This is a genomic window from Mesorhizobium sp. Pch-S (assembly GCF_004136315.1).
Taxonomy (GTDB): domain Bacteria; phylum Pseudomonadota; class Alphaproteobacteria; order Rhizobiales; family Rhizobiaceae; genus Mesorhizobium.
Genome location: NZ_CP029562.1, coordinates 5,235,867 through 5,292,260 on the forward strand (window position 1 = coordinate 5,235,867; position 56,394 = coordinate 5,292,260).

General features: G+C 62.0%; 53 protein-coding genes and 1 pseudogene (2 of these 54 running past the window's edge). 26 read left to right on the top strand and 28 right to left on the bottom strand.

Annotated elements, in window-relative coordinates:
* Together C1M53_RS31775 and C1M53_RS24460 are read right to left on the bottom strand one after the other, a co-directional pair.
* Positions 1–118, bottom strand: the 5' portion of a protein-coding gene (locus C1M53_RS31775) for a hypothetical protein (RefSeq protein ID WP_162839650.1). 53 nt of this gene lie to the left of the window's left edge; 118 of the gene's 171 nt are visible here — the first part of the coding sequence; its start codon is at positions 116–118; its stop codon lies beyond the left edge, outside the window.
* Positions 119–170: 52 nt separating this feature from the next.
* Positions 171–956 carry a TSUP family transporter gene (locus C1M53_RS24460; RefSeq protein WP_129414595.1) on the bottom strand — a complete coding sequence of 262 codons (786 nt, stop codon included), beginning with the start codon at positions 954–956 and terminating at the stop codon, positions 171–173.
* A 261-nt stretch (positions 957–1,217) separates the two neighbouring features.
* Here C1M53_RS24460 and C1M53_RS24465 point away from each other — a divergent pair, with 261 nt between their 5' ends.
* Together C1M53_RS24465 and C1M53_RS24470 are read left to right on the top strand one after the other, a co-directional pair.
* A complete protein-coding gene (locus C1M53_RS24465) occupies positions 1,218–1,643 on the top strand; it encodes a TerB family tellurite resistance protein (protein WP_129414596.1) in 426 nt (141 codons plus the stop codon).
* 30 nt (positions 1,644–1,673) lie between these two features.
* Positions 1,674–2,159 (top strand): NUDIX domain-containing protein, encoded by a 486-nt coding sequence (locus tag C1M53_RS24470; RefSeq protein ID WP_129414597.1) that lies wholly within the window; start codon positions 1,674–1,676, stop codon positions 2,157–2,159.
* A 23-nt stretch (positions 2,160–2,182) separates the two neighbouring features.
* Here the strand turns inward: C1M53_RS24470 and C1M53_RS24475 are convergent, their stop codons facing one another.
* The 4 genes and pseudogenes from C1M53_RS24475 to C1M53_RS24490 all read right to left on the bottom strand — a co-directional run bounded on the left by C1M53_RS24475 (position 2,183) and on the right by C1M53_RS24490 (position 7,127).
* Positions 2,183–3,808, bottom strand: coding sequence for a dipeptide ABC transporter ATP-binding protein (locus C1M53_RS24475; protein WP_129414598.1), 1,626 nt, complete (start codon positions 3,806–3,808; stop codon positions 2,183–2,185).
* The gene (locus C1M53_RS24480; RefSeq protein ID WP_129414599.1) at positions 3,805–4,674 is read right to left on the bottom strand and encodes an ABC transporter permease; all 870 of its coding nucleotides are present in this window, start codon (positions 4,672–4,674) and stop codon (positions 3,805–3,807) included. The genes C1M53_RS24475 and C1M53_RS24480 overlap by 4 nt, the downstream gene beginning before the upstream one ends.
* Positions 4,671–5,617, bottom strand: a pseudogene (locus C1M53_RS24485) (ABC transporter permease). Before C1M53_RS24485 ends, C1M53_RS24480 begins: the two are co-directional and overlap by 4 nt.
* Before the next feature lie 28 nt (positions 5,618–5,645).
* Entirely contained in the window at positions 5,646–7,127 is a 1,482-nt protein-coding gene (locus C1M53_RS24490) for an ABC transporter substrate-binding protein (protein WP_129414600.1), read from the bottom strand.
* A 181-nt stretch (positions 7,128–7,308) separates the two neighbouring features.
* On the opposite strand from C1M53_RS24490, the gene C1M53_RS24495 reads away from it, so the two are divergent.
* The gene (locus C1M53_RS24495; protein ID WP_129414601.1) at positions 7,309–7,818 is read left to right on the top strand and encodes an OsmC family protein; all 510 of its coding nucleotides are present in this window, start codon (positions 7,309–7,311) and stop codon (positions 7,816–7,818) included.
* Here C1M53_RS24495 and C1M53_RS24500 read toward each other — a convergent pair.
* Complete coding sequence (locus tag C1M53_RS24500; protein WP_129414602.1) at positions 7,815–9,092, bottom strand: acetylornithine deacetylase/succinyl-diaminopimelate desuccinylase family protein; 1,278 nt, start codon at positions 9,090–9,092, stop codon at positions 7,815–7,817. The genes C1M53_RS24495 and C1M53_RS24500 overlap by 4 nt on opposite strands.
* A gap of 233 nt (positions 9,093–9,325) precedes the next feature.
* On the opposite strand from C1M53_RS24500, the gene C1M53_RS24505 reads away from it, so the two are divergent.
* On the top strand, positions 9,326–9,757 hold the full coding sequence (locus tag C1M53_RS24505) for a L,D-transpeptidase (protein ID WP_129414603.1): 432 nt from the start codon (positions 9,326–9,328) through the stop codon (positions 9,755–9,757).
* Positions 9,758–9,835: 78 nt separating this feature from the next.
* Here the strand turns inward: C1M53_RS24505 and C1M53_RS24510 are convergent, their stop codons facing one another.
* From C1M53_RS24510 to C1M53_RS24520, 3 genes are all read right to left on the bottom strand, one after another.
* On the bottom strand, positions 9,836–10,333 hold the full coding sequence (locus C1M53_RS24510; protein ID WP_129414604.1) for a RidA family protein: 498 nt from the start codon (positions 10,331–10,333) through the stop codon (positions 9,836–9,838).
* A gap of 70 nt (positions 10,334–10,403) precedes the next feature.
* Positions 10,404–10,814, bottom strand: a complete 411-nt coding sequence (locus C1M53_RS24515) for a cytochrome c (RefSeq protein ID WP_129414605.1) — start codon at positions 10,812–10,814, stop codon at positions 10,404–10,406.
* 50 nt (positions 10,815–10,864) lie between these two features.
* Positions 10,865–12,406: a flavin monoamine oxidase family protein gene (locus C1M53_RS24520; RefSeq protein ID WP_129414606.1), complete on the bottom strand. Its 1,542-nt coding sequence runs from the start codon at positions 12,404–12,406 to the stop codon at positions 10,865–10,867.
* 385 nt (positions 12,407–12,791) lie between these two features.
* On the opposite strand from C1M53_RS24520, the gene C1M53_RS24525 reads away from it, so the two are divergent.
* From C1M53_RS24525 to C1M53_RS24535, 3 genes are read left to right on the top strand one after another with little or no spacing between them, the layout of a single operon-like run.
* Positions 12,792–15,641, top strand: a complete 2,850-nt coding sequence (locus tag C1M53_RS24525) for a molybdopterin oxidoreductase family protein (protein WP_129414607.1) — start codon at positions 12,792–12,794, stop codon at positions 15,639–15,641.
* Positions 15,638–16,402 (top strand): 4Fe-4S dicluster domain-containing protein, encoded by a 765-nt coding sequence (locus tag C1M53_RS24530; RefSeq protein ID WP_129414608.1) that lies wholly within the window; start codon positions 15,638–15,640, stop codon positions 16,400–16,402. The genes C1M53_RS24525 and C1M53_RS24530 overlap by 4 nt, the downstream gene beginning before the upstream one ends.
* A gap of 3 nt (positions 16,403–16,405) precedes the next feature.
* Positions 16,406–17,341, top strand: coding sequence for a DmsC/YnfH family molybdoenzyme membrane anchor subunit (locus C1M53_RS24535; RefSeq protein ID WP_129414609.1), 936 nt, complete (start codon positions 16,406–16,408; stop codon positions 17,339–17,341).
* Between the two features lie 58 nt (positions 17,342–17,399).
* Here the strand turns inward: C1M53_RS24535 and C1M53_RS31780 are convergent, their stop codons facing one another.
* The 7 genes from C1M53_RS31780 to C1M53_RS24565 all read right to left on the bottom strand — a co-directional run bounded on the left by C1M53_RS31780 (position 17,400) and on the right by C1M53_RS24565 (position 23,619).
* Positions 17,400–17,567, bottom strand: coding sequence for a hypothetical protein (locus tag C1M53_RS31780; RefSeq protein WP_165358233.1), 168 nt, complete (start codon positions 17,565–17,567; stop codon positions 17,400–17,402).
* A 227-nt stretch (positions 17,568–17,794) separates the two neighbouring features.
* A complete protein-coding gene (locus tag C1M53_RS24540; protein ID WP_129414610.1) occupies positions 17,795–18,730 on the bottom strand; it encodes a lipid A biosynthesis lauroyl acyltransferase in 936 nt (311 codons plus the stop codon).
* Between the two features lie 20 nt (positions 18,731–18,750).
* Entirely contained in the window at positions 18,751–19,779 is a 1,029-nt protein-coding gene (locus tag C1M53_RS24545; RefSeq protein ID WP_129414611.1) for a zinc-binding dehydrogenase, read from the bottom strand.
* Positions 19,780–19,885: 106 nt separating this feature from the next.
* The gene (locus C1M53_RS24550; RefSeq protein ID WP_129414612.1) at positions 19,886–21,157 is read right to left on the bottom strand and encodes a beta-ketoacyl-ACP synthase; all 1,272 of its coding nucleotides are present in this window, start codon (positions 21,155–21,157) and stop codon (positions 19,886–19,888) included.
* Between the two features lie 103 nt (positions 21,158–21,260).
* Positions 21,261–22,448 (bottom strand): beta-ketoacyl-ACP synthase, encoded by a 1,188-nt coding sequence (locus C1M53_RS24555; protein ID WP_129414613.1) that lies wholly within the window; start codon positions 22,446–22,448, stop codon positions 21,261–21,263.
* Between the two features lie 64 nt (positions 22,449–22,512).
* Positions 22,513–22,803, bottom strand: coding sequence for an acyl carrier protein (locus C1M53_RS24560; protein WP_186306960.1), 291 nt, complete (start codon positions 22,801–22,803; stop codon positions 22,513–22,515).
* 264 nt (positions 22,804–23,067) lie between these two features.
* Positions 23,068–23,619: a histidine phosphatase family protein gene (locus C1M53_RS24565; protein ID WP_129414614.1), complete on the bottom strand. Its 552-nt coding sequence runs from the start codon at positions 23,617–23,619 to the stop codon at positions 23,068–23,070.
* Between the two features lie 182 nt (positions 23,620–23,801).
* Between C1M53_RS24565 and C1M53_RS24570 the strand changes: the two genes are divergently transcribed.
* From C1M53_RS24570 to C1M53_RS24580, 3 genes are all read left to right on the top strand, one after another.
* Positions 23,802–24,752 carry an AEC family transporter gene (locus C1M53_RS24570; RefSeq protein WP_129416352.1) on the top strand — a complete coding sequence of 317 codons (951 nt, stop codon included), beginning with the start codon at positions 23,802–23,804 and terminating at the stop codon, positions 24,750–24,752.
* A gap of 160 nt (positions 24,753–24,912) precedes the next feature.
* Positions 24,913–26,370 carry an NAD-dependent succinate-semialdehyde dehydrogenase gene (locus C1M53_RS24575; RefSeq protein WP_129414615.1) on the top strand — a complete coding sequence of 486 codons (1,458 nt, stop codon included), beginning with the start codon at positions 24,913–24,915 and terminating at the stop codon, positions 26,368–26,370.
* 43 nt (positions 26,371–26,413) lie between these two features.
* On the top strand, positions 26,414–27,427 hold the full coding sequence (locus tag C1M53_RS24580) for an aldose epimerase family protein (RefSeq protein WP_129414616.1): 1,014 nt from the start codon (positions 26,414–26,416) through the stop codon (positions 27,425–27,427).
* A 15-nt stretch (positions 27,428–27,442) separates the two neighbouring features.
* Here C1M53_RS24580 and C1M53_RS24585 read toward each other — a convergent pair whose 3' ends face one another.
* Positions 27,443–28,360 carry a sugar kinase gene (locus tag C1M53_RS24585; protein WP_129414617.1) on the bottom strand — a complete coding sequence of 306 codons (918 nt, stop codon included), beginning with the start codon at positions 28,358–28,360 and terminating at the stop codon, positions 27,443–27,445.
* 149 nt (positions 28,361–28,509) lie between these two features.
* Here C1M53_RS24585 and C1M53_RS24590 point away from each other — a divergent pair, with 149 nt between their 5' ends.
* Positions 28,510–28,959 (top strand): FixH family protein, encoded by a 450-nt coding sequence (locus tag C1M53_RS24590; protein WP_129414618.1) that lies wholly within the window; start codon positions 28,510–28,512, stop codon positions 28,957–28,959.
* Between the two features lie 98 nt (positions 28,960–29,057).
* Positions 29,058–30,260 carry a cytochrome c peroxidase gene (locus tag C1M53_RS24595; protein WP_245488273.1) on the top strand — a complete coding sequence of 401 codons (1,203 nt, stop codon included), beginning with the start codon at positions 29,058–29,060 and terminating at the stop codon, positions 30,258–30,260.
* 13 nt (positions 30,261–30,273) lie between these two features.
* Here C1M53_RS24595 and C1M53_RS24600 read toward each other — a convergent pair whose 3' ends face one another.
* A complete protein-coding gene (locus C1M53_RS24600) occupies positions 30,274–30,723 on the bottom strand; it encodes an Lrp/AsnC ligand binding domain-containing protein (RefSeq protein WP_129414620.1) in 450 nt (149 codons plus the stop codon).
* Positions 30,724–30,892: 169 nt separating this feature from the next.
* Here C1M53_RS24600 and putA point away from each other — a divergent pair, with 169 nt between their 5' ends.
* Positions 30,893–34,504 (top strand): bifunctional proline dehydrogenase/L-glutamate gamma-semialdehyde dehydrogenase PutA, encoded by a 3,612-nt coding sequence (putA, locus tag C1M53_RS24605; protein ID WP_129414621.1) that lies wholly within the window; start codon positions 30,893–30,895, stop codon positions 34,502–34,504.
* A gap of 75 nt (positions 34,505–34,579) precedes the next feature.
* Here putA and C1M53_RS24610 read toward each other — a convergent pair whose 3' ends face one another.
* The 5 genes from C1M53_RS24610 to C1M53_RS32560 are packed head-to-tail and all read right to left on the bottom strand — an operon-like array spanning position 34,580 to position 38,734.
* Positions 34,580–34,894: an antibiotic biosynthesis monooxygenase gene (locus tag C1M53_RS24610; protein WP_129414622.1), complete on the bottom strand. Its 315-nt coding sequence runs from the start codon at positions 34,892–34,894 to the stop codon at positions 34,580–34,582.
* Between the two features lie 31 nt (positions 34,895–34,925).
* Positions 34,926–36,059, bottom strand: a complete 1,134-nt coding sequence (locus C1M53_RS24615; RefSeq protein ID WP_129414623.1) for an energy transducer TonB — start codon at positions 36,057–36,059, stop codon at positions 34,926–34,928.
* Between the two features lie 28 nt (positions 36,060–36,087).
* Entirely contained in the window at positions 36,088–36,516 is a 429-nt protein-coding gene (locus tag C1M53_RS24620; protein ID WP_245488274.1) for a hypothetical protein, read from the bottom strand.
* Positions 36,517–36,518: 2 nt separating this feature from the next.
* On the bottom strand, positions 36,519–38,324 hold the full coding sequence (locus tag C1M53_RS24625) for a TonB-dependent hemoglobin/transferrin/lactoferrin family receptor (protein WP_348630007.1): 1,806 nt from the start codon (positions 38,322–38,324) through the stop codon (positions 36,519–36,521).
* The gene (locus tag C1M53_RS32560) at positions 38,219–38,734 is read right to left on the bottom strand and encodes a TonB-dependent receptor plug domain-containing protein (protein WP_348630008.1); all 516 of its coding nucleotides are present in this window, start codon (positions 38,732–38,734) and stop codon (positions 38,219–38,221) included. Before C1M53_RS32560 ends, C1M53_RS24625 begins: the two co-directional genes overlap by 106 nt.
* A 205-nt stretch (positions 38,735–38,939) precedes the next feature.
* Between C1M53_RS32560 and hemP the strand changes: the two genes are divergently transcribed.
* Genes hemP through C1M53_RS24650 form a run of 5 tightly spaced genes read left to right on the top strand, consistent with a single transcriptional unit; the run spans position 38,940 to position 43,039 of the window.
* Entirely contained in the window at positions 38,940–39,149 is a 210-nt protein-coding gene (gene hemP / locus C1M53_RS24630; protein ID WP_129414624.1) for a hemin uptake protein HemP, read from the top strand.
* 22 nt (positions 39,150–39,171) lie between these two features.
* Entirely contained in the window at positions 39,172–40,230 is a 1,059-nt protein-coding gene (locus tag C1M53_RS24635; RefSeq protein WP_129414625.1) for a hemin-degrading factor, read from the top strand.
* Positions 40,230–41,123, top strand: a complete 894-nt coding sequence (locus tag C1M53_RS24640) for a hemin ABC transporter substrate-binding protein (RefSeq protein WP_245488650.1) — start codon at positions 40,230–40,232, stop codon at positions 41,121–41,123. Before C1M53_RS24635 ends, C1M53_RS24640 begins: the two co-directional genes overlap by 1 nt.
* A gap of 12 nt (positions 41,124–41,135) precedes the next feature.
* Positions 41,136–42,239 (top strand): iron ABC transporter permease, encoded by a 1,104-nt coding sequence (locus C1M53_RS24645; protein ID WP_129414626.1) that lies wholly within the window; start codon positions 41,136–41,138, stop codon positions 42,237–42,239.
* An 8-nt stretch (positions 42,240–42,247) separates the two neighbouring features.
* Complete coding sequence (locus tag C1M53_RS24650) at positions 42,248–43,039, top strand: heme ABC transporter ATP-binding protein (RefSeq protein WP_129414627.1); 792 nt, start codon at positions 42,248–42,250, stop codon at positions 43,037–43,039.
* A 42-nt stretch (positions 43,040–43,081) separates the two neighbouring features.
* On the opposite strand, the gene rirA is transcribed toward C1M53_RS24650, so the two are convergent.
* Positions 43,082–43,546 (bottom strand): iron-responsive transcriptional regulator RirA, encoded by a 465-nt coding sequence (gene rirA / locus C1M53_RS24655; protein ID WP_129414628.1) that lies wholly within the window; start codon positions 43,544–43,546, stop codon positions 43,082–43,084.
* 248 nt (positions 43,547–43,794) lie between these two features.
* On the opposite strand from rirA, the gene C1M53_RS24660 reads away from it, so the two are divergent.
* Entirely contained in the window at positions 43,795–47,010 is a 3,216-nt protein-coding gene (locus tag C1M53_RS24660) for a cytochrome P450 (protein ID WP_129414629.1), read from the top strand.
* A gap of 124 nt (positions 47,011–47,134) precedes the next feature.
* The gene (locus tag C1M53_RS24665; RefSeq protein ID WP_129414630.1) at positions 47,135–47,695 is read left to right on the top strand and encodes a GNAT family N-acetyltransferase; all 561 of its coding nucleotides are present in this window, start codon (positions 47,135–47,137) and stop codon (positions 47,693–47,695) included.
* Positions 47,696–47,836: 141 nt separating this feature from the next.
* On the opposite strand, the gene C1M53_RS24670 is transcribed toward C1M53_RS24665, so the two are convergent.
* A complete protein-coding gene (locus tag C1M53_RS24670; protein ID WP_129414631.1) occupies positions 47,837–49,030 on the bottom strand; it encodes a hypothetical protein in 1,194 nt (397 codons plus the stop codon).
* Positions 49,031–49,392: 362 nt separating this feature from the next.
* Here C1M53_RS24670 and parC point away from each other — a divergent pair, with 362 nt between their 5' ends.
* From parC to C1M53_RS24690, 4 genes are all read left to right on the top strand, one after another.
* On the top strand, positions 49,393–51,651 hold the full coding sequence (gene parC, locus C1M53_RS24675) for a DNA topoisomerase IV subunit A (RefSeq protein ID WP_129414632.1): 2,259 nt from the start codon (positions 49,393–49,395) through the stop codon (positions 51,649–51,651).
* An 83-nt stretch (positions 51,652–51,734) separates the two neighbouring features.
* Positions 51,735–51,938 (top strand): YgaP-like transmembrane domain, encoded by a 204-nt coding sequence (locus tag C1M53_RS24680; RefSeq protein WP_129414633.1) that lies wholly within the window; start codon positions 51,735–51,737, stop codon positions 51,936–51,938.
* A gap of 7 nt (positions 51,939–51,945) precedes the next feature.
* Positions 51,946–52,467, top strand: coding sequence for a sigma-70 family RNA polymerase sigma factor (locus tag C1M53_RS24685; RefSeq protein ID WP_129414634.1), 522 nt, complete (start codon positions 51,946–51,948; stop codon positions 52,465–52,467).
* A gap of 129 nt (positions 52,468–52,596) precedes the next feature.
* On the top strand, positions 52,597–53,358 hold the full coding sequence (locus C1M53_RS24690) for a polysaccharide deacetylase family protein (RefSeq protein WP_129414635.1): 762 nt from the start codon (positions 52,597–52,599) through the stop codon (positions 53,356–53,358).
* 22 nt (positions 53,359–53,380) lie between these two features.
* Here C1M53_RS24690 and C1M53_RS24695 read toward each other — a convergent pair whose 3' ends face one another.
* Positions 53,381–53,710, bottom strand: coding sequence for a helix-turn-helix domain-containing protein (locus C1M53_RS24695; protein ID WP_165358358.1), 330 nt, complete (start codon positions 53,708–53,710; stop codon positions 53,381–53,383).
* A 241-nt stretch (positions 53,711–53,951) separates the two neighbouring features.
* Here C1M53_RS24695 and C1M53_RS24700 point away from each other — a divergent pair, with 241 nt between their 5' ends.
* Together C1M53_RS24700 and C1M53_RS24705 are read left to right on the top strand one after the other, a co-directional pair.
* Positions 53,952–54,617 carry a TetR/AcrR family transcriptional regulator gene (locus tag C1M53_RS24700; RefSeq protein ID WP_165358234.1) on the top strand — a complete coding sequence of 222 codons (666 nt, stop codon included), beginning with the start codon at positions 53,952–53,954 and terminating at the stop codon, positions 54,615–54,617.
* Positions 54,618–54,815: 198 nt separating this feature from the next.
* Entirely contained in the window at positions 54,816–55,973 is a 1,158-nt protein-coding gene (locus C1M53_RS24705) for an AI-2E family transporter (protein ID WP_165358235.1), read from the top strand.
* Here C1M53_RS24705 and C1M53_RS24710 read toward each other — a convergent pair.
* Positions 55,961–56,394 carry the end of a DMT family transporter gene (locus tag C1M53_RS24710; RefSeq protein ID WP_165358236.1) on the bottom strand. It continues 463 nt past the right edge of the window, so only the last 434 of its 897 coding nucleotides appear in the window; the start codon falls outside the window, past its right edge; its stop codon occupies positions 55,961–55,963. The two genes, C1M53_RS24705 and C1M53_RS24710, sit on opposite strands and share 13 nt — an antisense overlap.

The following is a 56,394-nucleotide window of genomic DNA, read 5'->3' on the forward strand; positions in this document are numbered from 1 at the left end:
TGACCCAGAAGGCCGAGATCGCGCCAAGGCTGAACACGCCAAGCCCCATCAAAAGAGCGATGACGGCGATGACGACGGTGATGATGAAGACGATTTGGGTAGGTGCGCTGAGATTCATGTCTGGACCCTCTCCACATGATTCGTGCAGCGCAATTCTATCAGCGGTTGCGTCAGATCCCAATCAGGACGCGCAACGGGTTGGCCGGGTCGACCAGGAGCTTCGCGGCAAGTGCAACACAGGTCAGCACCAGCAACGGCTTGATCAACCTGGAGCCGACGCGGACCGCAAGGCTTGCTCCGAGCCTTGCTCCCAGGAACTGGGCGATGCCCATCACGATGCCAACCTTCCAGACGATCACGCCAACCGTGGCGAAAACTGCAAAGGCGCCGATGTTGGAGGCGAAGTTGAGCAGCTTGGTGTGGGCAGTGGCTTTCAGCACGCCGTAGCCGGCGAGTGCCACAAAGGCCATCATGAAGAAGGAACCAGCACCCGGACCAAACAGTCCGTCATAGAAGCCGATCGCCGGGATGACGGTGAATCCGAGCAGGAAAGGCGACAACCGTTCGGTCCGGTCGACATCGTTCATGTTCGGCTTGAGCGCGAAATAGAGCGCTATGGCTATCAGGATGAGGGGTAGGGCGGCGCGCAGGATATCGCCCGGCACGACGGTTGCAGCGAGCGCGCCGAGTACACTGCCTGCCAGGGACATCAGCGCCGAGGGCCATTGCTTCAGCGGGTCGACCTGGCCCTTTGCTGCATAAGCCAGTGTTGCAGAGCCCGAACCGAATAGTCCCTGCAGCTTGTTGGTGCCGAGCGCCTCGATCGGCGAGAAGCCGGCCAGAAGCAGCGCCGGAATCGTGATCAACCCGCCACCACCAGCGATGGAATCGATGATGCCGGCCACGAAAGCGGCGAGGCCGAGCATGGCTATGGTTTGAATGGAGAGGTCGATCATCGGCGGGAAGGCGCCATGCAAAGGGAACAATCAGGCGGACTGCGGCGTTCGATCATAGCAGGCCCGTTTGCGCAAGGGCCAAACCACGCTGGAGCGCCGCGCGTCCTTTTGGACGCGCAAAGGTCGCTCTAGCCCTTTGATTTGGCGCATGACGGGTGGCCTACGCCACCCCGGGTGGCGCAGGCCGCGCCCCTTTCCGAAAATCGATTCCGATTTTCGGGGTCATGCGCTAGGAATGAACATCGATTCGGGAGGACCGCGATGGCGACTGCGCTGCTGGACAGGATTCGTTCGATCTTCGAAGGTGACCCTGGCGTGCGCAAGGTCGCGGACGATCCCGTGCTCTCGGCCGAACTCCTGATGCTGTTTCGCATGATCCTCGCCGATGGCTCGGTCTCGGAAAGCGAAATGGAAGCATTCCGGCGCATCTGTTCCGGTTCCTTCGGCATCCCGGAAGACAGTGTCGATGCGGTGATCGAATACCTCAACGAATATGGCTACGAGACCAATGGTTCGCAGGCAATCGCGATGTTCCGCGATCTTGATGTCGAACGTCGGCGCCTGCTCGCCCAACATATGGCCGAAATCGCCAAGGCCGATCATCACCTTGCCGATAACGAGGTGAAGCTGCTGCGCCGCACGCTCGAACTGCTCGACATCAGTCCGGTCGACGTGGTGAAGTCGTAAGGTCGGTCAAGGGGCGATGAGGGCTGCTGCTTGAGTTTTGCCGACAGCTATCTCGGACGGTTGCGGCAACTGGTCGGCAATCGCCTGGTTCTGGTGCCCGGCGCACGTATCGTCATCGAGCGCGACGACGGTCGTATCCTTCTGCACAAACGAACCGACTTCGACATCTGGGGATTGCCGGGCGGCAGTGCGGAAGAAGGCGAGAACATCGAAACGATCATCGTTCGCGAGGTCGCCGAGGAAACCGGGCTGACGGTCCAGGATGTGAAACCTTTCGCCTTCGCCAGCCATCCTCGCTACGAAACCTTCGAGTTTCCGAACGGCGACCGGACCCAGTTCTTCGCGCTGATCTTCTACACACGCTCGTTCAGGGGTGAGGCAACTGTCATGGATGACGAGAGCAGCGCCGTCGGCTGGTTCGCGCCTGAAGCCTTGCCTGACCTGCTGCCCAACATGGCACGCAGCATCGAGGCCTATGCCCGGTTCAAGAAAACCGGCGAGTTCCAGATGATCTAGCCGGCATCTGTCGATGCAGCCGTTCAGCCTTGTTCCTGCATTTTTCTGGCGATTGCGCGATGCAGGTCGGGTGCCGCGGCGACCAGAGCCTGCGCCGCCTCCGATTGCGGGCGATCGAGGATATCCCTCGTCGCGCCGCGTTCGACGATCCGCCCCTCGTGCATGACCAGCACCTCGTCGGTGATCGCCCGAGCCACGGCAAGATCATGTGTGATGAAGAGGTAGGCGATACCCAGGCGACCATTCAGGTCGGCGAACAGGTCCAGAATCTGGGCTCTGATCGATACATCGAGGGCAGATACCGGCTCGTCGGCAACGATCAGTTTTGGCCGCGTGATGATGGCGCGGGCAATCGACAGGCGCTGCCGCTGGCCGCCCGAGAATTCGTGCGGATACTTGTCGAGATCGGTGGGCCCAAGACCCACTTCGTTCAACGCATGCGCCACCATCTCTCGACGTTCTGCGGGGGCCGGCTTCTTTTCCAGCAGGTGCAGCGGTTCGGCGACCAGTTTCTCGACCTTCTGGCGCGGATCGAAGGAGCCGTAGGGATCCTGGAACACGGCCTGCATGTCGCGCCGAGCCGGTTTCAATTCCGCTTCGTTGCGGTGGGAGATCGTCTCGCCGCGGAACCGGATTGCGCCGGCACTTGGATTGTCGAGCGCCAGGATCATGCGCGCCAGTGTGGATTTCCCGCAACCCGAGCGACCGACCAGCGCGACCGACTGCGCCGGTGCAATGTTGAGCGAGACATCGTCGACGGCGTGGACAGGAGCGCCACGGCCAAAGAAGGATGTGCGGCGACCTGGATAGAGACGCGAGACGTTCTCGACCGAGACGAGAGGCGCCGCCTTGTCGATACCGGGTCGGGCGGGGGAGCGTTTGGGCACATGCATCGAAGCCAGGGCCAACTGCCGCGTATAAGGGTGTACCTGTCCGGACAAGGTCCGAGCGGTCTCGCCGGCTTCCATGACCTCGCCATGGCGCATGATGGTGATGCGATCCGACATCTCGGTGACGACGGCGAGGTCGTGCGAGATGAGCAGCAGGCCCATGTTGTTCTCGCGCACGAGATCGCGCAGCAGGTCGAGGATCTGTGCCTGCAGCACGACATCGAGCGCCGTGGTCGGCTCGTCGGCGATGAGCAGCTTCGGCTTCAGCGCACAGGCTATGGCGATGACGACACGCTGGCGCTGGCCGCCAGAGAGTTCATGCGGATAGCGTGTCAACGGGAAGCTGCTTTCCGGCAGCCCGACCCTGTCGAGGATTTTACGGGCGCGGTCTTCGGCCTCGGCGCGACCTGCCCTGGTGTGCCAGCGGATGCCCTCCGCGACCTGCTCGCCGATGGTCTTGACCGGGTTGAGCGCGGTCATCGGCTCCTGGAACACCATGCCGATGTCATCGCCGCGCAAGGCGCACATCTGGTCCTCGGTCGCGGCGAGGATGTCGATCCCATCGAAGCGCACGTTGCCGGTCGCCTTGGCCGTGAAAGGCAAAAGCTGCATCACGGTCATTGCCGTCATTGATTTGCCGGAGCCGGATTCTCCGACCAGGCCGACGACCTCCCCGGGCGCAACGGCGAGGTCGACATCGTTCAGGATCGGCCTGTTGCCGATGGCGAGCGAAAGCTTCTCGATCTCGAGCAGGCTCATCGGCGCCGCCGCGATTTCGGATCGAGGATATCGGCGGCGCCGTCACCCAACAGGTTCAGTGCCAGGACGGTGATGACGATGGCCATGCCCGGAAAGATCGCCATCCAGGGTGCCTGTGCCATGCGGGTCTGCGCCTCGAACAACATGCGGCCCCAGCTCGGCATCGGTGGCTGAGCACCGAGGCCGACATAGGACAGGCTGGCTTCGGCCAGGATGCCCAGCGCGAACTGGATGGTGCCCTGCACCAGAAGCAGGGTCGCGATGTTGGGCAGGATGTGCTCCAGCGTGATCAGGACCTTGCTTTTGCCAGCGGCGCGGGCGGCGAGGATGTATTCACGAGGCCAGATGGCGAGCGCACCGGCGCGGGCGACGCGGGCAAAAACCGGGATGTTGAAGATGCCGATCGCAATGATGGCATTGATCGCGCCGGGACCGAAGATCGCGGTGATCATGATGGCGGACAACAACGCCGGGAAGGCAAAGACGAGATCGTTCAGCCGCATCAAGGCTTCGTCGACGAGCCCTCCGCGCGCCGCGGCCCAGCAGCCCAGCGGTACGCCGAGACCCAGACCGATGCCGACGGCAACCAGGGCAACGGCAATGGAGTTGCGCGCACCGATCATGATCATCGACAGGACGTCACGGCCGAAATGGTCGGTGCCGAACCAGTGTAGCGCGGATGGGGCCTGCAACTTGTCGGAGATCACCAGCCTGGTGACATCATAGGGCGTCCACAGGAAGGAGAGGGCGGCCATTCCCGCCACCAGCAAGGTGACGAGGAAGCCCGCGATGAAGGACTTGTGGCGCAAGGCTCTGCTGGCCAGCGAGGCCAGATTCGCGCGCGGGATCTCCGTTTGCAGCGTCAAGAACGCCCCCGCAGACGTGGGTCGACCACCGCGTAGGAAAAATCGACGAGTAGATTGACGAGGATCACGGTCGCGACCAGCAGCATGACCACGCTTTCCACCACGATCAGGTCGCGTTGCGTGATAGCCTGGAAAATGAGCCTGCCGAGACCCGGCAGGTAAAAGACGTTTTCTATGATGATGGTACCGGCAAGCATGAAAGCGAACTGCAGGCCGAGAATGGTCAGTACCGGGATCATGGCGTTGCGCAACGCGTGTCGCCAGAGCACAGCGCGATAGGGCATGCCCTTGGCGCGAGCCGTGCGGATATAGTCTTCCGACAGGACCTCTATCAGCGCCTGGCGGGTCACGCGGGCAAGGATTGCTGCCTGCGGCAATGCCAGGGCTATAGCGGGCAGGATAAGCGCCTTCAACGCCGGCCACACACCGGCGTTCCAGCCTGGAAAACCGCCCGCCGGCACCCATTTCAGCCATACTGCGAAGAGGTAGATCAGAAGCAGCGCAAACCAGAAATTGGGTATGGCGACGCCGATCTGCGAGACGCCCATCGAGACGGTGTCGCCAAAGCGGCCCTGGCGCGAAGCGGCATAAAGGCCGACCGGAATGGCAATCAGCGTCGACAGTGCAAGCGCGATCAGCGCCAGCGGCAGCGAAACGGCGACGCGCTCGCGCACGAGGTCGATCACCGGCACCGAATAGGTGTAGGAGCGGCCGAAATCGAGCACGACGAGGTTGCCGATCCAGTGCAGGTAGCGCAGCAGCAGCGGATCGTTCAGGCCCATCTGCGTGCGCACCTGCTCAACCTGCTCGGCACTTGCATTCATGCCGAGCATCAGGCGTGCCGGATCGCCAGGCAGGACCTCCAGCACCGCAAAGACGACGATGGAGGCCAGCACCAGCTGGCGAGGGCGATGGCGATGCGCTTGAGGAGATAGGCGGTCATCGGATGCCGATGTCGTCACGTCACCCGATCAGTCGTTCCACTTCACCTTGGTGAGGTCGTTGGCCGGCACCGGCTGATTCTGCCACAGACCTTCGATCTTGGCGTCCCAGACACCGACCTTCGGAAGTTCGAACAGGAAACCCACGACGGCGTCGTCGGCAAGAATCTTCTGCGCCTTGCCGAGCAGTTCCTTGCGCTTGGCCTCGTCAGCGGTGAGATCGAGTTCCTCGATGACCTTGTTGAACTCGGGGTTCTGGTAGTTGAAATAGTAGTCCTTGCGCGCATAGATGCCGATGTCGTTGGGCTCGACATGCGAAACGATGGTCAGGTCGTAGTCTTTCTTGGTGAAGACCTGGTCCAGCCACTGCGCCCACTCCACCGGGATGATCTCGGCCTCGATGCCGACGTCGCGCAGCTGCGATGCGATGATCTCGCCACCAAGGCGCGCATAAGGCGGGGGCGGCAGCTTCAGCGTCACCTTGGTGCCGCTTGCCAACCCGGCTTCCTTGAGAAGTTCCTTCGCCTTGGCCGGGTCGTGCGGATAGGTTCCGGTCAGATCGACGTAGTCCTTGCTGGACGGTGACATGTGCGAGCCGATCGGCTGGCCAAGTCCTTCCGAAGCGCCGTCGATGATGGCCTTGCGGTCGAGCGCATAGGAGATCGCCTGACGCACCTTGAGCTGGTCGAAGGGCGGCTTGCCGTTGTTCATGGCGAGGATGGTTTCACCCTCGGTGGAGCCGACGACGACCTTGAAGCGCGGATCGGACTGGAACTGGGACAGGCTGTCACTGGTCGGCATGTTGGGGAAGGCCTGCACGTCGCCGGACAGCATGGCCGGAACCGCGGCGGAGGCATCCGGAATGAAGCGGAATTCGGCCTTGTCGAGAGCGACCGGAGCGCCCCAGTAATTGTCCGATTTCACGAGCGTGACCGAGGATCCCTTCGCCCAGTTCTGGAATTTGAAGGGGCCGGTGCCGATCGGCTTTTCCTTGTTGGTGTCGGCGCTTTCTGGCGCAACGATGACCGCATCGCCCCAACCCATATTGTAGAGGAAGGAACCCTGCGGCTGTTTCAGCGTCACCTTGACGGTCGCCGGATCCACGACGTCGACGGTGTCGATGGCTGCGAACAGCTGTTTCTGGGCGTTCTGGGAGTTTTCCGCGCGGGCGCGGTTGAGCGAGAATTTGACGTCAGCGGCGTCGAAATCGGTACCGTCGTGGAATTTGACGCCCGTGTGCAGCTTGAACGTATAGACCTTGCCGTCTTCGGAAATCGTCCAGCTTTCGGCAAGATCGGGCAAGACCTCGCCATTGGGACCGATGCGGGTCAGACCCTCGAAGATGTTGGCATAAGTGACCTCGCGGATGGCGGCGGCTGCACCGGCCGTCGGATCGAGATGCGGCGGCTCCAGCACCATGCCAAGCACCAGGTCGGTGCGGGCGGCGAAGGCTGCCGTGCCTGAAGCAAGCGCCAGGGCGGTGGCTGCCAAGACCGTCTTCCAGAGCTTCATCGTAAGTCCCCCTCATTATTCCGCTTGTTTAGCTCGGGCGGGATAGAAGCGTGAAATTCCAACGGAGTAAATCGCGTTTGTTTTCATCGATGATGCCGGTGGGGAAATCTTGTGCCAATATACCGGCTCTATCCGGTGCGCCACGACCGGCGGTGACGCGCTGCAGGCGGGAGGGGTGACTATGGATGCCGCAACACTCAAGACACTGCAGGCTCCCCTCAAGGAAGCCTATCGCGATACACCGGAAAAAGCGTTCATCACCTTGCGTGCCAAAGGTTCGATCGAAGACCAGTCGATCGCGTGCAAGGTGGAGACGGGCCGTGCCTTGGCAATAGCCGGCCTCCACCCGGCAACGGGTGGCAGCGGGCTGGAGTTGTGCTCCGGCGACATGCTGCTCGAGGCTCTCGTCGCCTGTGCTGGCGTGACGCTGAAGGCTGTCGCGACCGCGCTCGAATTCAGACTGGACGGGGCAACGGTAACCGCGGAGGGCGATCTCGATTTTCGTGGCACCCTGGGCGTCGCCAAGGAAGCGCCGGTCGGATTCAGGGCGATAAGGCTGGGGATCGAGTTGCAGACCGACGAACCGCGGGAGCGCATCGATTCGCTGGTGAAACTCACCGAACGCTATTGCGTGGTGTTCCAGACGATCAACCAGCGGCCGGAACTGTCGGTCACGGCGCTGCGGCTTTAGCTTCGTCCACTCCGCAACAGCACATTCAACCCGATCGCCATGACCTTGGCCGATTGCACCATGTCTTCGATGCCGACCCATTCGTCGGGCCGGTGAGCGAGATCGAGAATGCCCGGGCCGTAGGCGATGCAATCGAACAGGTGACCGATACGGGCAACGTGTTTCTGGTCGTAGGTACCGGGTGAAATCACGTATTCCGGTTCACGTTCGAACACCTGCATGATGCCCTCGGCCACCGCCTTGACCACTGGTGCACCGCGCTCGGTCATGGTCGGCTGCACTTCCATGACATCGCGGATGCGATAGTCGAATTTCCTGCGATCGCGCTTCAGCCCATCGAGAATGTCTATGACCTCGCGTTTCACCTCGTCGAGCTTTTCTTCGAGCAGGAAGCGGCGATCGATGGTGAGCCGGCATGAATCCGGCACGTTGGGGGATGGCAGGCCCGGGCGGAAGTCTTCCGTCTGGCCGCCATGGATCGAATTGATGTTCATGGTGGAACGGCGCGCGCCCTCCGGCACCACCGGCATTGAAGTCTGTTTCCGGTCGAGTGCGGGGAATAGGTCGGCCTCGAAAGCCGCCAGTACAGCACCCATGTGGCGCACCGCATTGTCGCCGAGGAAAGGCATCGAGCCGTGCGCGATCTCGCCCAAGGTCTCGATTTCGGCCCACCAGACGCCGCGATGGCCAAGGCAGATGCGATCCTTGTTGAGTGGCTCGGGAATGATGACGTGATCGACCTTGGGTTTTGAAAAATAGCCCTTGCCGGCCAGGTAGGCGACACCGCCGAAACCGCCGGATTCCTCGTCCACCGTGCCTGATATCTCGATGGCGCCAGGAAAATCCGGATAGGCCTGCATGAAGGCTTCAACCGCGATGATGGAGGCGGCAAGGCCGCCCTTCATATCGCAGGCGCCGCGTCCATACACGCGGCCATCCTTCACCACCCCGGCAAAGGGATCTACCGTCCAGCCTTCTCCGGCTTCGACCACATCGATGTGCGAGTTGAAATGCACGGTGGGTCCGGGCGAGCGGCCATCAAAGCGCGCAACCACATTGACACGTGGATAGCGGTCATTGTCGCCCGGTGTGCCCTCGCCACGGATCAGTTCAACCCCAAAACCACGCTTCTTCAATCGGGCGGCAATGAATTCCGCACAGGGGCGATACGCCTCGCCGGGCGGGTTCACGGTCGGAAAGCGGATCAGGTCGGCGGTCAGCGCGACGAGGTCATCGGTGCGCGCTTCGACGCATTGCAGGAGTCGATCAGTCATTCGGGAAATTGAGCAGGGAAAGGCCATGCCTTGCAAGAGCCCGCGTGTTGATCCAGTCGAGCCGTGTCTCCTGCGTAGGATTTGCGCCGGCAAACGGTTCACGTTCGCGTCAACATCCCGGTCAAATGCACTAGGTCTCTTGTGTAATGCAGATCACTGTTCTTTTAACCTTTGAAAGATAAAGTGAGAGATCGAAATTCTGGGGAAGCAATGTAGGGAGAGGGGCCAGACTCATGAAGAAGTCTGTTCTTTTAGGAGGGGTCTTAGGGGCGATTTTGTTGGCAAGCGCAGCCGAGAGCCGTGCCGACGGCCTCGTCGCAAGGGTCAACATCTCGACGCAGACGATGACTGTCAGCCGCTATGGCGAGGTCCTGTATCGCTGGGATGTTTCAACGGCTCGAAAGGGTTACGTAACTCCGAGCGGCAGCTGGAAACCCAAGCGTCTGCACAAGATGTGGTACTCCAAGAAATACGACAATTCGCCGATGCCCTGGTCCGTCTTTTACAATGGCGGCTATGCCGTGCATGGTACCAATGCTGTACGGCAACTTGGGCGCCCAGCCTCGCATGGCTGCGTGCGCCTCGCCATCGCCAACGCCGCGACGTTCTATTCGCTCGTCCGGGAGGTCGGCATCAACGACACGCGCATAGTCGTCACCTACTAGGCGCTCTGGAGCCGACGTTCGTCATCGGCAAAGAAAATGGGCTGCCTCACGGCAGCCCATCGTCGAGGCCGGATCGGCTTATGGCCGGACCGCGGTCACTTCGATCTCGACGAGGAATCCTGGCGCCGCAAGACCGGCGACCTGGAAGACCGAACGGGTCGGCAGGTTCGGTTGTTCCTTGGTGCCGAAGAACTGCGTGTAGCCTTCCATGAAGCCGCTGAAGTCCATCTTGCTGCCTTTGCCGGGATCGCCGACCAGGAAGACCTGCATCTTGACGACGTCGCCCATCTTGAGGTCGAGGCTGGCCAGCGTTTTTTCGATCGACTTCAACACCGAAACGGTCTGGGTCTTGGTGTCGCCATAGGCGGCAAGTGAGCCTTTTTCCGCTTTCTCGTCGGCGACCGAGGGCACTGCCCCGCTGACATAAACGGTGGTCTTGCCTGCCGGGATTTCGACCGCCTGGGAGATCGGGAAGTCCGAGTTCGGGATCTTGTGACGTACGACGTCCTGCGCCATCGCGCCGCCGGTCATCGCCATCAGTGCCGCAACCAAAGCGGCGCCGGTCCGTGCTTTCATAGCCGGTGTTCTCCTTCTTGCTGAAAATATCGGGGAAGGTGAGTCCCGAGGGCCTACCTTCCGTGGTTCGTTAGCGGGCGTCCTTCACATCCTGCGCGGTTGCGGCGTCCTTGTAGTCGTTGCCGAAATGCGTGCGGACATAGTTCACGACAGCAGCGACCTGTTCGTCGTCGAGCATCTGGCCGACGGGCGGCATGCCCTTCTGGCCATGCAGGATGACAAAGATCGGATAGCCCGACGACTCCAGGTTGGTGTTCTTGGCAAGCGCCGGATACTTGCCTGCGCCTACAGCCCCTTCACCTTTCTCCATATGACAGGCCTGGCAAAGGTTGGCGTAGATGTCTTCCCCGGTCTTCTGGGAGAACTTGTCGCCGGTCGAAAAGGTGGCACCGGCCGAGTCGGCAAAGGCGGCGGGGCTGGAAAGCGTGAGGAATGCCGCGGCAGCGGCGAGGCCGAATGGCCGGTTTGTCTTGGTAGTCATGATGACGTGCCTTGCAAAATTGGGGGAAAGAGGGATGGGCCTTACAGCCGTCACCCCTGCAGAACGCGTTTGTGCAGGCGCCCGATGGCGTTGAGGGCCGACAGGATCGCTCCTTCCTGCCAGGCAGGAATGTAGGAGGCGTGCTCTCCGGCCAGCATGATGCGCCCGTCCAGCTGGCAGAGGTTGCCGTAATGCTCCTGGCGGGCTTCTTCGGTCCAGTCGCCCGCGCAGCCCAGCGTGTAGGGAGAGCGATGCCAGGCCCAGGAGACTCCGTTCTCGAATTCATCCTTGTACTGCGGATGGATCTGGCTGCCATATTCGACCGCGCGCTTGACCCGGTCCTGTGGCGACAGCGCCGTGAATTCGTAGGAGTTCGGGCCATTCCAGGTATAGCAGCCGAGCAGCACGCCCTTGCCGGTCGTGTTGAAGCCGGTGCTCGGGTAGGAGATCTGCGTGATCGGCAGGTCGGTATAGGACACGCCACCGAAGATGAGGTCGTCCTCTTCCCAGAAGCGGCGCTTGAACTGCAAGCCGACCTTGACGGACGAGGCGTAGGGCACGGCCGCGATCGCAGCCTGCATGGCGCCACTGACCTTGACTTCGATCTGGCTCAGGATGGTCAGCGGGATGGTGCAGATACACCAGTCGGCGCTGGCTTCCTGCACGGCGCCAGGCTTTGTTGTGTCCTCATAGGTGACAGTGACGCCTTTCTCGTCTTGATCGATCTTGGTCACCTTCGCATTGAAGGTGATCAGGTCGCCGACTTCCTTGGCGAAGGCTTCGCCGACCTTGCCCATGCCGCCGACCGGCTGGAACATGGTGGTCTGGAACTCATACAGCGCGAAATTGGCGAGGCTGCCCCAGAGTTTGGACTTCAGGATATCGGAAAGTCCGATCGGGTCGCCGGGGACCGGTGCTGCGCCCAAACCGCCGCCAGGATCTTTTTCGTAGCCGCGATACTCCGCGGAAGTCAGGCCCTTGGCATAGGCGTAATCCTTGTCGAGCGCGCCCCAGGATTTGAGCGCTTCCAGCAACATCTCCTGGTCTTCCTTGGTGACGTCGCCTTCCAGCTTGCCTTTCTGGGTGACCTTGGCCAGCAACTCGGATGTATGACCCTGGAAGTCGGTCTTGATGTCGCGTACGCGCTGGGGCTTGCCGCCGAACGCGGTCGAGGAGTGCAGGAAAGCGTTGTGGTTGATCTGCTGGAACGGTTCCAGCTTGACGCCCAGGCGCTTGCAGTAGTCGAGCAGGCCGTTGTGGTGGTAGGGGATGCGCCAGGGGCCGAGATTGACGTAGAGGCCTTCTTCGAATTCGCAGGTCTGCTTGCCGCCGCCAAGCTCGCTGAAAGTGTCGCCACCCCGCACCGTCCAGTTACGGCCGCCGGCACGGTTGTTGTATTCCAGGATCTTCACTTTGTAGCCGGCCTGGCGCAGTTCGAGCGCCGCTGTCATGCCGGCAAGGCCGGCGCCGAGGATCAGCACGGTGGCGCCTTTCGGATCGCCTTCCAGCTTGATGCGCCCCTTGTAGCCGGACTCGGCCGCGAGGCCCATCGTTGTCATGGCCTGGTACATGGCAGCGGACCCCGCCGTCATGCCAATGAGCGTGAGCAGCTTACGCCGGCTCAATCCATTAAGTGTGTGATTCTGTAACACGTTTAGTCCTTTCTGGCCGCCATTAGCGGCGTCCGCCCCAACCGGAAGCACCCCCGTTCCATCCGGCTGCGCGATCGAAGCTAGGACGATGCCGCGGCAAGTCAACGCAGCCGCGGCCGATGGTTCAACGGATGCAAGAGAGTTGGCGCAAACAGTCTCGGGGCTGGATCGAAGGGCTGGTGGGGTATTTCCCGGATTGTCAGGATGATGGCAGATCATGCTCTGTCGTGATCTTCCGGTGAACGAAATTACTGTCGGGAACGTCCTTCGCGCATTTCCTTTCCTCATCCGGCCCGATACGTTTCGAACCGGAGGAACGCGATTGATGAATCACGCCGAAAGGGTGGCCCTGTCCGAGCCGGTGGGCGACGAGGTCCGCAAGACGACCTGCTACATGTGCGCATGCCGGTGCGGTATCAACGTGCACATCAAGGACGGCAAGATCCGCTACATCGAGGGCAATCGCGACCATCCGGTCAACAAAGGCGTGCTTTGCGCCAAGGGCTCGGCCGGCATCATGCAGCACTACGCGCCGGCCAGGCTGCGCGCGCCCTTGAAACGGGTAGGGCCGCGCGGCTCGGGCAAGTTCGAGGAAATCAGCTGGGACGAGGCGCTCGGGATCGCCACCAATTGGCTGGATGGTGTTCGCCAGGACGACCCCAAGAAGCTTGCCTTCTTCACCGGACGGGACCAGTCGCAATCGCTGACCGGTTTCTGGGCCCAGCAGTTCGGCACGCCGAACTATGCCGCGCATGGCGGCTTCTGCTCGGTCAACATGGCGGCTGCCGGCATCATGACGATCGGTGGCGCTTTCTGGGAGTTCGGAGCACCGGACTGGGATCGCACCAAGCTGTTCGTGCTGTTCGGGGTCGCTGAGGACCACGATTCCAACCCGATCAAGATGGGCATAGCCAAGCTGAAGAAGAATGGTGCTCGCTTTGTTTCGGTCAACCCGGTGCGCACCGGCTACTCGGCGGTTGCAGACAACTGGATCGGTATTCGTCCGGGCACGGATGGGCTGCTGATCCTCGCGATCGTGCATGAACTGCTCAAGGCGCGCCGGATCGACGTCGACTATCTGGTGCGCTACTCCAACGCCACCTGGCTGGTGATCGACGCTCCGGGCACTGCGGAGCATGGCCTGTTTGCGCGCGACGGCGAGGGCAGGCCGCTCATCTTCGAGAGCGTGACCGAACAGGTCGTCGCGATCGGTGCCAAGGGAGCAAGGGCCGCACTCTCCGGTCGCGTGCAACTCGCGGATGGGCGCTTCGCGGTGCCGTCTTTTCAGCTGCTTGCGGAAAAATACCTCGACCCGAAATATGCGCCGGAAGCCGTTGCGATGGAAACCGGCATCGCGGCAGACACGATCCGCGGGCTCGCAGCGGAAATCGCGCGCGTGGCCTTCGACGAGGCGATCACGATCGAGCAACCGTGGACGGACGTGCACGGGCAGACGCACGAAGGCTTTGTCGGGCGGCCGGTGTCATTCCATGCCATGCGCGGGCTCTCCGCGCACTCCAACGGCTTCCAGACGGCGCGGGCACTGCACATGCTGCAGGTGCTGATCGGAGCCGTCGATTGTCCCGGCGGCTTCCGTTTCGAGCCGCCATATCCGAAGCCGGTGTCGGCGCATCCGACACCGCACGGCCGGGCCGAGCACTTTGGGTCCAACAAGCCGCTTTCGGGGCCGCATCTCGGCTTTCCGCGCGGCCCCGAGGACCTCCTGGTCGATGCCGAGGGACGACCGGCGCGCATCGACAAGGCATTCTCGTGGGATTCGCCGTTTTCGGTGCACGGGCTGATGCACATGGTGATCGCCAACGCCCATGCCGGTGATCCGTACCCGGTGGATGTGCTGTTTCTCTATATGGCCAACATGGCCTGGAATTCCTCCATGAACACGGCGGGCGTGATCCGCATGCTGGAGGACAAGGACCCGGCGACCGGCGAATACAAGATCCCGAAAATCATCTATTCCGACGCCTATGCTTCCGAGATGGTCGCCTATGCCGACCTCGTCCTGCCCGACACGACCTATCTCGAACGCCACGACTGCATCTCGCTGCTCGATCGGCCGATTTCGGAACCTGATGCCGTGCAGGATGCCATCCGCTGGCCGGTGATCGAGCCGGACCGCAATGTACGCGGCTTCCAGAGCGTGCTGATCGATCTTGGTGCGCGGTTGCGCCTGCCTGGCTTTGCCGACAATCACGGCAAGCCACTTTACAAGGATTACGCCGACTACATCGTCCGCCACGAACGCCGGCCGGGCATTGGCCCCTTGGCGGGTTTCCGCGGCCTGAAAGGCGATCGCATCGGGCGCGGTGCGACAAATCCGGAGCAATTGCAGCGCTATATCGAAAATGGCTCGTTCTTTTCCGCGCATATTCCGCTGGAAGCGCAGTTCTTCAAACACGCCAACCAAGCCTATCAGGACTTTGCCGTACGCATGGGCTTTTTCGATACGCCGCAACCGGTGACATTCCAGCTTTACCAGGAAGCGCTGCAGAAGTTCCGGCTGTCCGCGGAAGGCGTGCGCGAGCCGGTGGCCCCGGAAACGCACCGGCAGCGTATCCTTGATGTGTTCGACCCATTGCCCGATTGGTATCGGCCATTCGGCGAGGCGATGGTCGACAGCAGGGAGTTTCCTTATCACGCCATCACGCAGCGGCCGGCGGCGATGTACCATTCCTGGGGTTCGATGAACGCCTGGCTGAGGCAGATCCATACCGCCAACGCGCTCTACGTTCCGGGGGCGATCTGCGAGCAGTTGGAGCTCGTTGATGGCGACTGGGTCTGGCTGATCTCGCACCACAGCCGCATCAAGGTGCCGGTGGCGAGGATGGAGGCCGTCAACTCCTCGACGGTGTGGACCTGGAACGCCATCGGCAAGCGGGAAGGGGCGTGGGGGTTGGATCGCAATGTTCCGGAAGCGCAAAAATCCTTCCTGATGAATCACTTGATCCACGAACTTCTACCGCCAAGGGAAGGCGGGCTCCGCTGGTCGAATTCCGATCCGATCACCGGGCAGGCTGCCTGGTACGATTTGAGGGTTCGTATCGAGAAAGCGGACAAGGGCGTCGTGAGCGAGCCGCATTTTCCGGGCATCGCCGAGCCGGACGGCGAGCAGCCGAGCCCGAAGGAGCTGCGCTACGGGCAGGAGTGGGCGCAATGACCAGCTTGCCGGCACCAACTGCCAAGAAGCTCGGTCTCGTCATCGACCTCGACGTCTGCGTCGGCTGCCATGCCTGCGTGGTGAACTGCAAGGAATGGAACACCGGGGGCTATGGCGCTGCCCTGTCGGACCAGGAGCCTTATGGTGCCGATGTTTCAGGCGCCTGGCTGAACCGTGTGCATTCCTTCGAGGTAGTGCCGGAAGGCGGCGAGATCGTTGGTGAGGCGGGTGATGCGCGCATCGTGCACTTCCCGAAGTCCTGCCTGCATTGCGAAGACGCACCCTGTGTAACCGTGTGCCCGACCGGCGCCTCCTACAAGCGCGCCGAGGACGGGATTGTGCTGGTCGATGAGGAGAAGTGCATCGGCTGCGGTCTCTGCGCCTGGTCGTGTCCTTATGGCGCGCGCGAGATGGATCTGGCCGCCGGTGTAATGAAGAAATGCACGCTGTGCATCGACCGCATCTACAACGAGACCATGGAGGAAGTGGACCGGCAGCCGGCCTGCGTGCGTACCTGCCCGGCCAACGCCCGCCATTTTGGCGATCTCGGCGATCCGTCCTCCACCGTTTCGATCATGGTTGCCGAGCGTGGTGGTATCGATCTGATGCCGGAGCAGGGGACGCGTCCAGTGAACAAATATCTGCCGCCCCGGCCAAGGAAGCCGCTGGCTGCGAGCGCCGGCCAGATGGCGAGAGGCGAGGACACCAGTGGAGCTACCGGCTTCTTTGCCTGGCTCGACGGCATGTTGGACCGTATCTGATTCATGCATCCGGCTGCCTCCATCATCGCCTTCACCGTGCTGTCCGGCCTCGGCTACGGACTGGCCGCGGTTCTGGGGCTCGGATTGTTGGATCCGGCAGCAATCGCCACCAAGGCCGCCCACATTTTGGCGCTGGGCCTGATCGCGGGCGGGCTGCTGTCCTCGACGCTGCATCTCGGCAACCCGCAACGCGCCTGGCGGGCGTTCTCGCAATGGCGTTCGAGCTGGCTCTCGCGTGAAGGCGTGCTGTCAGTCCTGGCGTTCGTGCCATTGACCGTGTCGGCCTGGCTCTGTGTCATCGAGGGGCGTTACCTGGCGCCAATTGGCCTCGCCGGGTCCGTGTTGTCGCTTGCGACGGTTTTCTGCACCTCGATGATCTATGCGTCGCTGAAATCGGTGCAGGCCTGGCACACGCGGCTGACGACCGCCTGCTATCTGCTGTTCGCTGCGGCTGGAGGGGCACTGTTGGGCAGCGCCTTGGGCATCGCGGGAGGTGGATCAGCGGGCCTGCTGCTGCTCCTGGCGCTGGTTTTGCTGGTTGCGGCCTGGGCGACGAAGATTGCCTGGTTGCGCCATCTCGACAGCCTTCAACCCTTATCGACGCCGGAAAGCGCAACAGGCCTCGGCGCTATCGGTCGCGTTCGGCTGTTCGAGCGGCCGCATGTCACCGAGAATTACCTGACCGCCGAGATGGGCTTTCGTGTCGTGCGCAAACACGCCGCCAAGCTGCGCAGGCTCGCCCTGCTATTGGGCGGATTACTGCCGGGAGCCCTGATTTTCCTGGTGCTGGCTGCGCTCATGGCCGGAGCGGAAGCTGGTGTCGCGGCGCTCCTGGCCTTGGTGGTCGCTATGTTCAGCCATGGTGTCGGGATGCTGACCGAACGGTGGCTGTTCTTTGCTGAAGCGCGTCATACGGTGATGAATTATTACGGCGGTTAGGGTCTTGGCGCGCGATTCGACAATGCCTGCAACAGACGACTTGCGGGTGCCCGTTCGCTTAGCTGCCGGCGACCGCCGGCTTTGCCAGCTTTTTCTTGCGCACGCTGCGCAGACGTTTGGCCAACCGCCGCAAAGCTGCGAATTTCTCACCCGGCTTTGCCGGTTGCTGGCCGCCCCACGGCGTCCATAACGCCGTGTCCTTTTTCCTTGTCTGTTCGTCCGTCATCGCCCTGCCGCCCTGCTATGACCGCACTGTCGATTACAAAAGTTAATGATCAAGTGTGGCAGAAGTTGCGAGTTTAAGCGATCCCTGTCCGCAATGCGTGTCACATTCGCGCGAGGATTTCGCTGCCAGAGCGTTTCCGTTTTTCACGGAACCGCGGAAACGCTCGAAGTTTTTGTTTTCAGCGCATTTTTGTGACGCCAAGTGATTCCACTTGGCTGCAAAATGCTCTAGCGGGTGCGGCCCCGGATCTGCCAACGTTTGTGGAACCACATCCACTGCCCGGGATCCTGACGCACCCAGCCCTCGACAGTGTCGTTCATCAGCTGGACCATCGCGGCCACATCCAACTGACCAGCGTCGCTGCGTGGCAATTCGAGCTTGTCACACAGCGTCAGCCGAAAACGATTGCCGGGCAGGCGCACGGAAAAGACGGGATAGACGTCGCAGTCGAACTGACGCGCCAGTTTCGGCACCAGCGGGCTGGTCTGGCATGGCTGGCCAAAGAAGGTGGACAGAACGCCGTTGGTGAACTTCTGGTCGACGAGGGCGCCGACGTTGCCGCCGCGCTCCAGCACCTGCGCCATGGCGAAAGAGACGCCGTTCTTGGAGGCGAGCAGTTCCCCCATCGTCGCAGCGCGCGTCCGGAAGATGTATTCGGCAAGGTAGGGGTTGTTCGGGGCCCGAAACAGCGCCGAAACCGACAGGTCGAAGGTGGCAGCCGCTACCGGCAGCAGCTCGAAATTGCCCATATGCGCGGTGAAGAAGATGTGCGGTCTCTTCTCGTCGCGGATCTTCAGGAACAGTTCCTTGCCGACCACCTCGACGCGGCCAGGTGTCTCGGCATCCGGGTCATAGTCGAACAGCTGCTCCAGGAAGACATATTCGCCTGCCAGCCGTCCCATATTGCCCCACATATCGGAGGCGATCTTTTCGATCTCTGCGTCGCTCTTGTCGGGATAGGCGTTCTTGAGATTGGCAATGGCGACACGGTGGCGTCCGACCTTCGGGCCGATCGTGCGCGCCGCGCGATCGATGAAATTGAGGGCGAGATCCGGCGGCAGCATGCGCATGACAGCGAGGATCGCCATCGCGACGCGCGCAGTGATCCAGTACTCCGCAACCTTCAGGCCGCGTAGCGTCTTGTAGACAAGAGGGCGCAACATGGGTTCGCGCGCGTCGGCCATCAGCCTACGCGCAGGATGATCTTGCCGAAAACGTCGCGGCCTTCCATGCGTTTCAACGCAGCGTCGATGCCGTCGAAATCGACCTCGGTGTCGATGACAGGTGAAACGAGGCCGGCAGCCATCTTCTGCATGGAGTTCGCCATGTTCTCCATGCGGCAGCCAAAAGAACCAAGCAGCTTCAACTGCTGCTGGAACAGCATCATCAGGTTCACTTCGGTCGAAACGCCAGAGGTCGAGCCGCAGGTGACCAGACGGCCACCGCGCTTCAAGGAAAACATCGAGCCGGCCCAGGTGTCCTTGCCGACATGTTCGAAGACGACGTCAACGCCCTTCTTCCTGGTGATCTTGCGCACCGCGCCTTCGAAACGATCTTCGCGATAGTTGATGACGTGATCGGCGCCCAGCGCCCTGGCCTTTTCGATCTTGTCGTTGGAGCCGACCGTGGTGATGACGGTGCAGCCGATTTTCTTCGCAAGCTGGATGGCAGCAGAGCCGATGCCGGAGCCGCCGGCATGGACCAGGATCGTTTCACCGGGTTCCAGTCTGGCGTTGTCGAACAGCATGTGCTCGACCGTGCCGAAGGTGACCGGTGCAACGGCAGCGCCAACTGCATCAACGCCGGGAGGGGCCGGAACCAGCAGCCGGGCGGGGAGGTTGATCTTTTCCTGCGCGAAGCCGTCGAGATGGAAGCCGTGCACACCGCCGACATGTTCGCACAGATTGTCGCGCTTCTCGCGGCAGGCGCGACACAGCCCGCAGGTGCGGGCGCCATAGATCGAGACAAGCTGGCCCGGAACCAGGTTGGAGACGCCTGGACCGATCGCCTCGACCTCTCCGGATGCCTCCGCGCCGACCGTCAGCGGCAGCTTGCGTTTGGCGAAGGCCATGCCCCGCCAGCCCCACACGTCGATGTGGTTCAACGCCACGGCCTTGATGCGCAGCGTCACCTCACCGATGGCAGGTGGCGGAGGAGGAGCGACGTCGACCAGTTCGAGCCGGCGATCCTCGATGAGTTGCAGTGCGCGCATATGATCTCGCGTCCAGTTCGTTTTGCAGCAGGGCAGTAAGGGAATAGGGCAACAAGGCAGCGACTGCCTATTCCCTCAATGCCCTGCTGCCTACGTTCAGGGCGCCTTAAACGGGTTCCCGTGCCATGACAAGGCAGGTATTCTGGCCGCCGAAGCCGAAGGAGTTCGACAGAACCGTGCCAACCTTGGCCTCGCGCTTCCTGTTCGGCACGACATCCAGCGCAATCGCCGGATCGGGATTGTCGTAATTGATGGTGGGCGGAATGACGCCTTCGCGCATGGTCATCAGCGAGAAGGCGGCCTCGATCGCGCCGGCAGCGGACAATGTGTGACCGATCATCGATTTGTTGGACGAGATCGGAATCTGGCTGATGCGTTCGCCGAACACCGTCGACAGCGACAGATGCTCCATCTTGTCGTTCTCCGGCGTCGAGGTTCCGTGCGCATTGATGTAGTCGATCTCATCCTCGGAAAGGCCGGCATCGGCGAGCGCAGCCTTGACTGCGGCAATCGCCGGCGAGCCGTCCGGCTTGGACCGGGTGCGGTGGAAATCATCGGCCTTTTCGCCACAGCCGCGCAGGATGCCGAGCACGGTGGCGCCACGCGCCAGCGCGCTTTCCAGCGATTCCAGCACGAGTGCGGCCGAACCTTCAGCCAGGACAAAGCCGTCACGATCCTTGGAGAAAGGCTTCGAGGCCTTTTCAGGAACCTCGTTGGACGTGGAGAGTGCCGATAGAAGCGAGAAGCGGATCAGCGCTTCAGCCGTTGCCGAGCCATCCGCGCCAACCGATAGTGCCCGATCACATTCGCCGCGGCGGATCGCTTCGACGCCGAGTTGGATGGCGGTTGCACCGGAAGCGCAGGCGGTGGACAGCGTGATCGGCAAACCCGTGGTGCCGAAAGCATCGGACAGGCGGTCGGCAATGGTGCCGAACTGCGCCGAATCGAACATGTCCGACGAATTCAGCCCGCGCGCCACTTCGAGAATGCGGTCGGAAGCATCCGGCTGGTCGCCACCCTTGTAGAGGGCCAAGCGGTCGTGCCAGTCGAGCTCGACGGGTGGTGAGGCGAGGAAGAGCGGACCGCCAAAATTCTCCGGGTCGATGCCGGCTTCGGCGACCGCTTCGCGTGCCGCGGTTTCTGCCAGCTCATAGGTGAGGGCGCTTGCACCCTTGCTGCTCGACGGCAGGAAATCGACCATACCCGAGATGCGGGTGTTCAACTGGTCGATGGGAAAGCGGGTGATCGGATGGATACCGGACTTTCCGGCAGTGAGCGCTGCCCAATTGTCGGCCTTGCCGACGCCCAAAGAGGTGACGACGCCGATCCCGGTGACTGCAACGACCGGCCTGCCCAGATGATCCTTCAGCTTTGCCATGCCTCAATCCTTGACCCTAGAGCAATCCAGCAAAAGTGCGTAGCGGTTTTGCGTCCGGGATTGCGTAAACACACCCTGCCGTCTTGCGGCCGGCGCGCACTGCTCAAGCAGCACTGACCAGCGCCAGTCCCTCGAATTGGTGATAGCCGACCGCTGTTGCCAGTACCTGCTCGGGGATTCCGTCGAAATTGCGCTCGGATGCCGCATCGAAGACGGGATAGGGCGCCTTGTTGTGGACGGCCAGTGCAGCGAGCGCCACCGCGAACGGGAATTGTGCTTCCTTCATGTGGCCGGTCAGCGTGCCGAAGCCGCGTGCGGTCAGGCCGGCATGGGCATCGATCGCAGCCTTCTCGGCCGACGTGGCGGCATGGCCACCGGAAGCGCCGGAAAGTGCGAGGACCTGACCCTGCGGCAGGTTGGTTGCCTTGAGCAATGTTTCGATGGTCGAGCCAAGTTCCCCGCGCTTGCGGCGCGCACGTCCAGAGCGGACCGGACCAAGCTCCGCATAGATGCGGGCGCCGCGCTTCTCGGCGTGCTCGCGGCTTTCCAAAACGAGGAACGCGCCGCCCGAGCCGGAAACCACGCCGCCGCCTTCGGAACCGGAACGCTGCCAGACGGGCTTCCAGGCGCCCCTGTGCAGATAGGCGCCAAGCTCATAGCCGAGCAGCATATCGGGGTGTTCGGTCTGGAAGGCACCGCCGACCAGCATGTGCGTCGACTGGCCCGACCGGACGCGGGCGGCGGCCGTTTCGACAGCGGCGACGCCAGCACCTTCCTCACCCATGAAGGTGCGCGAAGACCCGGTGACCTTATGCACGATCGAGATGTTGCCGGCGAGCAGGTTGGACAACTGCGCCAGGAACAGTGTCGGCCTGAGTTCGGTGGTCAGCTTTTCATTGAGCAGGATATCGAAATCGCTTCGGCTCTCCGAAGCAGCCAGGATGGCGTTGTCGACCGCCACGTCGCGCTCGCCGCCGCCGGCAGCTACCACCATGTCCATGGTGGAACACAGAGCTTCGTCGGTCTTGATGCCGGCGTCATCCAGGGCCAGGCCAGCCACATAAGTGCCAAGCCGCTGCCAGGTTTCCATCTGGCGCTGGTCGCCGCGTTTGGCGATCTGCAGGTTCCAGTCGATCTCGGGCAGGGGGTGGACGGTGTAGGGAGCGAAGCGCTCCGCATCGAGCACCGGCTTGGTGCCTGAGGCCGTCAGTTGCTGCCAATGCGCATCCGGGCCTTCCCCGAGAGAGGAAACCAGGCCGATGCCGGTGATGACGACGTCGTAGGATTTCATGGGCGGTTTGTGGGTCAGCGCGCGCCGCCCGTCAAGGGCGGCCGGCACGCCTGACAGCCGATTGTCAGGCCGCGTTCTTGGCGGCGACCAGCGCGTCGATCTTCGCGCAGAGGTTCTTCATGACGAAATACTCGTCGGTCGAAGCCTTGCCGTCATTCACTTCCTGGGTCCACTTCTCGAGCGGAACCTTGATGCCGAATTCCTTGTCGATGGCGAAGACGATGTCGAGGAAATCGAGGCTGTCGATGCCGAGATCGTCGATGGTATGGCTCTCAGGCGTGATGGTGTCGATGTCGATTTCGCTCGTGTCGGCAATGATTTTGGCAACTTTTTCAAATGTCGTGGACACGGGCAATTCCTTCGAGCGGAGCAGATTCAGTGTTGGAGGTTGTCGCGCTCTCTAATCCGTTTTGCATGGCAGGAAAAGGGCGAATGTGCCACGCGGATGTCAAGAAACGTATTTGCACAAGCATATTATCGATGTGCGTCGCAAGGGAAGGCAAGCAGGTTCAAGGTCAACGAAAGGCCTGAAACGAGCCTCTCGGTGGTCGACCTAGTCTTGCGATAGCCGGACATAGGTGTTGGCCGCGTTTCTGGAAAGTATCTACTGTTCGAGCTCTCAGAAGATGATGCGCCCGAGCACGCGCAGCTTCTCGCCGTCGACGCCGACGATCACGGCTTCTCCTTCGCGGGCGCCGGCGCCCGTCAGCGCCTGGATATTCTCCAGATGGGTGATCATCACGAGGTTGCCGTCGCCCGTGAAGCTCTCCACTTCCTTGATCACGGCAGCGTTCTGTGTCGCGGCAGCGCCTGAATCCTTCGACAGAAGATCGAGCGGTTCGAATTTCTCGGCCTTGTTGTCTTCAAAGGCGATACCAGCAGTGTCGAGAGCGCGGCAATAGCGGCTGGAAAGCACCTGGTCGATCGGGGCGGCGCGTGCTGCGAACAGCGCGCCGATCTTGCGCGCCTGCTGTTTGCCTCGTTCAGACAGCTTCTGCTGGGTCGCGCATTTCTCGATGTCGAAGCCGGCTGGATCGCCATTGCCGGTCACCATGGCGTGGCGGAGCAAAACGACGTGGCCGCCAGCCCTGAGCAGTGCCCAGCCCGCATCCGTGGCGGAGGCGGGGAGGGGTGTCAGGAAAAGCAGCAGGACAAGGAGAAAGCGAAACATCAGGAACCTTTCCGCCGTCCCATCGACGCCGGTATGGGTCATATAGGGATCGCAAAGCCGGCAGGAAGGCAAGCAGGTCCAGGTTTGCCGGCTGCGACAACAGACATGCGCCACAGATGCGTGGGGCGTGGCTGTTGCAGGACTGGCATCGCTCTCCTATCAGTCGACTGTCGAGGGAAATGATGTCGCCGCTTACCGAAACCGTCCTGTTCGTCTTCGGCCTTGTGGCGCTGGGCTACGTCGCCGGGCTCACAGGGTATCTCAAGGCACAAAGCGCGGAAGGCGTGGCCGAGTTCGCAGTCGGCGTTGCCATGCCGCTGCTGTTGTTCGAGACCATGGTCAATTCCGATTTTCATGGTTCGGCACCATGGATACTGTGGGGAACCTATTTTTCTGCCGTCGCGCTGACCTGGTTGGCCGGTCATCTGGTCACCACGCGCCTGTTTGGCCGCGACAGCCGCACCGGCATTGTCGGTGGCGTTTCCGCTGCCTACTCCAACGTCGTTCTGCTTGGTGTGCCATTCATCCTTGGCGTCTATGGAAGGCAGGGGTTCGAGGTGCTGTCCCTGCTGGTCTCGGTGCACCTGCCGATCATGATGATGGCCTCGATCGTGTTGTTTGAACTGTTCGGCGACGGCAAGACCACGGGGCTGCATCCGTTACGGGTGCTGCGTCGCTTCCTGCACAAGCTGCTGATCAACCCGCTCATCATTGGTATCCTGGCCGGTCTCATCTGGCGCCTTACCGGCATTCCGCTGCCTGGACTGGTGTCGCGGCTGGCTGAGGCGCTGGGAGGAACGGCGGCTCCGGTGGCCCTGTTCGCCATGGGCCTTGGACTCAACCGCTTCGGCATCACCGGCCACATCGGCCCGGCTGTTGCCCTTTCGGTGCTGAAGTTGTTCGTGATGCCTGCGATTACGCTGCTTCTGGTGTGGCTGGCCGGTCTGCCGCCGCTGACTGCGCAAGTCGCCGTTCTGGTGGCTGCCCTGCCGTCAGGCATCAATTCTTATCTGATTGCCGTACAATTCGAGACCGGCCAGGGACTCGCTTCCAACCAGATGACGCTCGCCACGGCCTGCGCGGTCATCACGACGTCGTTCTGGCTGGCCGTCACGACCGTGGTGTTTGGCTAGGGCTGGATTTGTGCTGGCCCAGTGCTTAGGTTGAGCCATGGCGATTGATCGTTGGGCCGGCTCTGGAGTAAGAGCGGTGGTCCAGTTGCGGCAGTGACGCCGAAAACACCCATCGACCTATTCATGACCGGTCCGCACGCGGCCGAAGGGAGGCTAGACCATGCTTCAGAAAACCAGCCATTTCATGCGGCAGGCCAATCTCATCAACGGCGAATGGGTACAGGCCGATTCCGGCCAGACCATCGACGTGACCAACCCCGCCAACGGCCTGAAGATCGGCACCGTGCCGAAGGCCGGCGCCACCGAGACCCGCCGTGCCATCGAGGCCGCCCACGCAGCGTTTCTCACCTGGCGCAAGACATCGGCGCTCGAGCGCTCGAAGCTGCTGCGCAAGCTGCACGACGCCATCATGGACAATCAGGACGCACTGGCCGAACTGCTGACCACCGAGCAGGGCAAGTCGCTGTTCGAGGCCCGCGGCGAGGTCGGCTCGTCGGCGGCCTATGTGCTGTGGTTCGCCGAAGAAGGCCGCCGCACTTATGGCGATGTCGTGCCGTCGCCCTGGGCTGATCGGCGCATCATCGTGACCAAGGAGCCGGTCGGCGTCGTCGCCGCCATCACGCCCTGGAACTTCCCATCCTCCATGCTGGCCCGCAAGCTCGGACCGGCACTGGCCGCAGGCTGCACCGCCGTCGTCAAGCCCGCCACGCAGACGCCTTACTCGGCGCTGGCCTGGGGCGCGCTGGCAGAAGAAGTCGGCTTCCCGAAGGGCGTGGTCAACATCGTCACCGGGGCCGCCGGCGAAATCGGCGATGAACTCTGCTTCAACCCGCTGGTCAAGAAGATCACCTTCACTGGCTCGACCCCGGTCGGCAAGATGCTGATCGAGAAGTCGGCCAAGACGGTCAAGAAGGTATCGATGGAGCTCGGCGGCAATGCCCCTTTCATCGTGTTCGACGATGCCGATCTCGACCGTGCCGTCGAAGGCGCGATCACGGCGAAGTTCCGCAATTCCGGTCAGACCTGCGTCTGCACCAATCGCTTCTTCGTGCAGGCAGGCATCTATGACAAGTTCGTCGAGAGACTGGCGGCTGCGACTGCCAAGCTGAAGGTCGGTTCCGGTCTTGAGGAAGGCGTGCAGCAGGGGCCGTTGATCGACGAAAAGGCGGCATTGAAGACCGCGGAATTCGTGGCGGACGCCAAGGCCAAGGGTGGCAAGGTTGAAACCGGTGGCAAGCCGCATGCGCTTGGCGGCTCGTTCTTCGAGCCGACCGTGATCAGCGGTGCGACGCCCGACATGATGTTCATGAAGGAAGAGATCTTCGGACCCGTTGCGCCGGTGTTCAAGTTCACGACCGAGGAAGAAGCGGTTGCGCTTGCCAATGACACCGAATTCGGCCTGGCCTGCTATTTCTACACCGGCGATCTCGGTCGTGCTTTCCGGGTCATGGAAGGCCTGAAGTACGGCATGGTCGGCGTCAACGAAGGCCTGATCACGACACCGGAAGCACCGTTCGGTGGCGTCAAGGAATCCGGCCTCGGCAAGGAAGGCGGCCATCAGGGCATCGAGGACTATCTCGATACCAAGTACGTCTGCATCGGCGGTCTCGGCCTCTGATCGATAAGCGGGTCGGTTGGACCGACCGACCCGCGCTAGCTGCATGAAAGACGGCGAACACTTCGGAACCACGCAGGCGGGGGAGGCTATCCGCCGCTTCATCATCCGTGGCGGTGGGCTTTCGGCCAATATCCTCAACTGGGGCGCAGTCATCCAGGATCTGCGCCTTGCCGGCCATGACGCGCCATTGGTACTGGGCTTCGACAGCTTCGAGGCCTACGAAAAGGATTCTCTCTATTTCGGCGCGGTCGTGGGGCGTTTTGCCAATCGTATTCGTGACGGCCGGTTCACGCTGGCCGGCCAGCGTCAACAGACGGATCGCAATTTCCTGGGCAAGCATACGCTGCATGGCGGCGCGGGCGGCTATGCCGGCCGGGCCTGGGAGGTTTCCCTGCATGGGCGCGACTTCGTCACCTTGAGCCTGCACGATCCCGCGGGAACGATGGGTTTTCCCGGTGCGCTGGATGTGACCTGCACCTACCGGCTGAAGATCCCGGGCACGCTGTCGGTGGAGTTCACGGCTACGGCAGACGAGACCACTGTTTGCAATCTAACCCAGCATTCGTATTTCAATCTGGACGACGGCGGTGCGGGCGACGTGCTGGATCATCGCATAATGATCCCTGCCGGAGCTTATCTGCCCGTCGATGCCGAGATGATCCCCACGGGTGTCGTGCAGCCGGTTGACGGCACGCCACTCGATTTTCGCCAGGCGCGCGCGATGCGCAGCGATGGCGAGCAGTTCGTCTACGACCACAACTTCTGTCTGGCCGCGGCACGCGGGCCGATGCGGCAGGCAGCCTGGGTGCAAGGCGCTACCTCCGGTGTCGAAATGGAAGTATGGACGTCGGAGCCGGGTGTGCAGCTTTATGGCGGCGAATACATCGCGCCAGCAACTCCAGGTCTCGGCGGGGTGGGCTATGGCCGCTTTTCGGGCCTGTGCCTGGAAACGCAGGTCTGGCCAGATGCCCCCAACCGGACCTACTTCCCGCCGGCGACACTCCTGCCTGGCGAAACCTATCATCACGTGACGGAATACCGGTTCCGCTTGGGATAGTTGCCCGGCGGGGATCTATTCGATGAACGCCTCCCGCAGCACGTCGAACGGAGCAAGCGCGCCGCGCACCTGTACAACTCTCGCTGCGACGCGGTGCGCCCGGCTAACGGCGTCGGCGGGCTCCAGGCCTGCCAGCCGTGCGGCGAGATAACCTCCGTTGAAGGAATCGCCGGCGCCGGTGGTGTCCACAGGCCTGGCGACATGGACGGCGGCAATCTCCTGCTGCTCCGAACCAACGGAAACCAGGGCTGGCAGCTCGCCATTCTTGACGATCACTTCGCGCACCGATTGGCCGATGCGCTTGGCGGTGTCCGCGGGCGTGCGGTCGCCATGCAGCATCTGTTCGTCGGGGAAGGTGGGCAACGCGATGTCGCTGACGGCAAGCGCATCGGCAATCGCCGCCTGCGCGGTTTCACGATCCGGCCACAGGCGCGGCCGGTAGTTGGGGTCGAAGGCAATCCGGCTTCCGGCGGCACGGGCGCTCGAAATGGCTTTGACCAAGGTCGTGCGCGCGTCCGGATCCAGGATTGCCAAGGTGATTCCGGAAAAATATATAAGGGACTGATTTTCCAGATTTTTCTTCAGGGCGTCTGGATCGGCCGCCAGTTGGCGTGCTGCTGAATCCGAGCGCCAGTAGGTGAAGGATCGCTCCGCGCCGTCGAGGGTAATCGCGTAAAGGCCGGGTCGTGCACCCGTAATGACGGGGCTTGTGCCAACGCCGATGCCGTTCTCGCTGAAGAACTCGATCTGGCGATGCGAAAAAGGGTCGTCGCCGAAGGCGGAGACGTAGGTCGCCGAGCCGTCGGTGAGCGCGGCCAGCGCCCACAGCGTGTTAAACGTGTCGCCTGCATAACCCAGGCGCCAGTCCGGACCATTCTGGCCCGACAGTTCCAGCATGCATTCGCCGATCGCGGCGACACCCTTTGACATCACCTCATCTCCCTGAGCGATCCGCTGTAGCTTTTTGTCGAGGCGCGCGCCATGCCTGCTTCAAGCCGTTTGTGCCACCGGCACACTTTCCCACAGGCGGACGGGATGCTAGGCGCAGTTGCTGACGTTCACAGGCATGATGTGGGGCTTCATTGGCACCTTTCTGGCGTTATCTGGTTGCGGGCATAGGGCTGATCGCGGTCGTGCTAGGTGTTCTGGCAGTGGTCTACATGACCGCGCCCAGCACGCCGCCGGCCGCCGCACCGGAAACCGGGCAAACGCGAGGCAGCGAGAAGGGGATGTTCGTCGCGACCTTCGTGCCTCAGGGCGGGGCAGCCAGGCAGAACGAATTGCAGGATTGGGTGCTGACGCTGAAGACTGCAGCGGGCCAGCCTGTCGAGAATGCGACGATCGAGGTTGCCGGCGGCATGCCGCAGCATGCACATGGCTTGCCGACCAGCCCGCAGATGACGGACTATCTGGGCGAAGGTCGTTATCGGATTTCGGGTGTGAAGTTCTCCATGAGCGGTTGGTGGCAGCTGAAACTGGGCATTTCGGCACCGGCCGGATCGGATACCGTGGTGTTCAACATCGTGTTGTGAGCATGAAGCGTTTTCCAGCGCAGTTCCGGGAGAAGTTCGTAACGGTTTTCCGTCCGGAATTGCGTAAAAACAAAGGATTGGAGCGTTTCCGCGTTCCCGTGAGAAACGCACCGGGCATAGCCCTTGTCCTGTCGCTGGCAGCTGTTGTTGCCGGTTGCGACAGGCCGCAGTTCTCGGAAGCGGAGAAGAGAACCATCGCCAGCCTGGCGCTGAGCGCCTTGCCGCCGTTGAAGCCTGACACCACGAACCGCTATGCGGATGATCCCGGCGCGGCAGCACTGGGTGCGACCCTGTTTTTCGACTTTTCGTTGAGCCCGACCGGTACGGTTGCCTGTTCCTCCTGCCACCAGATCGGCCAGCAGTTCCAGGATGGCCTTCCGCAGGGAATGGGTGTCGGGCGCACCAACCGACGCACGCAGCCGCTTGCCGGCGTTGCCTACAGCCCCTGGCTGTTCTGGGACGGTCGCCGAGACAGCCTGTGGGCACAGGCGCTGGTGCCGTTGGAAAATCCGCTTGAACAGGTCGGAAACCGCGTTGCCTACGCGCGCTACGTCAAGGCGCGGTTCGGCGAACGCTACGAACGCATTTTCGGTTCACTGCCCGATTTTGCCAGTGTGCCCGCCAATGCCAGCCCCCTTGGATCCGCTGCGGAACAATCGGCCTGGAACGGAATGAGCGACGGGCAGCGGGATGGCATCAACCGTGTCTTCGCCAATATCGGCAAGGCATTGGCCGCTTTTCAGCGCTCCATCAGCCCCAGGGAAACACGGTTCGATCGTTTCGCGGCGGCACTTGCTGCCGGGCAGGAGCCGAAGGACGACGATGTCTTCTCGGCGGAGGAGATCCAGGGGCTGAAGCTGTTCGTCGGTAAGGCGAACTGTTCGACCTGTCACAATGGTCCGTTGTTCACTGATCACGCCTTCCACAACACCGGGGTCCCACCAGTGGCGGACCTGCCGCCGGATCGCGGTCGTGTCGATGCGGTCGCCCAGGTCGAAGCCGATCCGTTCAACTGCCTCGGTGCCTACCGCGATGGTGGGCCGGAAGCCTGTGGTGAACTGAAGTTCATGGTGCGGGACAAGCCAGAACTGGTCAGAGCCTATAAGACGCCATCGCTGCGTGCCGTCGCGGATCGGCCGCCTTACATGCATGCCGGCCAGTTCGGCACGCTCGAGGAGGTGGTGGCGCATTATGCCAAGGCGCCGCTCAGCGTCGAAGGCGTTTCGGAGGTACATCCGCTGCAACTGTCCGAGCGGGAGCGGGCGGCGCTCGTGGCGTTCCTGAAAACGCTTTCGCCATGAACTCCCGGCGCAGCTAGCGGTCCTTCACCGTCTCCATCGCCACGAAGGTCGAAGTCTGGGCGACATGCGGCAGCGCGGAAATGCGTTCGCCCAGGATTCGTCGATAGGCGGCGATATCGCGGGTACGGACCTTGAGCAGGTAGTCGAAACTCGCGGCCATCATGTGGCATTGTTCGATCTCGGGAACGGCCTGCACGGCGCGGTTGAAGGAGTCCAGTGCGCTGGAGCGGGTGTCCGACAGCTTCACCTGGACGAAGGCGACATGGCCTTCGCCCATGCGCTCGCGATCGATGATGGCGGCATAGCCTTTGATGAAGCCGTCTTTCTCCAGCCGTTTGACGCGCGCCTGCACGGGAGTCTTGGAGAGCCCGACCTTTGCCGCCAGTTCCGACATCGACTGCCGGCCGCTTCTGGCCAATGCAGAGAGGATGTTTCGGTCAAGGCGGTCCAATTGGTCTTCCATGGTCAGTTTTTCAGCTCAATATGTTGATGAAAGTCTTATTCATAGTTCATACAGACTGATATTGCTAATTCTTTGGACCGATGGAAGTGCGGGCGCCGTGCTAGTTTTCGGCATCCGGTCCGGTGACCCGTTCGGCGGACCTTCAAACCTGCGCTTTCAAAGGACCGCCATGCCCGCGCTCGCCACCATCCGCCAGCAGATCCGCGCCAACTATCTCCCCGATGAGGGCGAAGCCGTGCAACGGCTGGCTGCGGCCACGGGACTATCGGTCGATGAACGCAAGGCGATCTCCCGGCGTGCCGCCGACCTGGTGCGTGCGGTGCGCGGGTCGTCCGATCCGCGGCTGATGGAGGTTTTCCTCTCGGCTTACGGGCTTTCGACCAAGGAAGGCGTGGCGCTGATGTGCCTGGCGGAAGCGCTGCTGCGCGTCCCGGACGCTGAGACGATGGACGACCTGATCGCCGACAAGATCGCTCCGCACGACTGGTCGTCGCATTCCGGCTCGTCGTCCTCGATCTTCGTCAACGCGTCGACCTGGGCACTGATGCTGACTGGCCGCGTGCTCGATGAAGGCGAGGGTGGCATCGAAGGCACGCTGCGTTCCATGGTGCGGCGGCTGGGCGAGCCGGTGATCCGCAAGGCCGTGGCGGCGGCGATGCGTGAAATGGGCGAGCAGTTCGTGCTCGGCCGTACCATCGCCGAGGCAGTCAAGCGCGGCAAGTCGATGACGCAGAAGGGGTATCTCTATTCCTTCGATATGCTGGGCGAAGCGGCACGCACCGAACACGATGCGTTGCGCTACCTGAAGGCCTATGCAGACGCTATCGCTTCATTGGCCCCTGGCGCCAAGGGCGACGACATCCGCCTGAACCACGGCATCTCGGTGAAACTCTCGGCGTTGCATCCACGCTATGAGGTCGCGCAGAAGGAGACGATGCTGCCGGTGATGGCCGACCGGCTGCTGTCGCTGGCGCGTGCGGCGCGCAAGGCACGCATGGGCCTCAACATCGACGCCGAAGAGGCTGATCGGCTCGATCTTTCGCTCGATGTCATCGAGCGCGTTCTCGCCGACCCGGAACTTGCCGACTGGAACGGTTTCGGTGTCGTCGTGCAGGCCTATGGCCCGCGTGCTGCCTTCACCATCGACTGGCTGCACGCACTGGCCACCAAGCTCGACCGCAAGATCATGGTGCGGCTGGTCAAGGGCGCCTATTGGGACACCGAGATCAAGCGCGCGCAGACACTCGGTCTTACCGGCTATCCGGTGTTCACGCGCAAGGTGAACACCGACGTCTCGTATCTCGCCTGCGCACGCAAGCTGCTCGGCATGACCGATCGCATCTATCCGCAGTTCGCAACGCACAATGCGCATACGGCGGCGGCAATCCTGTCGATGGCGTCGGATCGCGACAGTTTCGAATTCCAGCGTCTGCACGGCATGGGCGAGCAACTGCATGAGGCGATCCGCAAGGCCGAAGGGACGCGCTGTCGTATCTACGCACCCGTCGGCGCGCATTCTGACCTGCTTGCCTATCTCGTGCGGCGCCTTCTTGAGAACGGAGCCAATTCCTCGTTCGTACATCAGCTGACCGACGAAGACGTCGCGCCAGAAGAGATTGCGCGGGATCCGCTTGAAGCCGTCGAGACGCAAGGATCGGCCGCCAATCCGAACATTGCGAAACCTGCCGCGATCTTTGGCGCCGGCAGACGCAACGCCAAAGGCTGGGACATCACCGATATCGTGACGCTCGCCGAAATCGACAAAGCCAAGGCGGCTTTTGCCGGTGCCAATCATTGGACCGCGAAGCCAATCACGCGCGCGGCTGGCTATGGTCAGCAGCGGCCGGTGGTCAATCCTGCGCGGCCATCGGAAATCGTGGGTACGGTCGTCGAGGCGGCGGCAAAGCAGGTGCCGACAGCGGTGCGTTTTGCAGTCGAGGCGCAGCCGGCCTGGGCGAAGCGGCCGGTCGGAGAACGAGCTGCCATCCTTTCCCGCGCTGCCGATCTTTACGAAAAACACGCGGTCGAATTCTTCGCGCTTGCCACCCGCGAGGCTGGCAAGACACTGGCCGATGGTGTTGCGGAAGTGCGCGAAGCCGTCGATTTCCTGCGCTACTATGCAGCGCAGGCCGCCCAGGCAGAAGCCGGTACGCAGGCACGCGGCGCCATCGTCTGTATCTCGCCATGGAATTTCCCGCTCGCCATCTTCACTGGTCAGATCGCTGCCGCCCTCGTCACCGGCAACACCGTGATTGCCAAGCCGGCCGAGCAGACACCGCTGATCGCCTATCGTGCGGTCGAACTGCTGCGCGAGGCAGGGGTGCCGGAGGATGTGATCCAGCTGTTGCCGGGTGATGGTCCGAATGTCGGTGCGCCGCTGACCGCCGACCCGCGCATCGCGGGCGTCTGCTTCACCGGCTCGACCGAAGTAGCCAAGCTGATCGAGCGGCAATTGGCCAGGACGGCTGCGCCCGACGCCATGCTGATCGCCGAAACAGGCGGTCTGAACGCCATGATCGTCGATTCCACCGCGCTGCCTGAGCAGGCGATCCGCGATGTGCTGGCGTCTTCCTTCCAGAGTGCGGGTCAGCGCTGCTCTGCCCTGCGCGTGCTCTACGTCCAGAAGGATGTCGAGGCCAAGATGCTGGAGATGCTGAAGGGTGCCATGGATGCGCTCAACATCGGCGATCCATGGCAGATCTCGACCGATGTCGGGCCGGTTATCGACGACGAGGCACAGAAATCGATCAAGGACTACAGCGCCAAGATGACAGGCGAGGGGCGGGCGATCGCACAACTCGCCGTCCCGACGGACGGCCGGTTCGTGGCGCCCGCGGTGTTCCGTGTCAAAGGCATCGAGGAGATGGAACGCGAGGTGTTCGGCCCGGTGCTGCACGTCGCCACCTTTGACGCCAACGAGATCGAGGCCGTGATCGCGGCCATCAACCGCAAGGGCTATGGGCTGACCTTCGGCTTGCACACCCGCATCGATGCCCGGGCGCAGCATTTCGTCGACGGCATCCATGCCGGCAACATCTATGTGAACCGCAACCAGATCGGCGCAGTGGTTGGTTCGCAGCCGTTCGGCGGCGAGGGGCTGTCAGGGACCGGACCCAAAGCGGGAGGCCCGCACTATTTGCGGCGTTTCCGCAGAGGCCCGGAGGCCGGCTCGGCGCTGAGCGAAGCGCGCTCGGCTTCGGCCAGGGAACTTGCCGACAACATGCCTGATCCCGCGCTTGGCGGCTGGTCGATGCGGCCGGACCGGATCGCCATCCTGCGCAAGCATCTGCGCGGCAAGGCAGCGGATGCCATTGGGGCTGCTGCCGGGCTTGAATTCGGCCAGGTCGATCTGCCGGGGCCGACGGGCGAGGCGAATACACTGTCGCTGACGCCGCGCGGCCGTGTGCTGGCGCTTGGGCCGGATGCCGAGACACTGCTGGCGCAGGCAGTACAGGCGCTCGCTGCCGGCAATGCCATCCTGGCGGTAGCGCCTGGCGCGCCCGCCGCGTTGTCGGTGCTGACCGGCAAAGGGCTGCCGGTCGCTGCCATCGACGCGCGCATGGATGCTGGTTCGATCGATACGCTGCCCATCGACGTGGTCGCCTTCTCCGGCGCGCCCGAGGACACCCGTAGCCTGCGTGAAGCCATTTCAGCCCGAGGCGGACCAATCGTCCCGCTGGTGAGCGAGGTGATTTATCCTGCGGCCTATGCGCATGAGCGCGCAGTCTGTGTCGACACCACCGCCGCGGGTGGAAATGCCAGCCTGCTCGCGGCCGCCTGAGGCTGTCGGCCTGCAGCGAATAGTCTCTTTGCAATGGGCTCTTCAGGAAAGACGAGCCCATTTGGTTTTTTAAGGTTAGGCGCCTTCGACCACTGAAAAGCCTTCGAATTGCGGATGGCCGAGGTAGTGAACCTTGCTGCTGCCGGCATTCCTGTGCGCGGCACGGAAGTTCTCCGATTTGGTCCATGCAACGAAGTCGTCATGGCTCGCCCACACGGTGTGTGACGCGAACAGCGTGTAGCCTTCGGTCTCGTTGACCGGACCGCGCAGCAGATGAAATTCCTTGAAGCCGGCCATTTCCGACAGCGAGGAATCGCGGTTCTTCCAGACGTCCTCAAAGGCTTCCTCCGAGCCGTTCTGCACCTTGAAGCGGTTCATGGCGATATACATGGTGTTCCTTTCCTGGGCGATGAAGCAAAATTCAGAGGAATGGGCCGATCTGGACGGTGAACGGCCAGGTCTTGTTGCCAGTTTCTGGTGGGATAGCGGGATAGGGCGCGACACTCTTCACCAGCTCTACGGCGAACTTGTCGAGTTCTACCGAGCCTGAGCTTCGGACAAGCCTCACATCCACCACGCCGCCATTGGCCGTGGTGACAAAGCTGACCAGTGCGTTGTTGACCGCCTTGGCCTGTGCTGCTTGCGAGACGCGCCGGCTGGCGCGGTTGAGCTTTCTTTGCACCAGGCCGCGGTAGTTCGACGCCGCAGCATTGCCTGCCTCGGTCTGGGCAGTGCCGATGCCGGAGACGGCACTGTCACCGCCTTCTCGACCTTCATTGGCACCGAGCAGGGCTTCTGTTTCGGCCTGGCCGCCAGAACCGGATGCCGGCTGCGCAGGCCTCTGCGGTGTGGTTTGTGCTTCGGGAGCAGGCTTCCGCGGTTCTGTCAGCTGGCGCTCGGCCTCGCTTGGTTCAGGCATCACCGGACGCAAAATTTCCAGCTTGGCGGTGGGACGGCCCTCCAAGGTCGTGAAGCTGTTTTTCTCCTCGGCGGTCCGAGGGCTGGCCAGGACATCGGGCGAAGGCTCGGTCGCTTGCTGCTCTTGTTCCGTGGGTGGCTGCGCCTGTTCCTTGGGCTGTTGTATCGGTTCGGTGGGAGCCGCGACCTGTGGTTGCGGTTGCAGCTGCGGCGGCAATTCGCTTTCCGGGACGACGGTAACGTCCGTCACATCGGGATGCTGTCCAGCAACGCTGGCGTCAGCCTCGTCATTGCCGAACAAGAGCTGGTTGGCTTTGTCCGCACCTTCTATGTCGGTCAGTGGGCGTGGCGGCAGGATGCTTTCAGGCGCCAGGATCAGCATGGCGGCAACCGCAACATGGAAGACAAGCGAAGCGGCGAAAGCCAGCGACGACTTACGTTTCGATCCGGCAGCTTCGTTCGCATGGTCTGGCTCGGCTGGAGCTGGCTGAACCTCGGCGTCGGCATTGTCGTCAAGTCTGGCGGCTTCGACGGGATCCGGCTGCAGTGCGCCCGGGATGGCGATCCGCGGATCTTCCGGCTGCAAGGTTTCCGGCTGGAACGGTACTCTGTTCGAAGAAGCCGGTTGCGGGTCCAAGGTCGAAGTTCCTGTTCATGACGGAAACTCAGACCCCGAAGGTGATGCCCGCCTTGCTGCTGGTCTTGAGGTCGCGCATGCAGGCGGAGGGCTCGATGCCCTGGCCGACGCATTCCGTAGCGCTGTTGACCAGCACACGGCTGATCTTCGAACAAGTCGTACCCGAAAGATCGAAACGCGTCACCTTCGTCTTGCCGGCTGACAGTTCCTTGAAGTCGAGCACGGTCATGCGGTCGACAACACCGGCTTCGTTGAACAGGGCGATCTCGAAGGCGGCCTTGCTAAGGTCGGCGTTGAGGTTGTTGGTGACCACGAAGGTCAGGCGGCAGCCCTTGTCAGATGGCTGCGCACCATTCAGCTCCAGGGAAAGCGAAGCCGCCTGCTGGGCAAATGCAGGACCTGCGCCGGCAGGGAAGGCGGCGAGGGCGGCAAACAGGGCAAGCGACTTCGCTTTCATGGTCAACCTCCGAAGCGCATCGTCGCGCCGAGCTTGAAAGTCACGCCGGGCTCGTAGATCGTCGAGGTGGTCGTGGCATTGAGCGGGTTGGCGTATTTGACGTCGAAGATGTTGTCGACGCGGAAGTCGACCTTGAGGTTGTCGTTGGCCTTGTAGGAAGCGAAGGCGTTGACCAGCGTGTAATCGCGGGCGGCCTTGTTGCCTTCCGGCGCGCCGTTGTACTGGACCTCGCCGCCGATGGTCAGCCTGTCTTCGAAGAAGCGGAAGCCGAGCTGGGCGGCCACCTGCGCGGATGGCACCGTCGTCAGATCGGCACGGACGCCCTTGTAGGAAACGGTATGACCGTCAATGACCGAGGCGGACAGACCAGCGAAGCCCCAGGCCGCGTCATAGACGCTTTCGAACTCGAAGCCGTTGATCTTGGCCTTGGCGAAGTTTTGGTACTGGTAGCAGATTGGGATCATGCCGCCGCGACGGCAGCCGCTGGTCGGGTCGAACGCCGACAACTGCACACCGGAAATGTAGTCGGTGACGTCGTTGTTGAAATACGCGGCCTTGATGCGCAGTGCGTCATCCGGCTGGAAGATGCCATCGGTGGTGTAGTTCAGGCCGGCTTCCCAGGTCTTGCCGGTCTCGGGCTTGAGGTTCGGGTTGGGCAGGAACGGGAAGGAGACACCCGCAGGATGCAAGCCGCTGATGAAGGTTTCGGTAAGTGACGGTGAACGATAGCCTTCGGCATAGGTCGTATAGAGCTGCAGGCCTTTCAGACCCGGCGCCTCGAAGGGGGATACGCCAACGGTGATGCGCGGGGACAGGTGATCGCCCGACGTGTCGGAGGTTGAGCCCTTGAGGCTGTAGCTGTCATAGCGGAGGCCGCCGATGACTTCGAGCCATTCCCAGGTCAGCTTGTCCTGGATGTGCGCACCGCCGATGTTGCGTTTGCCGCCCGGGGTGTAGAAGGCGTCACCCGCTGCAAGGCCGGTGGTCTTGACGTCATCCGACACCCAGTCGCCGCCATAGGTCAGTTCGTGGTTGATGCCGGAGGTCTCGAAGCGCGAGGTGTTCCAGACGTCGATCCCGAAGGTGCCGATGTCATAAGTAGTCTTGGAACCGGCAGGCAGAGTCACCGGTCTGCCGGTGATCGGGTCGAACCTCCCGCCGAGCGGGATCAGGCTGGTCTGGTCGAGCGTCGCCTTGTTGTAGGAAAGGTTGACGTTGAGGTCGAGCCAGCTCTTTTCCTCGTCTGTCAGGTTATAACGGCCGGTGAAAGTGTTCTGCTTCATGTCGAGGTCGTAGGCAGGCTTGCCGCCGCTGACCTCGTTCCAGCTTTCGCTGTTGCCGATCCAGCCGAGCTTCAACGTCGAGTTTTCGGTCGGGCGGATGGTGCTCTTCAGCATGCCGCTCAACACGTCAAAGCCGCTACCGCCGACCTTTTTGCCGTCGCCGTCCTTGTAGTCGCTGTAATCGCGATAGACGATGTTGCCGAGCACGTCGAAGTTGTCGTTGAACTTGTAGGCGCCGGTCGCGCTGGTGGTCCAGCCTTTGCCGTTGCTCTCGTAGCGGCCGGACAGTGACGTTGCCCAGGTTTCACCAGGCTTCAGGAAGTCTTCGGCGTCCTTGGTGTCGAACATGACAACGCCGCCGATGGCGCCCGAACCGTAGGTGTTGGCAACCGGACCGCGGATGACGTCGACCGACTTGATCAATTCGGGGTCGATGTAGAAGGTCGATTGCGTTCCGTGGTCGGAGCGCTGGAAATTCTGACGGGCGCCGTCGACGATGACCGCAACGCGACCGAAATCCTGCAAGCCGCGGATTTGATGGAGGAGGCGGTACGGCGAGCGTCTGCCTGCACGGTGACGCCCGGCACGCCGCGCAGCAGCTCATTGGGGGTCGCCGCCATGCGCCGGTCAATCTGCTCCTGATCGACATGGCTGACCGAAGCGAGTGCCTTGATCGCGCTTTCACCGGTGCGGCTGATCAACATGATCTTGTCGAGCAGGGTGCTGCTCTGGGTTTCAGTCTTGTCCGCCTCCGCTGGCTGGCCGTTCTGCGTCGCGGCCTGGGTCGCGGGTTTGGCTGCTTCCTGAGCCAGCGATGCGCCTGAAAGCAGCGCTGTAACGGCAACACCTGCTGTCAGCGCAGTCAACGTCCTGGCGACAGTCCCGCCTGCGCCACAAAAATTCGCGGCCTGCCCAGACCGCTCAGTCGTCCCCACGCCCATCTCCAACTCCAAATCCCTGTCTGCATGCTGGCTCGCCGTGGGGCTGGCTCGCATCTTTTTCGTTCGGCCGGTATGTTAAATGTTGACTCATCTAGTCCGGTATTGCACTGACTAATAAACATGAGTATTCAAGTCAACAAATGAATCGGCCTTTTGCAGGAAGCCGGGCGCGACCCGGCGAGATCAGGAGTGGACCACGATGAACACGCACAACCCTGACGACTTCCGTTTCCGCTACCGCCGGCCTGAAGCGCAGGCGCAATTGCGTGTCGAACGGATGCCGATTTCGGTCAGGACGCTCACCAGCAATTCGCTTTTCCAAGGTGAACACGAGATCGGCATCGAGCACCACGGCGCGCTCTACCGGCTCAAGATCACTCGCCAGGGCAAGCTCATTCTCAACAAGTAAGGTAGCAAGGGTAGGGACGGAAATGGACCAGCGCGTAAAGCCAGCCCCGCACGAAATTCGGCGGACGCGAGCGGAAAACCCCAAAATGCGCGAGCGCGACCTCGCCGCACAGCTCGGCATTTCGGAAGCCGAACTGGTGGCCGCGCATTGCGGCGAAGGGGTGACGCGCGTCGAGCCACGCGTCAATGACCTGTTGACCGGCCTGGAGCCGGTCGGCGAGGTCATGGCGCTGACCCGCAATGAAAGCGCTGTCCACGAAAAGATCGGTGTCTACGACAAAGTCGTCACGGGCGAGCACACGGCGATGGCGCTGGGTGAAAACATCGACCTGCGCATCTTCCCGAAGGTGTGGGCGCATGGTTTTGCCGTCGAGAAGCGTGATGGCGATGAGATCCGTCGCAGCCTGCAGTTCTTCGATGCTGCCGGTGAAGCCGTGCACAAGGTTCATTTGAGGCCGGCGTCCAATCTCTATGCGTATCAGAAACTGGTCGACCAGCTCGTCTCGCCAAACCAGGAGCCGACGGTTGCGCTCGGCACCGTCGCCGAAGACGACGTTCCCGGCGAACTGACACCGCAGACGGTCGACGATCTGCGTGAACGCTGGAGCAAGCTGACGGACACGCATCAGTTCTTCGGCATGCTGCGCACGCTGAAGCTCAGCCGCCAGCAGGCGGTTCGGATGATCGGCCAGGACTATGCCTGGAAGCTCGATCCATCCGCGGTGATGGCCATGTTCCAGGGTGCTTCCGCAAGCGGTCAGCCGATCATGTGCTTTGTCGGTAACCGTGGCTGCATCCAGATCCATTCCGGTCCGGTCAAGTCGGTCAGCCCGATGGGACCCTGGATCAATATATTCGACGAGACCTTCCACTTGCATCTGCGCGGCGATCACATCGCCGAGGCCTGGGCCGTGCGCAAACCAACCAAGGACGGTCATGTCACCTCGCTGGAGGCCTATGATGCCGACGGCAAGATGATCATCCAATTCTTCGGCAAACGCCATGAAGGCGAAACGGAGCGCGCCGACTGGCGTTCGCTGGCGGAAAGCCTGCCGCGTGTGGCAGAGCAGAGCGCCGCGTGATGCGTGCCGTCATGAAGAGGCTGGTGCGGGTGGCCGTTTTCGGCACCGCGCTGGCGGCCATGCCGCTTGCCGTCGCTATGGCGAGCGAGAGTGGTGCTGTGTTCTCGGACACCAAGCGAATTGTTGCCGTTGGTGGGGCCGTCACCGAGATCGTTTATGCGCTTGGTGAGGAAGCCAAGCTCGTTGCCCGTGACTCCACCAGCGTCTATCCCGAAGCGGCACTCAAGCTGCCGGATGTCGGCTATATGCGCGCGCTGTCGCCGGAAGGCGTGCTGTCGGTCAATCCGACCGGTATCCTGGCGCTCAAGGGCAGCGGTCCGAAGGACGCGGTCGATGTCCTGAAAAAGAGCAGCGTGCCCTTCATCGAAGTACCCGAAACCTACGATCACGTCGGAGTGCTGGAAAAGATCCGCATTGTCGGCAAGGCGCTGGGCGCCGATGCCAAGGCAGAGAAACTGGCTGCCGACCTCGATACCAAGCTGAAGGCGGCGGAAAAGCAGACGGCGGACATCAAGGATCGCAAGCGGGTGCTGTTCGTGCTGTCGATGCAGAATGGCAAGATTCTTGCTGCCGGATCCAACACGGCAGCTGATGGTATCATCAAGATGGCCGGTGCCATCAACGTGGTTGCCGATGTGCCCGGCTACAAACAGCTTGCCGACGAGGCGGTGGTGACCGCCGCACCGGATGTCATCCTGATGATGACACATGCCGGTCCGCCGGTTTCGGACGAAGCGCTGTTCGGCAATCCGGCGATCGCCGAGACGCCGGCCGGCAAGGAGAAGAAGGTCATCCGCATGAACGGCGCCTATCTTCTCGGCTTCGGCCCACGCACCGCCTACGCTATCCACGATCTCGCCGCAGCTTTCTACGGCAACAAGATCGCCGATTGAGCGGCGTGTGCCATGGTTGATCATTCCATCGCCGGTCCGTCCGGCTTGATGGCGCGCAAGGCCGCCGGCGATCGCTCGGCGCGTGCGCGCCTTGCCATCGTTCTGCTGGCGGTGCTGCTGGTCGCTGTCGCGCTGTTCAGCCTGACAGCAGGTGCTTCCGACGCGTCTGCTGTCGATGCGCTGCGTGACTGGTTCTCCGGCCCGGATGCGGCCGATCGCGTGTTGAGTGCCCGCGACCGCATCATCATCTACGATATCCGCCTGCCACGAGTCGTCCTCGGTGCGCTGATCGGTGCGGCTCTGGCCGTGTCCGGTGCCGTCATGCAAGGCCTATTCCGCAATCCGCTGGCCGATCCCGGCATCGTCGGTGTCTCCGCGGGTGCGGGTCTCGGCGCGGTTTCGGTCATCGTGCTGGGTGGTACGGCGCTTGCGCCCTTCACCACACTGATGGGACCGATGGCGCTGCCGCTCGCGGCTTTTGTCGGCGGTCTGATCACGACATTGATCCTCTATCAGGTGGCGACGCGCCAGGGCCGAACCTCGGTGGCAACCATGCTGTTGGCTGGTATCGCGCTGTCCGCGCTCGCCATGGCTCTCACCGGGGTCTTGATCTACCTGGCCGACGACCGCCAGTTGCGCGATCTCACCTTCTGGCAGCTCGGCTCGCTGGCCGGTGCGACCTGGACCAAGATCGGCACCGCCGGCCCTGTCATGCTCGTGGCGCTGGTGGCGATGCCGTTCTTTGCGAGGGGACTCAATGCGCTGTCACTCGGCGAGGCGACGGCGAACCATCTCGGTATCCAGGTGCAGAAGCTGAAATATGTTGCCATTGCCGGCGTTTCGGCGGCTGTCGGCGCATCGGTCGCTGTCAGCGGCGGCATTGGTTTTGTCGGCATTGTGGTGCCGCACCTGCTGCGCCTGACCATCGGCCCGGACAACCGCTACCTGCTGCCGGCCTCGGCGTTGCTTGGCGCCTCGCTGCTCATTCTGGCCGATACTGTCTCGCGTACCATCGTTGCGCCGGCCGAACTGCCGATCGGCATCATCACCGCAACGGTTGGTGGTCCGTTCTTCCTGTGGATACTGCTGCGCAAGCGCGGCGTCATTGACCTGTGAGATCAGCCATGATCGAAGCCCGTGATGTCTCAGTGAAACTTGCCGGAAAGCGCATCGTTTCCGGCATCGATTTCGAAGCGCGCCCAGGCGAGATCGCTGCCATTGTCGGACCGAACGGCTCCGGCAAGACAACCTTCCTCAAGGCGTTGTCCGGAGATCTCGGCTATGATGGGGCCATCGTCATCAATGGCCGCGAAGTGGCGGCAATGCGCCCGGTGGAAGCCGCGGGGATGCGGGCTGTGCTGCCCCAGGCAACGTCGCTCGCTTTTCCGTTCACGGTGCACGAGATCGTTCGGCTTGGGCTGATCGGCGGGCGATCCGGCGCACTGGCCGGCGAAAACGAGCGTTTGCCGGAGCGGGCGTTGGCCAAGGTTGACCTGGACGGCTTCGCGGGACGTTTCTACCAGGAACTGTCAGGCGGTGAGCAGCAGCGCGTCCAACTGGCCCGTGTGCTTTGCCAGGTGTGGGCACCGGTGCTGGACGGCAGGCCTCGTTACCTGTTCCTCGACGAGCCGGTGTCGAGCCTGGACGTCAAGCATCAGCTGATCATCATGGACATCGCGCGCGATTTCGCGAAACGGGGAGGCGGTGTCGTCACCATCCTGCATGACCTCAACCTGACGGCCATGTATGCCGATCGCATCTTCGTCATGCATCGGGGTTCGCTGGCCGCTGCGGGGACACCGTCCACGGTGCTCAGTGACAGTCTGATCGAGAAGGTTTTCGATTGCCGCATGCGCGTCGGCGTTTTGCCGAGCGGCGACGTGCCGTTCGTTCTGCCGCAATCCGTTACGATATAGGCCGATGCAGGATGCGATCGTCGTAGATCAGCATCCCCCCGATCAGGCAGCCGATGCGGGAGCGCGACGTTCCAGCAGATCAATGCCGAGCAGCGAACGCACGTTCGGACGCGCCGCGACCAGATCCGCGATCGTGTAGCGTCCGAGCACTTCAAAGAAGGCGTTGAGGGCTTCACGCAGCGCGGAATTCAGCGCGCAGCTGTCGATCAGCGGGCAGTCGGCGTCGGCCTCGAAGCATTCCGCCATGGCGAAATTCTCCTCGGTGATGCGCACGACATCGAACAGGCTGATCTCGGCCGCAGGCTTGCCGAGACGGACGCCGCCATTCCTGCCGCGCACAGTCTCTACCAGCCCATGTTCGACCAGCGGCTGCAGGATCTTGAACAGGAACAGTTCCGACACCGTATAGGCAGCGGCGATTTCGGGGATGCGGCTGAGGCGGTCATCATTGGCCGCACAATACATCAGGATCCGCATGGCATAGTTGGTTTGACGCGTGAGCCGCATGGTCGCTCCTTCGCAAAGCACGTGTTAGGGCGAATATGGCGCATAGTCTGGAATAATTCTAGACTGGACTTCCGTATATATGATTTTTTTCGTCAACTTTTTGAGCAGCGGTGTCAAGCCTTCATTGTTTCCGCAACGTCATCGGCTCGATGGCAGGCCACACGTTCCATATCCTTGCGTTTCAGCCCAAACTCACGATTATTCCGGATAGGGAACAGAACCGGATGCAAGTCTGAGGGAGGGCGCGCATGGCGCAGGACACCGGATTCGGCAGGATCCCAGGTCCGCCCAAGAAGCCGATCGTCGGCAATATGCTGACGGTGGATACCGAGACGCCTCTGCAAAGCCTGATGCAGCTCGCACGTGAGCTTGGGCCGATTTTCCGCCTCGACATGATGGGCACGCCGATGGTGGTGGTGTCCGGCGCCTCACTGGTCGAGGAGATCTGCGACGAAAACCGTTTTGACAAAGCCGTGCGCGGCTCGCTGCGGCGGGTTCGATCCGCCGCCGGTGACGGGTTGTTTACGGCGTATACGCAGGAGGACAACTGGACAAAGGCCCACAACATCCTGCTGCCGACTTTCGCCCAGCGTGCCATGGCAGGCTATCTGCCGTTGATGCAGGACATTGCCGGTCAACTCTGCATGAAGTGGGAGCGACTCAACGTCGATGACGACATCGATGTGGTGCACGACATGACGGCACTGGCACTCGACACCATCGGGGTCTGCGGCTTCGACTACCGTTTCAACTCCTTCTACCGGCGCGACTACCATCCCTTCATCGATGCGCTGACGCGCACGCTCGAGACCTGCATGGTGCAGCGCGGTCTGCCATTCGAGAAGGTGATCCTGCGCAAGCGGCTCGAGCAATTGAAGACCGACGTGACTTTCATGTCGAAGCTGGTCGACGACATCGTGCGCGAACGCCGCCGCGGCGGTGGTGACCAGGCACAGAAGGACCTTCTGAACTTCATGCTGGCGGGTGTCGACAAGACCACTGGCGAAAGCCTGTCCGACGAAAACATCCGCTACCAGATCATTACTTTCCTGATTGCCGGTCACGAGACGACGTCAGGGCTGATGTCGTTCACGCTCTATTTCCTGCTCAACAATCCGGATGTGCTGGAAAAGGCCTATGAAGAGGTCGATCGTGTGCTCGGCAATGACATCGGCGTCATGCCGACGATCAGTCAGGTCAATCATCTCACCTATGTGCAGCAGGTGCTCAACGAGGCTCTGAGATTGTGGCCAACAGCGCCGGCGATCGGCCTCTATCCCTACAATGACGAGATGCTCGGCGGCCAATACAAGGTGAAGAAAAACACCTTCACCACGCTTCTCACGCTGATGCTGCACCGCGACCCGTCGATCTGGGGCGCGGAGCCCGAGCGTTTCAATCCGGATAATTTCACGCGCGAAGCCGAGGCTTCGCGGCCCGCCCACGCCTTCAAGCCATGGGGCAATGGCCAGCGCGCCTGCATCGGCCGTCAGTTCGCCATGCAGGAGGCGACGCTGGTTATCGGCATGATCCTGCAGCGTTTCCAGCTGTTCGATCATCAGAAATACCAGCTGCGCATCAAAGAGACGATGTCGATCAAGCCGGACGGTTTCCGCATGAGGGTGAAACCCCGTCCTGGTCGAACGCGCGGGACGGTGATTCCAGGCGCCGCATTGGGCGATCAAGCCACGCAATCGGCAGTGCAGGTTGCCAGGCGGCCGAAACACGGCACACCGCTCACCGTGCTTTATGGCTCCAACCTCGGCACAACGGAGGATCTTGCCCGGGCAATCGCCCAGGCCGGCGAACTGAATGGGTTCGACGTCGTCATGGACGAGCTCGACGCCCGCGTCGGCAACCTTCCGACGCAGGGTGCGGTGGTGATCGCCAGCGCCTCCTACAACGGCGCTCCGCCGGACAATGCGACGCGGTTCATGGAATGGCTGGAAAAAGCCGAGCCGGACGCAGCCAAGGGCGTCAACTATCTGGTGTTCGGCTGTGGCAACCGTGACTGGGCCTCAACCTTCCAGGCAACGCCGCGGCGCATCGATGAGCGTCTCGAGGCTCTTGGTGCCCAGCGCATCACACAGCGCGGTGAGGGCGATGCGCGCGAGGATCTCGATGGCCAGTTCCAGGATTGGTTCAAGGGCCTGTTTCCGTCACTCGGGGAAGCGCTGGGGCTCGACATCGATTTTTCCGAACAGGCGGAGGCGGAACCTCTCTATCAGGTCGAGATCGTCTCCGGGCAGCCGGTCAATCCGGTGGTACACCAGTCCGGCGCAGTCGCGATGACAGTTGTCGGCAATCGCGAGCTGCAATCGTCCGGGTCGGGGCGTTCCACCCGTCACGTCGAGGTGGCGTTGCCGGATGGCCTCGGTTACCGCGCCGGCGATCATCTGTGTGTCGTTCCGGTCAACGACCCGACCCTGGTCGAAAGGGTCGAAAGGCGCTTTGGTTTCGCACCCGATGCGCAGGTTCAACTGAAAACCACTGGCGGACGGCAGGCGCCGTTTCCGGCCGACGGGCCGATCCCGGTACGCCGCATCCTCTCCGACTATGTCGAGTTGCAGGCCGTCGCCACGCGCAAGCAGATCCAGATAATGGCGGCGGCAACCCGCTGTCCCTTCACCAGGCCGCAGCTGGAAGCGTTGGTCGCCGAAGCCAAGGACGGTGTCGATCCCTACAAGGCTGAAGTGTTCGCCAAGCGCCGGTCGGTACTGGATCTGCTCGAACAGTTCCCGGCCTGTGAACTCTCCTTCGGGCAATATCTGGAAATGCTGCCGCTGCTGGCGCCGCGCTATTATTCCATCTCGTCGTCGCCGTCTTCACAAGCAGGGTGCTGCTCGATCACTGTGGGCGTGGTCGATGGTCCGTCACGGTCGGGCAACGGCATCTATCGTGGTGCCTGTTCCAACCATCTGGCACAGGCGGGCGAGGGGGCCGTCATTCATGCCACCACGCGCGAGACCAAGGCGGGTTTCCGCCTCCCTGACGATCGGGCACGGCCTTTGATCATGGTCGGGCCCGGTACAGGATTGGCACCATTCCGTGCGTTCCTGCAGGAACGGGAAGCTATGGCAAAGGCCGGTGAGGCACTGGCGCCGGCGATGCTGTTTTTCGGCTGTCGCCATCCGGAGCAGGATTTTCTCTACCGCGATGAACTTGAAACGATGGCCTCGGTTGGCCTTGTCGACCTGCATGTCGCTTTTTCCCGCCATGATGGCGAACGGACTTACGTCCAGGACCTCATCCGCAAGAACGGTGCTGCCGTCTGGAAGCTGATCGAGAGCGGAGCGCATATCTATGTCTGTGGCGATGGCAGCCGGATGGAACCGGATGTGAAACGCGCGCTGACACGTCTCTATGCGGAGGAGACTGACGCCGATCCGCAGGAAGCCGATGCCTGGATCGAACGCCTCGCCAAGGAAAACCGCTACGTGCTGGACGTCTGGGCGGGAAACTGATCCTTGTTTACCTTGACGTAAACGTTACGTTGGGTGATCTTGCAATCCATGGTGCGCTGCACAATATTAGCGACATTAACAGCGTCGAGCACCGACTCGGGGAGGAACCCGCGAGGAGTGCGACATGGAAAGACAGATTACAAACACCGTTCCCCTGACGGGAACCATACGCCAGCTCAGACCCTCCGAATTGCCGCGGTTCCGCGATCATCTTCTGAGGCTGCACGCCGAAAGCCGGCGCGATCGCTTCAACGGGCTGACCGACGACGCGTTCATTGCGTCCTACGCCGAGCGCAGCTTTACGGATGGCACAACGGTTATCGGTTACGTCGAGGACGACATGGTTCTGGGCGCGGCGGAACTGCACGAGCGACCGGAGGATGCCGAGCCAACCGCCGAGATCGCCTTCAGCGTCGAGCGTCACCTGCAGCACCGTGGTATTGGCGGCCACCTGTTCGAGCGCCTGATCGCGCAGGCGCGTGGACTGGGTTACACACGGCTGCGTGTCACCACCCACCCACAGAACCAGGCGATGAAGACGCTGGCCCGGCGCTACCGCGCTGCGCTGAATTTCGTCGATGGCGAGACGGTCGGTACGATCGACCTTGATCCAGTAGACGACGATGTGCTGGCGGCGCTTCTGCCGGTCCGTCCCCATACGGACGTTGCCTTGAGCCGGGCCTAGAGCAATTCCGGGAAAAGCGCACAGCGGTTTTCCTTACGGAATTGCGTCAAACCAAATAGGAGTGTTCAGCCCTGCCAGGGTCGTGTGCTCAAAGAAAAAGGCCGCCCAAGGGGCGGCCTTTTTTGCTTTCCGGCGAATGCCTCAGTTGCCGTTGGCGGTGACGGTCACGCCAAGCGTCTTGGTGAGGTCGGCAGGGCTTGCCATCGCGCCGGCGGCGATCAGCGCGAACGGAACCGGGCTGGCCGGCTTGGCCGCGATCACCAGGTTCTGCGGGTTGTCGAGATAGTCGCTGACGGCCTTCGTCACCTGAGCGGTCAGCTCCGGGTTGTTGATCTGCGCCATGCCGAACGGCACGATGGCCTTGGCCTGGTTGGCGATGTCCTTTGCCTGCATGTTCTGCTTCTTGGCGACGAACTCCAGCACCTTGTTGGTCAGCGAGTTGTCGGCGAAGCGGATAGAGGCGCTGTTGAAGGTGAGCTGCTGCATCAGGCCGAGCACGGCCATGCCTTCAGCCGACTTGTCCACGCCTTCCGGCGACGCGGCCATCTTCTTCTGCAACTGCTGCAGCGACTTGATGAACTCGGTGGTGTAACCGCCGAGCGAGAAGGCCATGCCGAGCGTTCCGGCATTGTCGACGGTGATGTCGTACTTCGACAGGTCCATCTTGCCTTCCTTGGGTTCCCAGGAACCGGCCATGTCGAGCTTGCCGGAGATGTTCTGGTAGCCGAGGCCATCGATCATCGCCTTGGTGTCGGCATCCTGCACCAGCGACAGGTCGCCGGTGAATTTCTCGGCGCCGCCGGTGAAGGTCATCGGCTGGCCGTCAGCCGGCGGAACGATGTCGACGTTGGTATTCGCGACTGAGAACGCGGTCTTGTCGCCGATCTTGACGGAAAGGCTGTCGAGGTGGGCGGACTTGTACATCAGCAGCGAGGCGACAGGATCGGTGTTGCCTTCTCCGGGAATGGTCATGCCGTTGATGACAAAGGGGCTGATCTCGAACTTGGCGCCGTCCTTCTCCTGGGCGAAAGCTTCGGTCGAGACAGTGTCGACCAGATAGCCGCCATTGGCATCGCTCACGTTCTTGAAAGTGACGTTGCCGATCTTCAGCGGTTCCTTGTCTCCGGCAGGAGCGATCGTCACGCCTTCCAGCACCATGCTGGAGGTGTCGCCGGAAACGCCGGTCCAGGCGAGGGTCACGCCCTGGTTCTCGAAGGACGCCTTGAGGCGCTCGGCCACAGCCTTGGTATCGGCCGCGAAAGCCGGGTTGAGCGGCAGGGTAAGGAGAAGTGCCGTATAGGCGGACTTGCGAAGGGTTGAGCGATGGATGGTCATCTCGTGCTCCAAAAGTGACAGAGTCTGTCCAGAAAAAATCTGTTCATATTTGCACCTTCACCCGTCCGCAACGAACTGGGCCGGAAGAAGGCATTCCCGCCAGAAAGGCCGACATTCACGGAAAAAGACAGATCCGGCAAGTCGGGCAGCGGCAAGGCGCGGTCCTTACGTCATGGCGGCTGTGCGCGCAACATCCCGCATCGACGCGCCGCGCTTAAACGGCTCATGTTACAGTTTCATGGCGACCGCCGGCTCCGGAAATAGGCTATGTCTGCGTGCCTGCCGCTTCGTCGGACCGGTCTCGGCACGGCTTGACCCGCACGCCTCTTGTCGCGAATCACCCTCTCGGCTAGTCCAAACCCATGGGAAAGAGCCTTTTGCCGCCTGACAATGGTGGCCACGACAACATCGAATCGGTCGACCTGAAGAAGGCGCTGGAAGATCGTTATCTTTCATACGCGCTTTCGACGATCATGAATCGCGCCCTGCCGGACGTTCGCGACGGGCTGAAGCCGGTGCACCGGCGCATCATGCATGCCATGCGGCTGCTGCGTCTCAACCCCGACCAGGGCTTTGCGAAATGCGCCCGCATCGTCGGCGAGGTGATGGGTAAATTCCATCCGCATGGCGACCAGTCGATCTACGATGCGCTGGTCCGTCTCGCGCAGGATTTCTCCATGCGCTATCCGCTGGTCGACGGGCAGGGCAACTTCGGCAACATCGACGGCGATAATCCTGCCGCCATGCGTTACACCGAAGCGCGCATGACGGACGTGGCGACGGAATTGCTCGCCGGCATCACCGAGGATGCTGTCGACTATCGCCCGACCTACAATGAAGAGGACGAGGAACCGATCGTCCTGCCGGGGGCGTTCCCGAACCTGCTTGCCAACGGCTCATCCGGCATCGCTGTAGGCATGGCGACGTCGGTGCCGCCACACAACGTTGCCGAGCTGTGCGATGCCGCTCTTCACCTGATCGACCACCCCGACGCTTCCGTCGCCAAGCTGGTGGAGTTCGTGCAGGGGCCCGATTTCCCGACTGGCGGCATCATCGTCGACAGCCGCCAATCCATTCTCGATGCCTATGAGACCGGCAGAGGCGGTTTCCGCGTCCGTTCGAAATGGACCCAGGAAGACCAGGGCAGGGGCACCTGGGTGATCGCGGTCACCGAGATCCCCTATGGTGTCCAGAAGTCCCGGTTGATCGAAAAGATCGCCGAACTGCTGATGGCCAGGAAATTGCCGCTGCTGGAAGACATCCGCGACGAAAGTGCGGAAGACATCCGCGTCGTTCTGGTGCCGAAGAGCCGCACGGTCGATCCGGGCCTGCTGATGGAATCGCTGTTCAAGCTGACCGAGCTCGAAAGCCGCTTCCCGCTCAACATGAACGTGCTGTCGCGCGGCAAGGTGCCCAACGTGCTGTCGCTCAAGGGCGTGCTTCAGGAGTGGCTGGAACACCGGCGCGAAGTCCTGGTGCGCCGCTCGAAGCATCGGCTGAGTGAAATCGAAAAGCGCCTGGAGATCCTCGGCGGCTACCTGATCGCCTATCTCAACATCGACGAGGTGATCCGCATCATCCGTGAGGAGGATGAGCCCAAGCAGGTGATGATGGCCCGCTGGTCGCTGACCGACGTGCAGGCCGAAGCCATCCTCAACATGCGGCTGCGTGCCCTGCGCAAGCTCGAGGAATTCGAAATCCGAAAGGAGTTCGATGGGCTTTCGGAGGAGAAGAAGCAGATCGAATCCTTGCTCGCCTCCGTGGAAAAGCAGTGGAAGACCATCGCCTGGGAAATCCAGAAGATTCGCCGCGATTTCGGGCCTGAGGAAAACAAGGAACTTGGCCCGCGTCGTACCCAGTTCGCCGATGCGCCCGAGCACGACCTGACCGATATCGCGCATGCGATGATCGAAAAGGAGCCGGTGACGGTGGTTGTGTCGGAAAAGGGCTGGCTGCGCGCCATGAAGGGCCACCTGACCGACCATTCGCTGTTCAGCTTCAAGGAGGGCGACGGGCTGAAGCTCGCTTTCCATGCCCAGACCACCGACAAGATCCTCGTGTTCACCACCGGCGGCAAGTTCTACACCATCGGTGCCGACCGGTTGCCGGGTGGCCGCGGCCATGGCGAGCCGATCCGCATCATCGTTGACATGGAGAACGATCAGGACATCGTCACGGCCTTTGTCCATGATCCGAAGCGGAAGCTGCTGCTGGTCTCGCATCAGGGCAACGGTTTCGTGGTTTCCGAGGAAGAGGTCGTCGCCAATACCCGCAAGGGCAAGCAGGTGATGAACGTGAAGTCGCCGGATGAAGCCAAGCGGTGCCTGCCGGCCGTTGGCGACCATGTCGCCATCGTTGGCGACAACCGCAAGATGCTGGTGTTCGCGCTGTCTGAAATCCCGGAAATGGCACGCGGCAAGGGCGTTCGCCTGCAGAAGTACAAGGACGGCGGCGTTCTGGATGTGAAGACATTCGTCATGGAAAGCGGCCTTTCCTGGCAGGATTCCGCCGACCGCACGTTCACCCGTCCGCGCGAGGAACTCGCCGAATGGATCGGCAATCGTGCTGCTGCCGGCCGGATGGTGCCGAAAGGTTTTCCGCGTACCGGCAAGTTCGGATAATTCTTGCGGAGCGCGAATCCTTTTGCCGGATTCGCGCCTCTTGTCCTTGAAGCCGGTACGGTGCCGGACGGGAGAGACAAGACATGGCCTTCTATCGCAAGAACATCGGCAGCCTGCATCAAGTGGTGCGGATCGTCATCGGGGCAGCGGCTGCAGTTGCTGCTTTGGTATGGCTTGCAGCACCCGCCAGCTATTTGGGGGCTGCCGCCGGCGTGGCTTTGGCGTTGTCGGGATTGCTCGGCTATTGCCCGATGTGCGCCGTGACCGGACTGGGGCGGCAACGGTAGGCGTGGGATGAACAGCGTTCCTTCCGATGTATTCGACGCCGCGCGGTTGGGAGACCGCAAGGCGATCCTCAGGCTTCTCGAGATCGCTCAACCTGACATTCGCCGCTACGCCCGCTCGAGCTGCCGCGGTTCCGCCGATGCCGAGGATGCAGCGCAGGAGGCTCTGTGGCAGCTCTCGCGCCGGATCGGCACGATCCGTTCGCTGACGGCGATCTCTGCTTGGCTTTTCACGGTGGTGAGGCGGGAATGCGCGCGGTTGGCGCGCGCTCTGCGGTTGCACGCGCCGCAGTCCCTGGCGGAACTTGACCTCGAGCGCTCCTTCGGTACACGCCCGCAAGCCGAACTGGCCCTGGATATTGCAGCCGCTATAGAAGCGCTGCCGCCGCATTATCGCGAGGTTTTGCTGTTGCGCGACCTGCGCGAGATGACGATCGACGAGATCGCGGCGAGCCTTGACGAGACACGCCAGGGCATCAAGGCGAAACTTCATCGCGGTCGGCTGCTGGTGCGGGAATATCTTTCCGACTGAGGCAATCGCTGGCTGCATGCCGTGCAAGGCAGGTCCTGAATTTCGAAGGCCAAAGGTGCAGTGACTTCTTGACGCTTGTGCCCGGCTCTCTACCTTGGTCCGCTCATATTCGAGGGGTGGAGCGTTTCGATGCCGGCAGTTCTGCGTGCGGCACTGTTCCTGGTGGTTGCTGCGTGCATGCCGGCTGGCGCCGTCGAGCGCACCATCTTCCTGACTTTCGATGATGGCCCGCTCAACGGCACCGCCAACGTGCTTTATGTCCTGGAGGCCGAGCAGGTGCCCGCAGCGATGTTCATGGTCGGGCAGCATGTCCTGGCGAGCCCGGAGCGAGGAGCTTTGCTGAAGCGTGTCAAGTCGCTGCCGCTATTGACACTCGGCAACCATAGTTTCAGCCATGCCAACAACCGCTATGAGCGTTTCTACGCTGATACCGAGGCGGTGGTCGCCGATATGCTGAAGGCCAACACGGTGCTTGGGCTCAGCGCGCCGCCTCCCATTCCGGCCCGGTTGCCGGGGCGCGACGTGTTCAGACTGCGTTACATGTCCCGAGACGACTTTGGGCTCAGTCTGGAGGAGGCGCAGCGCGAACAAGTGGATTTCGAGTTCGTCGCCGCATCAGGCTTTCACCTCTACGGCTGGGACTTCGAGTGGGTGCATGACGACAGCGGCAAACCGGTGCAGTCGGTCGAGCGCCTGATCGACGAGATCGGCCATCTGTTCGCCGCCGGGCGAACAGTGGGCAAGAACAAGCTCATCCTGCTCATGCACGACGAGATGTTCCAGGATGTCTTCCAGGGTAAGGAAAAGCTGACCGCGCTGGTCGCCGGACTACGCGGGAAGGGCTACGTCTTCGGCCATATCGCCGATTACGATACCAAGACCAGCCCCTAGCGGTCGCGGGTATCGCGGCGCTTCAGGCCGCGATACCCGGCAATGCGCGAACGACGGCATCAGCTTCGCGCTGTTTGGCAAGTGGGCCATATTGCTCGGACCACTCGACGAGTGCCCTGAAAGCCGGCTTCAGGTGCTGGGCACCCTCACTGACCTCATATTCCACCCTGAGCACGTTCTCGGGATAGACAGTGCGGCGGATCAACCCGTCGGCTTCCATCTCGCGCAGGCGCAACGTCAACATGTGCTGGGTGATGCCGGGCAAACTGCGCCGCAACTCCCCAAAACGGTGACGGCGTTGAGCAAGGATCCAGAGGATCTCGATCTTCCACTTGCCGGCGAGGGGCCGCATCGCCTCGATAAGTTTCAAATAGGGAGCGTCGCCATTCGCGATCGGGTGAGGATCCTGATCGTGTGATGGGTACATCGGTCTCATCTCTCGCTGTAATGGATAGAATGTAATAAGCGCTATGAACGAACTCGCGCGATTTTCGTTGCCTGACTTTGTCAGGAATGTTTCGCACGGCTCGACGTTGACCGAGAATGATCGCTCGCATAAATTGAGAATGATCATTCGCATTTCGGAAATAGCAATGAAAACCGCGCTTGGCAATATCGAGATGCTGCTGGAAGCCGAGATTGATGAGGGGCGGGCGCTGTCCCGTGCCGAGCGGCGCGAACTTCAGGTCCAGCGCATCCTGGACGCGGCCAAGACCTGTTTTGCTCGCGAAGGCTTTCAGGGCGCCTCGATGCAGCAGATTTGCGCGGAAGCCAGCATGAGCCCCGGCGCGCTGTATCGCTATTTCGTCTCCAAGGAAGCGATCATCGAGGAGATCTGCGCCGCGGCGCGGCGCGATGATGAAGAAAAGCTGGCGGAGATGCTGACGAAACGCGATGTCGTCGAAGGCATGGTGTTTGGCGCGATGACCCATATCCGTTTCGTACATGAGACGGATGCCTGCGCGCTGATTGCGCAATTTCACGCCGAGGCAACGCGCAGCGAGAGTGTGCGTGCGATCTATTGCAACCATCTCGCCGAGGTGCGCGGCATCTTCCTCCAATATCTTGGTGCGGCACTCGACCGCGGCGAAATCGATCCGCTGTTCGAGCTCGAAACATTGGTGCCGGTAATCATGTCGATCATTCAGGGCATCGCCAACAATGACCTGCCCGCCAACGGCGTTGCGCTCGACAAGGTCGAGACGGTCGTGCGCACGGTGATGGTCTCCATGCTGCGCCCCACCGGCAAGGCTGCCTGAGCCCTTGTTCTTGCCCGTGACTGCAGCCGTTGGCAGGAATCTGCTTGCAATTGGCTTATAGTCACGATTGCTGCACTATCGTGCGCCATAGTGCGGGAGGCGCCACCATTTGTGGCGTCGTTGTCGATTCGGGGTAAGTGTTTGAAATCACCGCAGACGAGACCGAAGGAACCGCGCCTTTTTGGTGTGCCTGCTCCGATGCGGGCTGCCGTCATTCCGCCATTGTCAGCCGCGCGCTGGCTTCTCGTCCTGGTGGTCGCGGCCGGTGTCTACTTCTTCTATGGGTTCCTGGTCCCGGTTCTGGCGGCTCTCGTCATTGCCTTCGCCAGTTGGCCGCTCTACCGGCGCCTGCTTGCAGGGGTCAACGGCAATCGCACGATAGCGGCGACGATCGCGCTCGTGCTCATCCTCGCATTCCTGGTCATTCCGATCTCCCTGGCTGGCACCTATGTCATCAACGAAGTGCGCGAGTGGGTGACCTGGGCGATCGGAACCAACCGCCATGGTGCCCCGACGCCACAATGGATTGCCAGCCTGCCTGTTGTCGGTGAATGGCTGAACGAGCAGTGGACGAGAAACATCGGCCATCCCGGCGGCATCGGCCAACTGATCCAACTGGTGAGCGGTGCCAACATCCGATCCATCTATCAGACCGTGCTAGCCGCCGGTGGCAGCGCGTTTTCACTGCTTTTGACGCTGCTGTTCATGCTGATCGCGCTGTTCTTCGCCTATCGCGACGGGGAAAGTTTCGCGCGCCAGATCGACACGCTGGGCGAACGCATTCTCCCGATGCGCTGGGAGCGCATCTCGCGCGTGGTGCCGGCCACCATTTCTTCCACTGTTACGGGCCAGACCGTCATCGCGATCGGCGAGGGGGTGGTTCTGGGCATTGCCTACTGGCTGGCCGGCGTGCCGTCACCGGTGACGCTCGGCGCGCTGACCGGCGTGATGGCGCTGATCCCGGGTGGTGCGCCACTCTCGTTCACGCTGGTATCACTTTATCTGGTCGGCTCGGGTTCGGTTGTGGCAGGCGTGGTGTTGTTCGTCTGGGGATCCGTGGAACTCTTCATCGTCGACAAGACGATTCGTCCCAAGCTTGTGGGCGGGCCGATCAAGCTGCCGTTCCTGCCGACCTTCTTCGGGCTGATCGGCGGCGTGAAAACCATGGGCTTCCTTGGTCTGTTCATCGGCCCGGTGCTGATGGCGTTGCTCGTCGCCATCTGGCGCGAATGGCTGCACGAGGTGGAAGTGGTCGACAACCAGCCGGCCGAGACACCTTCCACCGAGCCGGAAGCCATCGCCTCGGCTGCTGCGGAACCGGTGGTCCTGGAGTCGAGAAAAGTTCAGGCCGGGTGACGCACGGCCAGCGCCGCGCGGCGCTGGCGGCCAAGATGCAGTTGCCACAGCGAATGCGCGATCAGGGCCACGATCAGGATCGCGCCGCCGATGAGGGTGTCGCGCGATGGCACCTCGTCGAACACCATCCAGACCCATACCGGCGCAAGCACCGTTTCCAGAAGGTAGAACATCGCCACTTCCGGACCGGAAATGTATTTCGGCGCGGTGGCCAGGCAGAAGAACGAGATCGGGATGATCACACCGCCATTGAACAGGATCCACCAGGGCGCGTTTACCTGAAAGCCGGTGTTCCAGACCATGTAGACGGCAACCAGGAAAGGCAGCACGACGCCGATAAGGGCGGGGAAGCCCATGTCCTTGCCGCTGCGGCGCGAGATCGTGATGGCGGACGCGACACAGAATGCCGACGTGGCTGCAA

Bases quoted from the DNA above. Each gene is read 5' to 3' on its own strand.
- C1M53_RS24460 (WP_129414595.1), bottom strand. From the start codon at position 956: ATGATCGACCTCTCCATTCAAACCATAGCCATGCTCGGCCTCGCCGCT.
- C1M53_RS24465 (WP_129414596.1), top strand. From the start codon at position 1,218: ATGGCGACTGCGCTGCTGGACAGGATTCGTTCGATCTTCGAAGGTGAC.
- C1M53_RS24475 (WP_129414598.1), bottom strand. From the start codon at position 3,808: ATGAGCCTGCTCGAGATCGAGAAGCTTTCGCTCGCCATCGGCAACAGG.
- C1M53_RS24490 (WP_129414600.1), bottom strand. From the start codon at position 7,127: ATGAAGCTCTGGAAGACGGTCTTGGCAGCCACCGCCCTGGCGCTTGCT.
- C1M53_RS24495 (WP_129414601.1), top strand. From the start codon at position 7,309: ATGGATGCCGCAACACTCAAGACACTGCAGGCTCCCCTCAAGGAAGCC.
- C1M53_RS24500 (WP_129414602.1), bottom strand. From the start codon at position 9,092: ATGACTGATCGACTCCTGCAATGCGTCGAAGCGCGCACCGATGACCTC.
- C1M53_RS24505 (WP_129414603.1), top strand. From the start codon at position 9,326: ATGAAGAAGTCTGTTCTTTTAGGAGGGGTCTTAGGGGCGATTTTGTTG.
- C1M53_RS24510 (WP_129414604.1), bottom strand. From the start codon at position 10,333: ATGAAAGCACGGACCGGCGCCGCTTTGGTTGCGGCACTGATGGCGATG.
- C1M53_RS24515 (WP_129414605.1), bottom strand. From the start codon at position 10,814: ATGACTACCAAGACAAACCGGCCATTCGGCCTCGCCGCTGCCGCGGCA.
- C1M53_RS24520 (WP_129414606.1), bottom strand. From the start codon at position 12,406: ATGACGGCGGGGTCCGCTGCCATGTACCAGGCCATGACAACGATGGGC.
- C1M53_RS24525 (WP_129414607.1), top strand. From the start codon at position 12,792: ATGAATCACGCCGAAAGGGTGGCCCTGTCCGAGCCGGTGGGCGACGAG.
- C1M53_RS24530 (WP_129414608.1), top strand. From the start codon at position 15,638: ATGACCAGCTTGCCGGCACCAACTGCCAAGAAGCTCGGTCTCGTCATC.
- C1M53_RS24535 (WP_129414609.1), top strand. From the start codon at position 16,406: ATGCATCCGGCTGCCTCCATCATCGCCTTCACCGTGCTGTCCGGCCTC.
- C1M53_RS31780 (WP_165358233.1), bottom strand. From the start codon at position 17,567: ATGACGGACGAACAGACAAGGAAAAAGGACACGGCGTTATGGACGCCG.
- C1M53_RS24540 (WP_129414610.1), bottom strand. From the start codon at position 18,730: ATGTTGCGCCCTCTTGTCTACAAGACGCTACGCGGCCTGAAGGTTGCG.
- C1M53_RS24545 (WP_129414611.1), bottom strand. From the start codon at position 19,779: ATGCGCGCACTGCAACTCATCGAGGATCGCCGGCTCGAACTGGTCGAC.
- C1M53_RS24550 (WP_129414612.1), bottom strand. From the start codon at position 21,157: ATGGCAAAGCTGAAGGATCATCTGGGCAGGCCGGTCGTTGCAGTCACC.
- C1M53_RS24555 (WP_129414613.1), bottom strand. From the start codon at position 22,448: ATGAAATCCTACGACGTCGTCATCACCGGCATCGGCCTGGTTTCCTCT.
- C1M53_RS24565 (WP_129414614.1), bottom strand. From the start codon at position 23,619: ATGTTTCGCTTTCTCCTTGTCCTGCTGCTTTTCCTGACACCCCTCCCC.
- C1M53_RS24570 (WP_129416352.1), top strand. From the start codon at position 23,802: ATGTCGCCGCTTACCGAAACCGTCCTGTTCGTCTTCGGCCTTGTGGCG.
- C1M53_RS24575 (WP_129414615.1), top strand. From the start codon at position 24,913: ATGCTTCAGAAAACCAGCCATTTCATGCGGCAGGCCAATCTCATCAAC.
- C1M53_RS24580 (WP_129414616.1), top strand. From the start codon at position 26,414: ATGAAAGACGGCGAACACTTCGGAACCACGCAGGCGGGGGAGGCTATC.
- C1M53_RS24600 (WP_129414620.1), bottom strand. From the start codon at position 30,723: ATGGAAGACCAATTGGACCGCCTTGACCGAAACATCCTCTCTGCATTG.
- putA (WP_129414621.1), top strand. From the start codon at position 30,893: ATGCCCGCGCTCGCCACCATCCGCCAGCAGATCCGCGCCAACTATCTC.
- C1M53_RS24610 (WP_129414622.1), bottom strand. From the start codon at position 34,894: ATGTATATCGCCATGAACCGCTTCAAGGTGCAGAACGGCTCGGAGGAA.
- C1M53_RS24620 (WP_245488274.1), bottom strand. From the start codon at position 36,516: ATGAAAGCGAAGTCGCTTGCCCTGTTTGCCGCCCTCGCCGCCTTCCCT.
- hemP (WP_129414624.1), top strand. From the start codon at position 38,940: ATGAACACGCACAACCCTGACGACTTCCGTTTCCGCTACCGCCGGCCT.
- C1M53_RS24635 (WP_129414625.1), top strand. From the start codon at position 39,172: ATGGACCAGCGCGTAAAGCCAGCCCCGCACGAAATTCGGCGGACGCGA.
- C1M53_RS24640 (WP_245488650.1), top strand. From the start codon at position 40,230: ATGCGTGCCGTCATGAAGAGGCTGGTGCGGGTGGCCGTTTTCGGCACC.
- C1M53_RS24645 (WP_129414626.1), top strand. From the start codon at position 41,136: ATGGTTGATCATTCCATCGCCGGTCCGTCCGGCTTGATGGCGCGCAAG.
- C1M53_RS24650 (WP_129414627.1), top strand. From the start codon at position 42,248: ATGATCGAAGCCCGTGATGTCTCAGTGAAACTTGCCGGAAAGCGCATC.
- rirA (WP_129414628.1), bottom strand. From the start codon at position 43,546: ATGCGGCTCACGCGTCAAACCAACTATGCCATGCGGATCCTGATGTAT.
- C1M53_RS24660 (WP_129414629.1), top strand. From the start codon at position 43,795: ATGGCGCAGGACACCGGATTCGGCAGGATCCCAGGTCCGCCCAAGAAG.
- C1M53_RS24665 (WP_129414630.1), top strand. From the start codon at position 47,135: ATGGAAAGACAGATTACAAACACCGTTCCCCTGACGGGAACCATACGC.
- C1M53_RS24670 (WP_129414631.1), bottom strand. From the start codon at position 49,030: ATGACCATCCATCGCTCAACCCTTCGCAAGTCCGCCTATACGGCACTT.
- parC (WP_129414632.1), top strand. From the start codon at position 49,393: ATGGGAAAGAGCCTTTTGCCGCCTGACAATGGTGGCCACGACAACATC.
- C1M53_RS24680 (WP_129414633.1), top strand. From the start codon at position 51,735: ATGGCCTTCTATCGCAAGAACATCGGCAGCCTGCATCAAGTGGTGCGG.
- C1M53_RS24685 (WP_129414634.1), top strand. From the start codon at position 51,946: ATGAACAGCGTTCCTTCCGATGTATTCGACGCCGCGCGGTTGGGAGAC.
- C1M53_RS24690 (WP_129414635.1), top strand. From the start codon at position 52,597: ATGCCGGCAGTTCTGCGTGCGGCACTGTTCCTGGTGGTTGCTGCGTGC.
- C1M53_RS24695 (WP_165358358.1), bottom strand. From the start codon at position 53,710: ATGCGGCCCCTCGCCGGCAAGTGGAAGATCGAGATCCTCTGGATCCTT.
- C1M53_RS24700 (WP_165358234.1), top strand. From the start codon at position 53,952: ATGAAAACCGCGCTTGGCAATATCGAGATGCTGCTGGAAGCCGAGATT.
- C1M53_RS24705 (WP_165358235.1), top strand. From the start codon at position 54,816: ATGCGGGCTGCCGTCATTCCGCCATTGTCAGCCGCGCGCTGGCTTCTC.